At 68.3% G+C, this 56,846-nt stretch carries 49 protein-coding genes and 1 pseudogene (2 of these 50 cut by a window edge); 19 read left to right on the forward strand and 31 right to left on the reverse strand.

Annotated elements, in window-relative coordinates; all coding sequences use genetic code 11:
* A protein-coding gene (locus ASD28_RS24795) for an MFS transporter (protein ID WP_082577370.1) crosses the window boundary here: on the forward strand, positions 1 to 818 show its 3' portion. It extends 730 nt beyond the left edge of the window; 818 of the gene's 1,548 nt are visible here — the last part of the coding sequence; its start codon lies off the left edge, out of view; its stop codon occupies positions 816 to 818.
* Here the strand turns inward: ASD28_RS24795 and ASD28_RS33400 are convergent.
* The 3 genes from ASD28_RS33400 to ASD28_RS24805 are packed head-to-tail and all read right to left on the reverse strand — an operon-like array spanning position 748 to position 2,260.
* Complete coding sequence (locus ASD28_RS33400; protein WP_082577371.1) at positions 748 to 993, reverse strand: SDR family NAD(P)-dependent oxidoreductase; 246 nt, start codon at positions 991 to 993, stop codon at positions 748 to 750. The genes ASD28_RS24795 and ASD28_RS33400 overlap by 71 nt on opposite strands.
* Before the next feature lie 25 nt (positions 994 to 1,018).
* Complete coding sequence (locus ASD28_RS24800; RefSeq protein WP_056134961.1) at positions 1,019 to 1,351, reverse strand: hypothetical protein; 333 nt, start codon at positions 1,349 to 1,351, stop codon at positions 1,019 to 1,021.
* A 27-nt stretch (positions 1,352 to 1,378) separates the two neighbouring features.
* Positions 1,379 to 2,260 carry a helix-turn-helix domain-containing protein gene (locus tag ASD28_RS24805; protein ID WP_056134963.1) on the reverse strand — a complete coding sequence of 294 codons (882 nt, stop codon included), beginning with the start codon at positions 2,258 to 2,260 and terminating at the stop codon, positions 1,379 to 1,381.
* Positions 2,261 to 2,479: 219 nt separating this feature from the next.
* On the opposite strand from ASD28_RS24805, the gene ASD28_RS24810 reads away from it, so the two are divergent.
* The 8 genes and pseudogenes from ASD28_RS24810 to ASD28_RS24845 all read left to right on the forward strand — a co-directional run bounded on the left by ASD28_RS24810 (position 2,480) and on the right by ASD28_RS24845 (position 11,740).
* The gene (locus ASD28_RS24810) at positions 2,480 to 3,880 is read left to right on the forward strand and encodes an aspartate ammonia-lyase (protein ID WP_056134966.1); all 1,401 of its coding nucleotides are present in this window, start codon (positions 2,480 to 2,482) and stop codon (positions 3,878 to 3,880) included.
* A 59-nt stretch (positions 3,881 to 3,939) separates the two neighbouring features.
* Positions 3,940 to 5,166 (forward strand): MFS transporter, encoded by a 1,227-nt coding sequence (locus tag ASD28_RS24815; RefSeq protein WP_056134970.1) that lies wholly within the window; start codon positions 3,940 to 3,942, stop codon positions 5,164 to 5,166.
* A 31-nt stretch (positions 5,167 to 5,197) separates the two neighbouring features.
* Entirely contained in the window at positions 5,198 to 6,052 is an 855-nt protein-coding gene (locus ASD28_RS24820; RefSeq protein WP_056134973.1) for a dihydroorotate dehydrogenase electron transfer subunit, read from the forward strand.
* Complete coding sequence (locus tag ASD28_RS24825; RefSeq protein ID WP_056134975.1) at positions 6,046 to 6,981, forward strand: dihydroorotate dehydrogenase; 936 nt, start codon at positions 6,046 to 6,048, stop codon at positions 6,979 to 6,981. Before ASD28_RS24820 ends, ASD28_RS24825 begins: the two co-directional genes overlap by 7 nt.
* On the forward strand, positions 6,978 to 8,279 hold the full coding sequence (locus ASD28_RS24830; protein WP_082577372.1) for a hydantoinase/carbamoylase family amidase: 1,302 nt from the start codon (positions 6,978 to 6,980) through the stop codon (positions 8,277 to 8,279). The genes ASD28_RS24825 and ASD28_RS24830 overlap by 4 nt, the downstream gene beginning before the upstream one ends.
* Positions 8,276 to 9,352, forward strand: a complete 1,077-nt coding sequence (gene pyrC / locus ASD28_RS24835; protein ID WP_056134977.1) for a dihydroorotase — start codon at positions 8,276 to 8,278, stop codon at positions 9,350 to 9,352. The genes ASD28_RS24830 and pyrC overlap by 4 nt, the downstream gene beginning before the upstream one ends.
* A gap of 34 nt (positions 9,353 to 9,386) precedes the next feature.
* A pseudogene (locus ASD28_RS24840) lies at positions 9,387 to 10,655 on the forward strand (malic enzyme-like NAD(P)-binding protein); the annotation flags it as partial.
* 20 nt (positions 10,656 to 10,675) lie between these two features.
* Positions 10,676 to 11,740 carry a porin gene (locus tag ASD28_RS24845; RefSeq protein ID WP_056134983.1) on the forward strand — a complete coding sequence of 355 codons (1,065 nt, stop codon included), beginning with the start codon at positions 10,676 to 10,678 and terminating at the stop codon, positions 11,738 to 11,740.
* Positions 11,741 to 11,772: 32 nt separating this feature from the next.
* Here the strand turns inward: ASD28_RS24845 and ASD28_RS24850 are convergent, their stop codons facing one another.
* The 4 genes from ASD28_RS24850 to ASD28_RS24865 form a co-directional block, all read right to left on the reverse strand.
* Positions 11,773 to 12,780 carry an MBL fold metallo-hydrolase gene (locus ASD28_RS24850; RefSeq protein WP_056134986.1) on the reverse strand — a complete coding sequence of 336 codons (1,008 nt, stop codon included), beginning with the start codon at positions 12,778 to 12,780 and terminating at the stop codon, positions 11,773 to 11,775.
* Between the two features lie 143 nt (positions 12,781 to 12,923).
* The gene (locus ASD28_RS24855; protein ID WP_056134989.1) at positions 12,924 to 14,006 is read right to left on the reverse strand and encodes an isocitrate/isopropylmalate dehydrogenase family protein; all 1,083 of its coding nucleotides are present in this window, start codon (positions 14,004 to 14,006) and stop codon (positions 12,924 to 12,926) included.
* A gap of 20 nt (positions 14,007 to 14,026) precedes the next feature.
* A complete protein-coding gene (locus ASD28_RS24860; protein WP_056134992.1) occupies positions 14,027 to 14,449 on the reverse strand; it encodes a cupin domain-containing protein in 423 nt (140 codons plus the stop codon).
* A 19-nt stretch (positions 14,450 to 14,468) separates the two neighbouring features.
* Positions 14,469 to 15,836: an NAD-dependent succinate-semialdehyde dehydrogenase gene (locus ASD28_RS24865; RefSeq protein WP_056134995.1), complete on the reverse strand. Its 1,368-nt coding sequence runs from the start codon at positions 15,834 to 15,836 to the stop codon at positions 14,469 to 14,471.
* A gap of 144 nt (positions 15,837 to 15,980) precedes the next feature.
* Between ASD28_RS24865 and ASD28_RS24870 the strand changes: the two genes are divergently transcribed.
* Positions 15,981 to 16,865: a GntR family transcriptional regulator gene (locus ASD28_RS24870; protein WP_056134998.1), complete on the forward strand. Its 885-nt coding sequence runs from the start codon at positions 15,981 to 15,983 to the stop codon at positions 16,863 to 16,865.
* Here the strand turns inward: ASD28_RS24870 and ASD28_RS24875 are convergent.
* A complete protein-coding gene (locus ASD28_RS24875; RefSeq protein WP_056135001.1) occupies positions 16,862 to 18,193 on the reverse strand; it encodes an MFS transporter in 1,332 nt (443 codons plus the stop codon). The two genes, ASD28_RS24870 and ASD28_RS24875, sit on opposite strands and share 4 nt — an antisense overlap.
* 22 nt (positions 18,194 to 18,215) lie before the next feature.
* The gene (locus ASD28_RS24880; RefSeq protein WP_082579190.1) at positions 18,216 to 19,451 is read right to left on the reverse strand and encodes a lactonase family protein; all 1,236 of its coding nucleotides are present in this window, start codon (positions 19,449 to 19,451) and stop codon (positions 18,216 to 18,218) included.
* A 164-nt stretch (positions 19,452 to 19,615) separates the two neighbouring features.
* Between ASD28_RS24880 and acnA the strand changes: the two genes are divergently transcribed.
* The 6 genes from acnA (at position 19,616) to ASD28_RS24910 (ending at position 29,358) form a co-directional block, all read left to right on the forward strand.
* On the forward strand, positions 19,616 to 22,237 hold the full coding sequence (gene acnA, locus ASD28_RS24885; RefSeq protein WP_056135004.1) for an aconitate hydratase AcnA: 2,622 nt from the start codon (positions 19,616 to 19,618) through the stop codon (positions 22,235 to 22,237).
* Complete coding sequence (locus ASD28_RS24890; protein ID WP_056135007.1) at positions 22,234 to 22,968, forward strand: ABC transporter substrate-binding protein; 735 nt, start codon at positions 22,234 to 22,236, stop codon at positions 22,966 to 22,968. Before acnA ends, ASD28_RS24890 begins: the two co-directional genes overlap by 4 nt.
* A gap of 85 nt (positions 22,969 to 23,053) precedes the next feature.
* Positions 23,054 to 24,199, forward strand: a complete 1,146-nt coding sequence (locus ASD28_RS24895; protein ID WP_056135010.1) for an efflux RND transporter periplasmic adaptor subunit — start codon at positions 23,054 to 23,056, stop codon at positions 24,197 to 24,199.
* Positions 24,196 to 27,285, forward strand: a complete 3,090-nt coding sequence (locus ASD28_RS24900; protein ID WP_056135013.1) for an efflux RND transporter permease subunit — start codon at positions 24,196 to 24,198, stop codon at positions 27,283 to 27,285. Before ASD28_RS24895 ends, ASD28_RS24900 begins: the two co-directional genes overlap by 4 nt.
* The gene (locus tag ASD28_RS24905) at positions 27,282 to 27,971 is read left to right on the forward strand and encodes a heavy metal response regulator transcription factor (RefSeq protein WP_056135017.1); all 690 of its coding nucleotides are present in this window, start codon (positions 27,282 to 27,284) and stop codon (positions 27,969 to 27,971) included. Before ASD28_RS24900 ends, ASD28_RS24905 begins: the two co-directional genes overlap by 4 nt.
* Entirely contained in the window at positions 27,949 to 29,358 is a 1,410-nt protein-coding gene (locus ASD28_RS24910) for a heavy metal sensor histidine kinase (protein WP_056135021.1), read from the forward strand. Before ASD28_RS24905 ends, ASD28_RS24910 begins: the two co-directional genes overlap by 23 nt.
* Positions 29,359 to 29,370: 12 nt before the next feature.
* Here ASD28_RS24910 and ASD28_RS24915 read toward each other — a convergent pair whose 3' ends face one another.
* A complete protein-coding gene (locus tag ASD28_RS24915) occupies positions 29,371 to 30,048 on the reverse strand; it encodes an HD domain-containing protein (RefSeq protein WP_056135024.1) in 678 nt (225 codons plus the stop codon).
* A 141-nt stretch (positions 30,049 to 30,189) separates the two neighbouring features.
* On the reverse strand, positions 30,190 to 31,326 hold the full coding sequence (locus tag ASD28_RS24920) for a porin (RefSeq protein WP_056135027.1): 1,137 nt from the start codon (positions 31,324 to 31,326) through the stop codon (positions 30,190 to 30,192).
* Positions 31,327 to 31,633: 307 nt separating this feature from the next.
* On the opposite strand from ASD28_RS24920, the gene ASD28_RS24925 reads away from it, so the two are divergent.
* A complete protein-coding gene (locus ASD28_RS24925; RefSeq protein ID WP_082579191.1) occupies positions 31,634 to 32,380 on the forward strand; it encodes a nitroreductase in 747 nt (248 codons plus the stop codon).
* A 13-nt stretch (positions 32,381 to 32,393) separates the two neighbouring features.
* On the opposite strand, the gene ASD28_RS24930 is transcribed toward ASD28_RS24925, so the two are convergent.
* The 4 genes from ASD28_RS24930 to ASD28_RS24945 form a co-directional block, all read right to left on the reverse strand.
* Complete coding sequence (locus ASD28_RS24930; RefSeq protein ID WP_056135030.1) at positions 32,394 to 33,971, reverse strand: methyl-accepting chemotaxis protein; 1,578 nt, start codon at positions 33,969 to 33,971, stop codon at positions 32,394 to 32,396.
* A gap of 26 nt (positions 33,972 to 33,997) precedes the next feature.
* Positions 33,998 to 35,374: an MFS transporter gene (locus tag ASD28_RS24935; protein WP_056135033.1), complete on the reverse strand. Its 1,377-nt coding sequence runs from the start codon at positions 35,372 to 35,374 to the stop codon at positions 33,998 to 34,000.
* A 166-nt stretch (positions 35,375 to 35,540) separates the two neighbouring features.
* Complete coding sequence (locus ASD28_RS24940; RefSeq protein ID WP_056135035.1) at positions 35,541 to 36,095, reverse strand: NADPH-dependent FMN reductase; 555 nt, start codon at positions 36,093 to 36,095, stop codon at positions 35,541 to 35,543.
* Between the two features lie 34 nt (positions 36,096 to 36,129).
* Positions 36,130 to 36,714 carry an isoprenylcysteine carboxylmethyltransferase family protein gene (locus ASD28_RS24945; RefSeq protein ID WP_056135038.1) on the reverse strand — a complete coding sequence of 195 codons (585 nt, stop codon included), beginning with the start codon at positions 36,712 to 36,714 and terminating at the stop codon, positions 36,130 to 36,132.
* 152 nt (positions 36,715 to 36,866) lie between these two features.
* Here ASD28_RS24945 and ASD28_RS24950 point away from each other — a divergent pair, with 152 nt between their 5' ends.
* Positions 36,867 to 37,832 (forward strand): LysR family transcriptional regulator, encoded by a 966-nt coding sequence (locus ASD28_RS24950; RefSeq protein WP_056135041.1) that lies wholly within the window; start codon positions 36,867 to 36,869, stop codon positions 37,830 to 37,832.
* Positions 37,833 to 37,836: 4 nt separating this feature from the next.
* Here the strand turns inward: ASD28_RS24950 and ASD28_RS24955 are convergent, their stop codons facing one another.
* From ASD28_RS24955 to ASD28_RS25015, 13 genes are all read right to left on the reverse strand, one after another.
* Positions 37,837 to 38,370 carry a DUF4863 family protein gene (locus tag ASD28_RS24955; RefSeq protein WP_056135043.1) on the reverse strand — a complete coding sequence of 178 codons (534 nt, stop codon included), beginning with the start codon at positions 38,368 to 38,370 and terminating at the stop codon, positions 37,837 to 37,839.
* Positions 38,371 to 38,483: 113 nt separating this feature from the next.
* On the reverse strand, positions 38,484 to 40,955 hold the full coding sequence (locus tag ASD28_RS24960) for an EAL domain-containing protein (RefSeq protein WP_056135046.1): 2,472 nt from the start codon (positions 40,953 to 40,955) through the stop codon (positions 38,484 to 38,486).
* Between the two features lie 51 nt (positions 40,956 to 41,006).
* A complete protein-coding gene (locus ASD28_RS24965; protein ID WP_056135048.1) occupies positions 41,007 to 42,092 on the reverse strand; it encodes a YncE family protein in 1,086 nt (361 codons plus the stop codon).
* Positions 42,093 to 42,120: 28 nt separating this feature from the next.
* Complete coding sequence (locus ASD28_RS24970; RefSeq protein WP_056135051.1) at positions 42,121 to 42,846, reverse strand: hypothetical protein; 726 nt, start codon at positions 42,844 to 42,846, stop codon at positions 42,121 to 42,123.
* A gap of 60 nt (positions 42,847 to 42,906) precedes the next feature.
* A complete protein-coding gene (locus tag ASD28_RS24975) occupies positions 42,907 to 43,650 on the reverse strand; it encodes a hypothetical protein (RefSeq protein ID WP_056135054.1) in 744 nt (247 codons plus the stop codon).
* Positions 43,647 to 44,435, reverse strand: a complete 789-nt coding sequence (locus ASD28_RS24980; RefSeq protein ID WP_156403837.1) for a hypothetical protein — start codon at positions 44,433 to 44,435, stop codon at positions 43,647 to 43,649. The genes ASD28_RS24975 and ASD28_RS24980 overlap by 4 nt, the downstream gene beginning before the upstream one ends.
* Before the next feature lie 58 nt (positions 44,436 to 44,493).
* Complete coding sequence (gene astA, locus ASD28_RS24985) at positions 44,494 to 45,510, reverse strand: arginine N-succinyltransferase (RefSeq protein ID WP_056135060.1); 1,017 nt, start codon at positions 45,508 to 45,510, stop codon at positions 44,494 to 44,496.
* A gap of 7 nt (positions 45,511 to 45,517) precedes the next feature.
* Entirely contained in the window at positions 45,518 to 46,543 is a 1,026-nt protein-coding gene (locus ASD28_RS24990; protein ID WP_082577376.1) for an arginine N-succinyltransferase, read from the reverse strand.
* A 79-nt stretch (positions 46,544 to 46,622) separates the two neighbouring features.
* Positions 46,623 to 48,380, reverse strand: coding sequence for an ABC transporter ATP-binding protein (locus ASD28_RS24995; RefSeq protein ID WP_056135064.1), 1,758 nt, complete (start codon positions 48,378 to 48,380; stop codon positions 46,623 to 46,625).
* Positions 48,380 to 49,204, reverse strand: coding sequence for an ABC transporter permease (locus ASD28_RS25000; protein ID WP_056135065.1), 825 nt, complete (start codon positions 49,202 to 49,204; stop codon positions 48,380 to 48,382). Before ASD28_RS25000 ends, ASD28_RS24995 begins: the two co-directional genes overlap by 1 nt.
* A gap of 7 nt (positions 49,205 to 49,211) precedes the next feature.
* Positions 49,212 to 50,153, reverse strand: a complete 942-nt coding sequence (locus ASD28_RS25005; protein WP_056135068.1) for an ABC transporter permease — start codon at positions 50,151 to 50,153, stop codon at positions 49,212 to 49,214.
* 7 nt (positions 50,154 to 50,160) lie between these two features.
* Positions 50,161 to 51,705, reverse strand: a complete 1,545-nt coding sequence (locus ASD28_RS25010) for an ABC transporter substrate-binding protein (protein WP_056135071.1) — start codon at positions 51,703 to 51,705, stop codon at positions 50,161 to 50,163.
* A 34-nt stretch (positions 51,706 to 51,739) separates the two neighbouring features.
* Entirely contained in the window at positions 51,740 to 52,852 is a 1,113-nt protein-coding gene (locus tag ASD28_RS25015; protein WP_056135074.1) for a C45 family peptidase, read from the reverse strand.
* Positions 52,853 to 52,990: 138 nt separating this feature from the next.
* Between ASD28_RS25015 and ASD28_RS25020 the strand changes: the two genes are divergently transcribed.
* Positions 52,991 to 53,968, forward strand: coding sequence for a GntR family transcriptional regulator (locus ASD28_RS25020; protein WP_082577378.1), 978 nt, complete (start codon positions 52,991 to 52,993; stop codon positions 53,966 to 53,968).
* 51 nt (positions 53,969 to 54,019) lie between these two features.
* On the opposite strand, the gene ASD28_RS25025 is transcribed toward ASD28_RS25020, so the two are convergent.
* The 3 genes in view from ASD28_RS25025 to ASD28_RS25035 are tightly spaced (at most 23 nt apart) and all read right to left on the reverse strand, a layout consistent with a single transcriptional unit that may run on beyond the window.
* Complete coding sequence (locus ASD28_RS25025) at positions 54,020 to 54,721, reverse strand: GDSL-type esterase/lipase family protein (protein WP_082577379.1); 702 nt, start codon at positions 54,719 to 54,721, stop codon at positions 54,020 to 54,022.
* Positions 54,718 to 56,487 carry an amidohydrolase gene (locus tag ASD28_RS25030; protein WP_162252963.1) on the reverse strand — a complete coding sequence of 590 codons (1,770 nt, stop codon included), beginning with the start codon at positions 56,485 to 56,487 and terminating at the stop codon, positions 54,718 to 54,720. Before ASD28_RS25030 ends, ASD28_RS25025 begins: the two co-directional genes overlap by 4 nt.
* A 23-nt stretch (positions 56,488 to 56,510) precedes the next feature.
* Positions 56,511 to 56,846, reverse strand: the end of a protein-coding gene (locus ASD28_RS25035; protein ID WP_056135086.1) for a hypothetical protein. It continues 771 nt past the right edge of the window; only the last 336 of its 1,107 coding nucleotides appear in the window; its start codon lies off the right edge, out of view; the stop codon is at positions 56,511 to 56,513.

Below are 56,846 nucleotides of genomic sequence, written 5' to 3' on the forward strand. Positions count from 1 at the left end.
CGCTACTGGCGCGGTTCTTCTGGCGCTACGAAACCCGGCTCGCGCGGGCCGGCGGGGCGCCCCTGCTCGATCCCGCGGCCCTGCGTGCGCCGGGGCTGGGCCGCGCCCTCCTGATCGCCCTGTCCTTCTATTCGATCGGTTCCTTCTTCCTGCTGTTTTCGGTCTATCTGCAGAATGCCTTGCGCGTCAGCGCCCTGGACGCCGGCCTGGTCTTCCTGCCTTTCGGCGCCGGATTCCTGCTGGGGCCCCTGGCCACGCCCTGTTTCCGCCGGCACCTGGGCGAATGGGTCAATCCGCTCGGCATGGGACTGGAAACCGCCGGCTTCCTCGGCCTGGCATGGCTGATCTCCGCGACGCCGGACGGCATGGCGCCGGCATCCAGGCAGCTTGCCGTCCTGCTGTTCTTGATCGGCTTCGGACAGGGGCTCGGCTTGCCGACGCTGATGACGATGATCACGGGCTGCGTAGCGCCCGCCCATGCCGGCATGATCGCCGGCATCGCCAGCTCGACCCTGCAGGTGAGCACCGCGCTCAGCGTGGCCCTGGTCGGCGGGATCTTCTACACAGTCCTCGGCGGACGGGACGACCCGGCGGCGATCGCCCACGCCTTCGTCCTCGCCGCCCTGTGCATCGCCCTCTGCCTCGGCGCCGGCGTGGGGCTGGGGATGACGCTCGCCCGCCGCGCCGCCGTCGCGTCCAGGCAAGGCCACTTTGCGATGACCGGCAATGAACCGGCGATCGTTTTGACTACCGGAACCGGCCCGACCGACACCGTGCATGACAACCCGGCGGACGATCCGGGCCGCCGGAGCCGGTGAATGGCGAGACATCGATGCTGCCGGCCGGGGTATTTTCGCGGAACGATTCCGTTTCGGGCGGGCCAGGCGCCGCGCCGTTCGCGGTCATTCCCGTATGCGCCGGTTCGAGCGCCCAGGTCCAGGCAAAACGCGTCATGGCGCTCTTGGATGCCGCGTAGACAGTCCTCTCGGGCATCCCGAGACAATGTTAACGGTCCTGTCTAGAACGGCCGCTTCGACGCCATGTACTCGTTGATCACGGCACTTGCCGTGGCGAGCAATGCAGCTTCTCCCTGACCGAGTGCCGCGCTCAAGCGCTTCATATAGCCAAGCAGCTGCTGCTTGGACTCGTTGGCGGACTCGGTCGAGATCGGTTCGTCGTCGTGCAGGATGACGTAACTGCGCGCGAAATTGTAGATGAGAAAATAAATGGCCGCGTTGCCGGGGTCGCTGCCCATCAGTTCGCGCGTGGCGTCCTTCACGGCGAGAAAGGCATCGGTACCGCTGCCGTTCGGGCTGTGCTCGAACTGTTGAGTAATGTCGTCGAAAGTCATGGTGGTTCTCCAGCCTTGAGTTGATGTTCAAACCTGCTGCAGCATCTTGCGTAGTATCGCTGCGCCTTCCTTGCCCTTGTACGCGCGCTTCCACAACGTGGCGACCATGTCGCTGTAGAGTGCGACTGCTTCGGGCGCGGCAGTCACGGATGCGATCCCGCACGAGATGTTGGGAAACTCGCCGAACCGGAACGGGCTGACGGCGACATACGCCCCGCTGGGACGCTCGAATATCTGGAACGTGGAATTCGGCATGCTTTCATCGACGATCCCGATCTGCATGTCCAGCGGCGAGTCTTCGAGGAGTGCCGCGATGCGGGTCACCTCCGCACGCGCGGCGAGGGAGCGTTCCATCTTGACCGACGGGGGCAGGTCCATGCGGCCGATCAGGCCGAAGTGAACGAAGCGTTCGAGTTCCCGCAATCCGATCAGGCTCACGATCGGTGCCGGATGCGATGCGTACTCGCGTTTCCGTTCCTGCAGCAGCGACATCAGCGCACTGATGCGGTCGTCCGCCAGGCTGTCCTCGCTCTCGCGCAGCATCTGTTCCAGGTGACGGATATAGCCGCTCGACGTGAGCAGGAACGACACGGGCTCGAAGTGCGCCATGATCCTGGTCGCGCCCTGCTCGAGCTGGCGCATGCGCTCGATATAGGCCAATGCGGACGAGTAGTACTCCGTACCCACACCCAGCATCGACGCCAGCGAGGTCCGCAATATCACCGCCAGGCGCTCGAGCGTCTCGATCTTCACGATCTCGCCCTTTTCCATCCTGTACACGGCCGCCCTGGAAATACCGAGCAGTTCAGCTACCTGTTCAGCGCGCAATCCGGCGCCGATCCTGTAGGCGCGCAAACGGGAGCCGATCTCGGCGCCGTTCATGGAAGTCGTCTGTACCCGGTCGTTCATCGTCGTCTCAATATTTAGATTCCTCACTATAGCAGATCTTTGCATGCCCGCAAATGTTTCCACAGACCGCGAAAAAAGCGCTTGCAAAACGAAAAAATTCGACCATAATCTAAAAAAAGAGACAGATGCACTGACTCTCACACCGGAAACGGCTGATCCGCCGTGGCCGACCTTGAATAACGTTTCAACACGTCAACATTGTCTAAAAAAGGAGACAACATGGGCCGCATGGAAAAGGATTTGCTTGGCAACCTTTCAGTGCCTGACGATGCGTACTGGGGTGTGCACACCGCCCGGGCCGTCGCCAATTTCCCGATCACGGGGCGCCCGGTCGGCACGTATCTGACCCTCGTCCGGGCTTTGGGCGCGATCAAGTACGCAGCAGCAAAAACCAACTGCGTCCTCGGCCTGCTCGACGAAAAGCGCGCGTCGGCCATTGCCGGCGCGAGCGAAGAACTGATGCAGGGCCGCTGGCGCGAGCAGTTCGTCGTCGACGTGATCCAGGGCGGCGCCGGTACGTCGACCAACATGAACGCCAACGAAGTCGTCGCCAACCGGGCACTGGAGCTGCTCGGCGCGGGCCGGGGCAGCTACAGCGTGGTCCATCCCATCGACCACGTGAACCTCGGCCAGAGCACCAACGACGTGTATCCGAGCGCGCTGAAGCTCGGCCTGCGCGAGGCCGCCACGGGCATGTTGCGCCCTGCCCTCGAGGGTCTGATCCAGTCGTTCGCGCTGAAGGCCGAGCGCTTCGACGATGTCCTCAAGGTCGGACGCACCCAGTTGCAGGACGCCGTGCCGATGACGCTCGGCCAGGAATTCCGTGTCTTCGCCGACACGCTGCGCGCGGAAGTGAACCGCCTGGACGTGGCCCTGCAGGACCTCACGGTCGTCAACCTCGGCGGCACGGCGATCGGCACCGGCATCAACTGCGACGCGCGCTACGGCATGATCGCCTGCACCTATCTCTCGACCATCTACGGCACCGAGATCCGGCTGGCACCGAACCTGATCGAGGCGACCCAGGATACGAGCGATTTCGTGACCCTGTCGTCCGCGCTGAAGCGCATCGCCGTCAAGCTGTCCAAGATCTCGAACGACCTGCGCCTGCTTTCCAGCGGCCCCGTCGCCGGCCTGCGCGAAATCAACCTGCCGGAACGGGCGGCGGGATCCAGCATCATGCCGGGCAAGGTCAACCCGGTGATCCCCGAGGTGGTGAGCCAGGTCTGCTTCCAGGTCATCGGCAACGACGTCGCCATCTCCCTCGCGGCCGAGGCCGGCCAGCTGCAATTGAACGCGTTCGAGCCGCTGATGGCCCATTTGCTGTTCGACGGCATCCAGGTGCTGTCCGCGGCGTGCGGGACGCTGGCCGACAACTGCGTCGACGGCATCACCGCCAATGCCGAGCACATGGCCGCCCAGCTGCAGCGCTCGGCCAGCCTCGCGACGGCCCTGAACCCGCACATCGGTTACGAGAAAGCGTCGCTCGTCGCCAAGGAAGTGGTGCGTTCGGGGGCCACGGTCGTCCAGGTCGTCAATGCCATGGCGCTGATGGAAGAGGACGAACTGGCCGCCCTGCTGCGTCCGGAATTGCTGACGCGCCCGGGCCGGATGGCCTGAGCCCCATACAAAAACCAAACCACAAGGAGACAAACATGGCGACTCGCAATGCGGCGGATATGCTGCCGACACAACTGGAACTGGACGATGCGCAGCAGGACGTCTACGCCCGCAAGGCCGTCCTCGCGTCCGCGGTCGGCTACGCCCTGGATGGCTTTGACCTGCTCATCCTCGGCTTCATCCTCACCGCCATTTCCGCCGGCCTCGGACTGACGAGCACACAGGCCGGCTCGCTCGTGACCTGGACACTCATCGGCGCCGTCTGCGGCGGCATCTTTTTCGGCGTCCTCAGCGATTACATGGGGCGCGTGAAGGTGCTCACCTGGACCATCCTGATCTTCGCCATCTTCACGGGGCTGTGCGCGTTTGCCCAGGGCTACTGGGACCTGCTGGTCTATCGCACGATTTCCGGCTTCGGCCTGGGCGGCGAGTTCGGGATCGGCATGGCGCTGGCCACGGAAGCCTGCCGGCCGTCGCAGCGCGCCCGGGTCTCGTCGTACGTCGGCGTCGGTTGGCAGGCCGGCGTGCTCGCCGCTGCACTGCTGACTCCGCTCCTGCTGCCCCTCATCGGCTGGCGCGGCATGCTCGCGGTGGGCGTACTGCCGGCCATCGTCGCGTTCATCGTGCGCAAGTACATCGGCGAACCGGAGGTCTTCGTCGAGAGCGCCAGGACGCGGCGCAAGGGCAATCCGCTCAAGCTGCTCGTCGCGGATGCGGCGACGGTCCGCGCCAGCATCGGGGTCGTCATCCTGTGCTCGGTACAGAACTTCGGGTACTACGGCCTGATGATCTGGATGCCGACCTACCTGGCCAAACAGTTCAATTATTCGCTGACGAAGTCGGCCATGTGGACGTCCGTGACGGTCGTCGGCATGGCGTTCGGCATCTGGCTGTTCGGGCAGCTGGCGGACCGACTCGGCCGCAAGCCCACCTTCCTGCTGTACCAGAGCGGCGCGGTCGTCATGGTGTTCGTCTACTCGACGCTCCAGGAGCCCATGGCCCTGCTGGTCGGCGGCGCGGTCATGGGCATGTTCGTCAACGGCATGATCGGCGGCTACGGCGCCCTCATTTCCGAGCTTTACCCGACCCAGGCGCGGGCCACCGCGCAGAACGTCCTGTTCAACATCGGCCGCGCGGTCGGCGGCTTCGGGCCGCTGGCGGTCGGCTATCTCGCCGCGGCCTATTCCTTCGGCACCGCGATCGTCGTGCTCGCGCTGATCTACGTGCTGGACATCGCGGCCACCCTGTTCCTGATCCCGGAGCGCAAGGGCGCCGCCCTCGAATAAGCGCCGCGCGCTTCACTCACAAGGAGACATCATGCAAACCCTCATTCGCAGCGCCGCCGACGCGGTGCCGGCGACCTGCTGCACGCTTCCGCCGGCGCCCGACACGTTGGGCGTCGTCATCAGCAACCGCTGGGTCAACAACGACTACAAGCACCTCGTCCTCGAGGTCAACAGCCGGGCCGCGGCAGCCCGCGCCGGCCAGTTCTTCAATCTGCTGTGCCCGGTGACCGACACCGACAAGCCGTTTTTCCGGCGTCCCATGAGCACGTACCGGGCCGATCCGGCCAGCGGCACCGTGGAGTTCCTGTACAAGGTGACCGGCGCGGGCACCCGCGGCCTCGCCACATTGCGTGCCGAGGACACGCTGCCGATGCTGGGCCCGCTCGGCGTGGGGTTCGACCTGGCACCCGCCTGGCGCAACATCGTCGTGCTCGGCCGCGGCGTCGGCCTCGCCACGCTGGCGCCGCTGTCGGACCTGGCGGCCGCACAGGGCGTCGGCGTCACCGCCATCCTGAGCGCACGCGACCATGCCAACCTGATGTCGCAGCAACGTTTTCGTGCCACCGGCGCGACCGTGATCGAGGTGGTCGACAGCGACGGCAGCAGCGCCCCCGCGAACGTCGAACGCATCCTGCGCGAACTGCACCGCGCAGGACGCGCCGACGCCTTCTATACCTGCGGCTCGAACCGCCTGACGATGCTGATGCAGGCACTGGGCAACGAACTCGGCGTCCCCGGCCAGGTCGCCCTCGAACAGCAGATGGCCTGCGGTATCGGCATGTGCTACTGCTGCGTCCGGGCATTCCGCAAGGGCGACGACATCGTCAGCAAGCGCGTGTGCTGGGACGGTCCCGTGTTCGCCATCGACGAGGTGACGTCATGCTAGATCTTTCCGTTTCGGTCGGCGGCCTGCGGCTGCGCAATCCCGTCATGCCGGCATCGGGCACGTTCGCCGACGGGCTGGCGAACACCATCGACATCAACCGCCTCGGCGCGTTCGTGACGAAGACGATCACGCGCACCAAACGCAGCGGCAACCCCGTACCCCGCGTGGCCGAGATCCAGGCGGGCATGCTCAACGCGATCGGTATTCCCAGCAAGGGCGTCGATGATTTCATCGGGTCGACGGTACCGTTCTACCGTGACTACACGCCGCCGCTGATCGCCAGTATCTCGGCCGACTCGGCGCTCGAATTCGGCGCGCTCGCGGCGCAACTCTCGGCCGTGCCCGGCATTGCCGGCATCGAGGCGAATATCTCGTGCCCGAACATCGAGGAGGACGGCAAGGCGTTCGCCATGCACGCCAGGTCGACGGCGCAGGTGGTCAAGGCCCTGCGCGCCTCGACCCGCCTGCCGCTGTGGGTGAAACTCACGCCGAACACCGGGGAGATCGCAGCGGTGGCGCGCGCCGCGCAGGACGAGGGAGCGGACGCCGTGGTCGTCGCCAACACGATCCTCGGCATGGCGATCGACGTGAACACGCGCCGCCCGCGCCTCGGCAACGTCATGGGCGGCATGTCCGGCCCCGCCGTGAAGCCCATCATGGTGCGGATGACCTACCAGTGCAGCAAGGCGGTATCGATTCCGGTCATCGGTTGCGGCGGGATCGCGAGCGCCGACGATGCCCTCGAATTCATGCTGGCCGGCGCGAAGGCCGTCCAGGTGGGCACGGCGACGTTCGTGCGGCCCGGCGCCATGCTCGACGTGATCGACGGCCTGCTCGCCTACTGCCAGCGCAACGGCATCGCGCGGCTCCAGGACGTCGTCGGCACGGTCGACGACAAGGGTTTTCAACCGTTCGAGGCGCTGGCATGAGCGCGGCATTCATCCGGACGGCAGCGGCGCACCGCGCGCCTTCCCCGCACGGGTCGTCCACGACCCGCTGGCTGGCCCAGGCCGAACGGCTGTTCACTGCCGCGGCGCGCCTGGGACACGACGGCGTCGGCATCACGCGCGAAAGCTACGGCGACGGCGAGTCCGCGGTGCTGGCGCTGTTGCGCGAGTGGGCCGCCGAACGCGGACTCGCCCATGCAACCGACCATGCGGCGAACGGCCTGTTCGCGCAGCGCGCCGCGCGCGAACGCCCGCGCATCGTCTGCGGGTCGCATATCGACTCGGTGCCCCATGGCGGCAACTTCGATGGCCTGGCGGGCGTGATCGCCGGACTCCTGGTGCTCGACCGCCTGGAAAGCGAAGGCGTGCACGTGCCGCTGACGGTCGCGGCGATCCGCGGCGAGGAAAGCGCCTGGTACGGCAAGGCCTACGTCGGTTCGTCCGCCGCACTGGGCAAGTTGAAGGCGCAGGACCTGGCGTTGCGCAATGCGCGCAGCGGGCGCAGCCTGCGCGACGCGCTGGTAGCGGCCGGTGCCGACCTCGACGCCATCGAACGCGGCTGCCGCGCGCCCTGGACGCAGGCGGACGCCTACCTGGAACTGCACATCGAGCAGGGTCCCGTCATGGTCAAGCAGGGCTGGCCGACGGCCATCGTGTCCGGCATCCGCGGCAACGTCCGGCACAACCGGATCGTCTGCATCGGCGAGGCCGGCCATTCCGGCGCCATCCCGCGCGACCTGCGCAAGGACGCGGTGCTGGCGGTGGCGGATCTCCTGATGCGGATGGACAGGCATTGGGCCGGCCTGCTCGCGGAGGGCGAGGATCTCGTCGTCACCAGCGGCATCGTCACCACCGACGCCCACGAGCACGCGGTGTCCCGCATCCCCGGCGAAGCGGCGTTCAGCTTCGAGGCGCGCAGCCAGCACCCGGCGACCCTCGAGCGCGTGCACGCCCTGCTGGTCGCCGAGATCGCGGCCGTGGCGGGCGAGCGGGGCGTGCGTTTCGAACTCGACCGCAAGATCGTGTCGCCGCCGGCGCGCATGGATCCGGGCTTGATGCGCGTCTTGCAGGACGCCGCGGATGCGGCCGGCCAGCCTTGCCCGCAGCTGCCCAGCGGCGCGGGTCACGACGCGGCCCAGTTCGCCAACGCCGGGGTTCCGGCGGCCATGCTCTTCGTGCGCAACGAGCACGGCTCGCACAACCCGCACGAAGCGATGGACTTGGCCGATTTCGTGGCGGCCGTGGAGGTCCTGTATCACGCGGTCAGGAGGCTGGCATGAGCGACGTTCCGATGACGCTGCGCATGCGCCGGCCCGACGACTGGCACCTGCACCTGCGCGACGGCCCCATGCTCGACACGGTCGTGCCCTGGTCGGCCCGGCACTTCCGGCGCGCGATCGTGATGCCGAACCTGGCACGACCGGTCTGCGATGCCCGGGCGGCGGCCGCGTACCGGCACCGGATCCTGGACGCCCTGGCCCGGCACCGCGCGCGGACCGGCATTGCGGACACGTTCGAGCCGCTGATGACGGTCTACCTGACGGACGACACGGACCCGCGCGCGCTGGTCGATGCGTTCCGGCACGGCACGGTGTGCGCGGCGAAGCTGTACCCGGCCCACGCCACGACCAACGCGGCCCACGGCGTACGCGACGTCGCCCGGATCATGCCGGTGCTCGCCGCCATGGCGGACGCCGGGATGCCGCTGCTGGTCCACGCGGAAGCGACGGCGCCTTCGATCGACGTGTTCGACCGGGAAGCGGTCTTCATCGACCAGGTCCTGGTGCCGCTGGTCGCCCGCCTGCCCGGGCTCAAGCTCGTGGTCGAGCACATCACGACCCGGGAAGGTGTCGAGTTCGTCGTGTCGGCCGCGGCGACCGTCGCCGCCACCCTGACGCCGCAACACCTGCTCTACAACCGCAACGCGATGTTCCAGGGCGGCCTGAGGCCGCACCACTACTGCCTGCCGGTACTGAAGCGCGAGGACCACAGGCGCGCGTTGCGGCGGGCGGCCACGTCCGGCAATCCGAAGTTCTTCCTCGGTACCGACTCGGCGCCGCACACGCGCCAGGCGAAGGAATCCGCCTGCGGCTGCGCCGGCATCTTCAACGCCCCGTCCGCGCTGTCGACCTACGCGCAGGTGTTCGAGGAGGAAGGCGCGCTGGACCGCCTGGAGGCGTTCTGTTCGCTCAATGGTCCGGCCTTTTATGGTCTCGCGCCGAATGCCGGCCACGTCACGCTCGTGCGCGCCGGCGAGCGGGTACCGGAGACGATCGATACGGCGGACGGCGGCGTCCTGACGCCATTCCGGGCCGGCGAAACGCTGGACTGGCGCGTCCTGGACGACGCGTAAGCAGCACACCACAACAATTCTTATGGAGACAAACATGGACTACCTGGAGGAAGCCGGCCTGCAACAGGCCGCGCTCGATTACCACGCCTATCCGAACCCCGGCAAGCTGTCCGTCGTGCCGACCAAGCCGCTGCGCACGCAGTCGGACCTGGCGCTGGCCTATTCGCCCGGCGTTGCCGCGGCCTGCCACGCGGTGGCCAGGGCGCCGCACGACGCGGCACGCTACACGGCGCGCGCCAACCTCGTCGCCATCGTGACCAACGGGACCGCGGTCCTCGGGCTGGGCAACATCGGTCCGCTGGCGGCCAAGCCGGTCATGGAGGGAAAGGCATGCCTCTTCAAACAGTTCGCCGGTGTCGACGCCTTCGATCTCGAACTGGACGAGACCGATCCGGACAAGCTGGTCGATGCCATCGCGATGATGGAACCCACGTTCGGCGGCATCAACCTGGAAGACATCAAGGCACCGGAGTGCTTCTACATCGAGCGCGTGCTGTCCGAGCGGATGCGCATCCCGGTGTTCCACGACGACCAGCACGGCACCGCCATCGTCGCCGCGGCGGCGATCCGCAACGGCCTGCGCCTGGTGGGCAAGGCGCTCGCGCAGGCGACGCTGGTGTGCTCGGGCGCCGGCGCGGCGGCGATCGCCTGCCTCGACCTGCTGGTCGCACTGGGACTGCCCCGGCAGAACATCGTCATGCTCGACTCCAGGGGCGTCGTGTTCGAAGGCCGCGACGCGCACATGGAGCCCAACAAGGCGCGCTATGCGACCGGCAGGGCCGTCCGCAGCCTGGAGGAAGCGGCGCAAGGCCGGGATATCTTCCTGGGCTGTTCCGCCGCCGGCCTGCTGTCCGCGGCGGCGGTGCGTGCGCTGGCGCCGCAACCCCTGATCCTGGCGCTGGCCAATCCCGAACCGGAGATCCGTCCGGAAGCCGTGGCGGCCATCCGCGGCGATGCCATCGTGGCCACCGGCCGGTCGGATTATCCGAACCAGGTCAACAACGTCCTGTGCTTCCCGTTCCTGTTCCGCGCGGCGCTCGACGTGGGCGCCACGCGCATCACCCATGCGATGAAGGCCGCGTGCGTCGATGCGATCGCGAACCTCGCGCTGCAGGACGTGCCCGCCGCGATCTCGCAGCTGTCTGCCGGGCGCCAGATGGCGTTCGGGCGCGACTACATCCTGCCGGCGCCGTTCGACCCGCGCCTGCTCGAATGGGTGGCGGCGGCCGTCGCCCAGGCCGCCATGGACGACGGCGTGGCGACACGGCCGATCGAGGACATGAACCGTTATCGCCAGGCGTTGCGCCGGTTGGGAGGTGCGGCATGAATGCGAAACATCATATCGGAACCCTGTGCCTGCTCGCCGGGGGCGCCTGGGCGCTGCCGGCGCTGGCACAGGACGGCGCGGTCGTCTACGGGGTCGTCGACACCTTCCTCACCCGCATCGATGCCGAAGGAAAGGCGCCCGCCACCCGCATCGACGCGAGCGGCGCGGCCGCGAGCCGCCTGGGCGTACGGGGCACGGAAAACCTCGGCAACGGCGTCAAGGCCAACTTCACGCTGGAAGCCGGCCTCAATTCCAACGACGGCAGCGGCGCGGACACCTACCGCCTGTTCAACCGCCAGGCCTGGGTGGGCCTGTCCACGGGCTGGGGCGAATTCCGCCTGGGCCGCCAGAATACGCCGCAGTTCTACATGAACGGCAAGTTCGATGCGTTCGGCGGCACGACGCAGGCATCGGGATGGAACAACTTCGCCGGCGCCGCGCTGCGCGTCGATAACGCGGTCGGCCTGTTCACCGACGTCGCCGGCGTGAAACTCCACCTGCTGTGGGCGCGCGGTGCCCTGGCGGGCGCCCCGCTCCTTCCCGAGGTGGCCGGCAACCGGAACTGGCACCTCGCGGCGGAATACGAACGCGGCCCGTGGTACCTGGGGATCAACCATGAAGACGTCGCCAATACCGCCTTGCCGTACCGGGTCCGGCGCACCGCGCTGGGCACGTCCTGGCGCTTCGGTCCCGCGTGGAAGGCGTTCCTGGCCGTGAACCGGGAGCGCGCGTCCGACCGGTCGATCGACAGTGCGCTGTACTCGGCATCGGTCCTGCACGACTTCGCGGCCTCCTCGTCGATCGCCGTCGGCTACGCCGCGTTCAGTGATCACCAGTCTGGCCAGGGCCACGGCAGCGCGCATCAGGCCAGCATCCAGTACCGGTACCGGTTTTCGAAGCGGACCATGGCCTATGTCGGCTACGCACAGCTGGACCAGCAGGGATCGCGCAACAGCTTCGTCCTCGCCGGCGCGGCGGTGGTGCAGCCCGGCGCCCGGATCACGGCGACGCCGGGCGGCGCCATCACCGGGTGGCAACTCGGCCTGACACACGTGTTCTGACGACCGCGCCGGCTGCCGGGGCAATCTGCGCGCTATTTCCCCGGCAGCCCGGCGTAGACCATCCTCGTAAACTGCGCGCCATTGAAGACGAACTGGCCCCAGGTCGCATCGAAGGCCGCCGTCGGCTTCGCCGCGATGATCTCGTCGAGCGATTTGCCCTGCTGTTTCAACGCGGCGACGTTGGCGCGCACGGTGACCAGCATGTCGCGGAACGCGACCAGGTCCTTGCGGCTGCCGACCGGACCATGGCCGGGCACGACGATCGTACGGTCCGTCGCCCGCTCGACCGCCTTGTTCGCCCACTTGATCGCCCCATCGATGCTGCCGCCGTCTTCGTTGTCGATGTACGGGTAGTAGCCGTTCCAGAACGTGTCGCCCAATGCCAGCACGTCCGCGTCCTTGAAATAGACCCAGAGATCGCCGTCGGTATGGCCCTCGCCGAAATTCTCGACATCGACCTCGCTGCCGTCGACATGGAAGGTTTTCGCCGTCGTGACGAGCAGCGTCGGACGCGCACCGGGCGGCACCGGATCGAACGTCCAGTTCCAGGCATTGACGTGCGTGGTCTCGGTCAGGTGCTTGTACGTGTTGTCGTGTGCGACGATGGTCGCGCCGGCCGCGTGCAGCCACGCATTGCCGTCGGTGTGATCCCAGTGCCAGTGCGTGTTGACCACGTACCTGGCCGGTGCGGGGCCGAGCCGGTCGAGCGCGCTGGCCAGCTTTTCCTGCGACTTGGAGATACCGGCGTCGACGAGGAATTTGCCCTCCTTTCCCGCGAGGACGGTGACGTTCCCGCCGGACCCCATCAGCACGGAGACGTTCGCGCGCAGCGGCACGACGACGAGATCGGCATCCGCGCGCCGCAGATAACGGGCGCCCGCCCCGGTGTGGAAATAGTCGTCGGGCGGCGCGCCCGCGGGGGCGGCCAGGGCCGCCGCGGACGTCATCCACATGCTTGAAGCGAGCGCTGCCGCGAGCACGCATGCCGACAGCGTCCTGCAATTCCTGCCGGCGCTTCCCCGGCTGATCCATGGTGTCATTCTGGTTTCCTCGAAATGGTGCGCACGACCTCGTGCGCACACGGAACGATTATGGAATCGGGAGACGAATCCCGATGAGGAAGGTCGGAACGATTCCCGCCAGAATGCACCGGATTTCGGCCAGGGAACCGGTCCGCGCGGCCTCAACCGCGCAGCGCCATGCCGACTTCGGCGGCGACCGCACGGCCGAAGGCGCGGGTGCCCGTCGTGCCGCCGAGGTCGGCCGTCCGGGTCGCGGGGTTGCGCAGGACGGTATCGACGGCGCGCTCGATCGCGTCGCCCGCCCGCAGGAAAGCCGCGTTGCCGCGGTGTTCCCCCAGCCAGCTCATCAGCATGCCCGCGGACAGGATCATCGAGGTCGGATTGGCCTTGTCCAGGCCCTGGATGTCGGGCGCGGAGCCGTGCTGGGCCTGGGCGCAGCACTGGCGGTCGCCCGCCATGACCGAACCCGCCAGGCCCAGGCTGCCCGACAGTTCGCTCGCCAGGTCGCTGAGGATGTCGCCGTAGAAGTTCTCGGTCACGATGACGTCGAAACGCTCCGGGTTGCGCACCAGGTGCGCGGTCGAGGCGTCGACCAGCAGGTCGTTCAATGCCACCTCCGGGAAGTCGCGCGCGACGTGGCGGACGGCCTCGAGGAACAGGCCATCGGTCATGTGGAAGCTGTTGGCCTTGTGGATGGCGGTCACCTGCTTGCGGCGCTTTTGCGCCAGCTCGAACGCGCGGCGCGCGATCCGCTCGCTGCAATGGCGGCTGATCTTGCGGACCGACAGGGCCAGGTCGGGCGTCGGCATCATCTCGCCCCAGCCCAGGTGCATGTTCCGGTCCGGATAAAACCCTTCGGTGGCTTCGCGCATGATGACGAGGTCCATCGTCTTGCCGGCCTTGAGGTTCGAATCGAGGAAGGTGCGGGTGCGCGCCGGGCGCACGTTGGCGTACAGGTCCAGCTTGCCGCGGAATGCGGCCGAGACGTTGATGCCGCCTTGCGCGGGTTTCGGATAGTCCGCATGGGAGATCGTGCCGAGCAGGATGCCGTCGTAGGTGCGGGCGCGCTCGAGCAGGTCGTCGCGCAGGGTGGTGCCGTGTTTTGCCAGACTGGCGAAGCCGATGTCGTCGTGGTCGAAGGCCAGGCCGAGGTCGAACGCGCGGTTGGCGGCGTCGAGCACCTCGACGGCACTGTTCACGATTTCGGGGCCGATGCCGTCGCCGGGGAGTACGAGAATGCGCATGGTGGGTTCCAGGTGGTCGGTTATCGGTTGGCGTGTTCCAGCGCGACGGGGCGCGTTTCGCCCGTGTCGCGCAGGGTGCGGGTGGCGTCGGGCGATGCGTACGTCCACAGGATCTTCATCGGCTGCGTGGCCGACAGGTTGCGGAAACGGTGCACGACGTTGGGCGGGATGAACGTGGTGTCGAGCGGCTGCAGGCGGTACTCGAGGCCGTCGATGTCCATGACCGCGTCGCCCTCCAGCAGGACGACGCTCTCTTCGCAGTTGTGGCTGTGGAAGGGAATCGCCGTGCCGGGATCGAACTCCGTGATGCCGGAGATGAACGTGGTGGCGCCGAGCGCCGGCGAGACGAGCGACGTGGTACGTGCACCGCCGCCGCGGTCATGGCGCGGCAGCGCGGAGGGACGCAGCAGCCTGGCGTTCGATGGGGTCTTGATGGGATACATGGCGTTCTCTCGAAGTGAATTAGCGGGCAGGACCGATCCAGACGGTCTTGGTGTTGGTGAATTCGCGCGCGCCGGCGGCGCCCAGCTCGCGTCCGTAGCCGGACTGCTTGATGCCGCCGAACGGCAGGCGCGCGTCCGACACGACCTGGCCGTTGACGAACACGGCGCCCGCCTCGATCTGGCGCACGAGCCGGCGCGCCCGGGCGAGGTCGCCGGTCCACAGCGCCGCGGCGAGGCCGAACTCGGTGGCGTTGGCCAGGGCGATGGCCTCGTCCGCATCCCCGACGCGGAGGATCGCGGCGGCCGGCCCGAACGTTTCTTCGATCGCGGCCGCCATGTCCGGCGTCACGTCGTCGAGGATCGTGGGCTCGTAGTAACAGCCGGGGCCCGGACGCGCCGCGCCGCCGGCGAGCAGGCGCGCGCCGGCCGCGAGCGAACGCTGCACCTGGCTGTCCAGGTCGGCGACGAGGCTGGGCCGCGCCATCGGGCCGATCGTCGTGCGCGGATCGAGCGGATCGCCGACCACCAGTTCGCGAGTATGCGCGACGAACGCGGCGACGAAGGCGTCGGCCACCGCGTCCTCGACGATGAAGCGCTTCGACGACACGCAGCTCTGGCCGCAGTTGCCGAAGCGCGCCTTGACGGCGGTCCGGGCGGCCGCGGCGACGTCGGCGTCGGCCAGGACGATGAACGGATCCGAGCCGCCCAGCTCGAGCACCTGCTTCTTCAGCGCGCTGCCGGCCTGCGCGGCCACCTGCTTGCCGACGGCTGTCGATCCCGTCAGCGTCACGGCCGCGATGCGCGCATCCGCGATGAGCGCTTTCACGCGGCTCGACGCGATCAGCACTGTGCTCATCAGGCCGGCGGGCACGCCCGCGTCGACCAGCGCCTGCTGCAGCGCGAGCGCGCACTGCGGCACGTTGTTCGCATGCTTGAGGATGGCGCCATTCCCGGCCACCAGCGCGGGTGCGGCGAAGCGGATGAACTGCCAGAACGGGTAATTCCACGGCATGACCGCCAGCACCACGCCGAGCGGATCGTATGCGACATAGCTCTCGGCGTTGCTGGCGACCGGCATGTCGGCCAGATAGCCGGGACCGTGCTGCGCGTAGTGGTCGCAGGTCCAGGCGCATTTCTCGATCTCGGCTTCCGCTTCGGCCAGCGGCTTGCCCATTTCGGTGGTGATCAGGCGCGCGTACTCGGCCTTGCGCTCGCGCAGCACCCGCGCGACGGCGGTCAGGACCGCGGCACGGACCTCGATCGGCTGGCGGGCCCAGCGCTTCTGGGCCGTGACGGCGCCCTGGAGCATGCGTTCCACCTGCGCGTCGGTGTGTTCATCGAATTCGGCGACGACGGTGCCGGTGGCGGGATTGATGGATGAAATCATGGGGATTCTTTCTGATGGATGAGTTCTTGGCATTTTATGCTCACAAAAAACCAAGTCAAATGGTTTTTTAGGCACTCAGATCCACGATAAAAATACCATCGTGGTACTATGATCGATCAAAAACCAGACCATAGGCGACCCTGCATGCCCCGGCGAATTTCCGACACGCTCGTCCTCCAGATCAAGCAATACATCGGTGCCGAGCGCCTGCCCGAAGGCACGCGATTGACCGAGCGCGCGCTCTCGGCGCGCTTCCAGGTCTCGCGCTCGCCCGTGCGCGAAGCCCTGCAGCGCCTCGCCGGCGAGGGCATCCTGGAAGAACAGGCGGACGGCGGCCACGCCGTGGCCCACGCCGGCGCGCTGCTGGCCGGCGAACCGGAGCACAGCTTCGCGCCGCCGGACCCGGTGGAGCAGGCCTATTTCGCCATTGCCGAGGACCGGCTGGCCGGCAACCTGCCGGAGCGGGTGACGGAGAACGAGTTCGCGCGCCGCTACGACATCACCCGCGCCCAGCTCGCGGCGGTGCTGCGGCGCATGGCGCAGGAAGGCTGGATCGAACGCCTGCCCGGGCATGGCTGGCGCTTCCGTCCCGTGCTGACGTCGGCGGACACCTATGACCAGGGCTACCGGTTCCGCATCCTGATCGAGGCGGCGGGCATCCTGGAACCGACGTTCCGAATCAACGAACCCGCCCTGGCGCGTTGCCGGCAGCAGCAGCGCGAACTGCTCGAGCGCATCCGCGACGTCACGGCGGCGGACATCTTCGATGCCAACACGCTGCTCCACGAGACCATCGCCGAGTGTTCCGGCAACGTCTTCATCGTGGACTCGCTGAAGCGGCTGAACAGCCTGCGGCGCCTGATGGAGTACCGCAAATCGTTCGACCGCGAGGCCGCGGCGCGGCGCTGCCGCGAACATCTGGACCTGATCGACCTGCTGCTGGCGGGCCAGCGCGACGCCGCCGCCGACTTCATCCGCCTGCACCTGCGCGACGCGGCACGGGAGAAGTCGGCGCGTCAGGCCGCCTAGCCGGCGGCGGCGCGGGCGGCCTCGACGGCCCGGCCCCGCTCGTCGATGCGGATCAAGAGCGTCATGAGGAAGGCCACGCACACCAGGGCGGCCAGCAGCATCAGGCCGGTCGTCGCGCTGTGCGTGGCGTCCTTGACGTAACCGATGAAGAACGGCCCCACGAAGCCGCCCAGATTGCCGATCGAATTGATGACGGCGATCGAGACCGACGCGGATTCGCGCGACAGGAACAGGGTCGGCAACGCCCAGAACGGCGACTTGAACGCGTACAGGCCGGCCAGGGCAAGGCTGATCATCGCGATCGCCGCCACCGGATCGGCGACCAGCCCCGTCGCCAGCATCGCGCACGCCGCCACGCCGAGCGGGAGCGCGGCATGCAGGCGCCGCTCGGCGCGCCGGTCGGAACGGCGCGACCAGGCGATCATGACGATCGTGGCGAACAGATATGGGATCATCGCGATCAGCCCGATCTCCGTATGCGTCAGCCTGGACGAGAACGACTTGATAATCTGCGGCATCCAGTAACCCGTGCCGAGGCTGCCGCACTGGTACACGAAGTAGATGAACGACAGGTACAGCACGCGCGGATTGCCGAGCGTCTGGCGCAGGCCGAGGTGGCCCGCCGCCGGCCGGGCCTTGCGGTCCTTGTCCTGCTCGGACAGCAGCCAGCGCTTCTCGGCCTGCGTCAGCCAACCGGCGTCCTGCGGGCGGTCGGGCAGGTACAACAGGCACACGATGCCGCCGATCACCGCGGGCGCGGCCTCCATCATCAGCATCCAGCGCCAGCCGCTCAAGCCCAGCCAGCCGACGTTGTCCATGATCCAGGTGCTGAGCGGCGCACCGATGATGTACGACACCGGGATCGCCGCCGTGAACAGCGCGACGGTCGTCGCCAGCTCCTTCTGGCGGAACCAGTAGGTGAGATAGACGATGATCCCCGGGAAGAAACCTGCTTCGGCGACGCCCAGCAGGAAGCGCAGCACGTAGAGCTGGGTGGCGTTCTGCACGAAGCCGCAGGCGAACGAGATGGCGCCCCAGGTCAGCAGGATCCGCGCGATCCAGACGCGGGCGCCGAAGCGGTTCAGCGCGATGTTGCTGGGCACTTCGAACGCAAAATACCCGATGAAGAAAATCCCCGAGATCAGGCCGAAGGCTTCGCTGGACAGGGCGAGTTCCCTGTTCATCTGCAGGGCCGCGTAGCCGATGTTGGCGCGGTCGAGGTAAGAGATCACGTACAGGATGAACACGAACGGAATGATTCGCCACGTGATCTTGTGCACGAGCGCGCGCTCGTCGATGAACGCGCCGGTGGTGGTGGTGTCGGACATGGTGCGGCCCCTTTGGGAACAGTCAGGATCGGGCCGGTGCCGCGAACACCATGCACACGGGGCTGCCCGCCTTCACCGGATCGCCGGCCGGCTGCAGGCGTCCGCTGGCGCGGTCGACGGCGAAGGCGACGATGCTGTCGCTGTCCTCGTTCAGCGCGAACAGGAAACGGCCATCGGGCACGAGCGTGAAGAAGCGCGGCGTGTGGCCGCGCGTCGCGTCGGCGCCGGCGAACGACAGCAGCCCGGTGGCGGGGTCGATCCGGAATACGGCGATGCTGTCGTGCCCGCGATTGGACGCGTACAGGAAGCGCTCGTCGCCGTCGACCTGGATGCCCGCGGCGCGGCTGTTCCCCGTGAAGGTGTCCGGCAGCGTGGACAGGATCTGGCGCGGCGTCAATCCGCCGGTCTGCGCCGACCAGGCATAGGCCGTGACCGTGGAATCGAGTTCGTTGACCACATAGGCCATGCCCAGGCGCGGCGCGAACGCCAGGTGGCGCGGACCGGCGCCTTCGCGCGCCACGGTGAAGGGCGGATCCGCCGGCGCCAGCCTGCCGCCGGCGAAGCGGAACGAGAACGTCCGGTCGAGGCCCTTGTCCGGCACGAGAACGAACTCGCCGCTGGGATCGAACGGATTGAAATGCGGCTTGGAGAGCTTTTGCTCGATGCGATGCGGGCCGAGCGGCCCGTCGAGCGTGACGAGCTGCTCGAGTTCGCCCAGGCTGCCGTCGGACCGGACCGGCAGCACCGCGAGACTGGACCCGAGGTGGTTCGAGACCACGACATGCCGCCCGCTCGGGTCGAGCGCCAGGTGCACCGGATTCTTGCCGCCCGTGCCCTGGCGGTTGAGGAATTCCAGCTTGCCGGTGGCGGCGTCGATGCGGAAGGCACTGATGTCGCTCATGTCGCCATGCACCGTGTACAGATGCCGCCCCGCCCGGTCCAGTGCGAGGAAGGATGGATTGACCAGGTCGCGCACGACCTGGATCAACTCGAGACGGGCGTTGTCCAGGCCGACCCGGAACACGCTGATACCGTCGCCACGGGCGTTGCGTTCGCGCGTCGTGCGCGAGCCTACATAGGCAAACATCTGACCTCCTTGGGAAATGGTGGAATGGGAAACCGGGGCAGCCGCCGTACCGGATGCGCCGGCGGCCCGGCCCAGCAGGCCGATCCCGCCGCCGGCCAGGATGGATTGCAGCAGCCTGCGGCGCCGGCGTGCATGGCGCGGGTCGATGAGGTCGGGTGTCGGGGGAATCATGGTGTCTCCTTGGAATCGGCTTTTCGCTATATTGTATTTTTTAATCATTTTATGCAATAGCCGGGAGGACTATATTTCCCTTTACTCCAATAAAATTGCGGCGAATGCACATCAGCGCCATCCCATGTATTGTATTTTTCGTCGACAATGTGCAAGAATGCGATATGAAAAATTCTTCTCACACCGCCGCCCTGCTCGACCATGCCGGCCGGCGCTACCGCATGGTCGACCTGCCCGCCACCTTCGGCGCGCGGCTGGATTCCCTTCCCATCGTGCTGCGCCTGCTGCTGGAAAACCTCATGCGCAACACGGCCGGCGACGAACGCCAGGCCGGCATCGATGCCATCTTCGGCTGGCTCGACCACGGTACGAGCGAGGCGGAAATCCCGTTCCAGCCGGGCCGCGTGCTGATGCATGACACGACCAGCACGCCCGCACTCGTCGACATCGCGGGCATGCGCGATGCGCTCGCCGAAGCCGGCTGGGACCCTGCCCTGCTCAACCCCGGCCTGCCCGTCGACATCTCGGTCGATCACTCGCTGGCCGTGGAATTCTTTGCGCGGCGCGATGCCGCCGAACGCAACCTGCAACTGGAAATGCGCCGCAACCGGGAGCGCTATACTTTCCTGCGCTGGGCCTCGAAAGTCATGCGGGGCGTGCGCATCCATCCGCCCGGTACCGGCATCATGCACACCATTAACCTGGAACAGCTGGCCACCGTCGTCACCACGGAAGAACGCGACGGCGAGACGTGGGCGGTGCCCGACATGATGATCGGCACCGACAGCCACACGCCGATGATCAACGGGATCGGCGTGCTGGGCTGGGGTGTCGGCGGGCTCGAAGCGCAGACGGTCATGTTCGGGATGCCGACGATGCTGCGCGTGCCGGACGTGACCGGCGTCCGCCTGACCGGACGCCTGCGCGCGGGCGCCGTCGCCACCGATCTCGCGCTGGCCGTCACGCAGCGCCTGCGCCAGGTCGGCGTCGCGGGCGACTTCGTCGAGTTCTTCGGCCCCGGCGTCGCGACGCTGAGCGCGGGCGAACGCGCCGTCGTCGCCAACATGGCCCCGGAATACGGCGCGACGACGGGCTATTTCCCCATCGACGGGCGCACCCTCGACTACCTCGCGCAGACCGGGCGCCCGGCCGCGCGCCTCGCCTTGGTGGAAGCCTATGCGCGCCGCAACGGCCTGTGGTTCGACCCCGGCGCGCACCCGCTCTACACGCGGACGATCGAGATCGACCTGGACCAGGTGACGCTCCACGTGGCGGGCCCCAGGCGCCCGCAGGACCTGCTGGCCCATACCGACACGGCGCGCACGCTGGCAGACCTGGCGTTCGAGCCGGCGCCGGGCCCCACCGCCATGCCCCGCCATCCGGTCGTCATCGCCGCGATCACCAGTTGCACCAACACGTCCGATCCGCGCCTGCTCGTGGCGGCCGGCCTCGTCGCACGGCGCGCGCGCCAGCGCGGCCTCAGGACGCCGGCCTGGGTCAAGACCTCGCTGGGTCCGGGCTCGCCCGCCGCGGCCGCCTACCTCGAACGCGCCGGCCTCCTCGACGACCTCGCGGCCGTGGGCTTCGACATCGTCGGCCATGGCTGCACCACATGCATCGGCAACTCGGGACCGTTGCCCGCGTCCGTGCAGGACGCGCTGGCGCACGGCTACATCAAGCCGGTCGCCGTGCTGTCGGGGAACCGGAACTTCCCCGGCCGCATCCACCCCGACCTCGACCTCGGCTTCCTGATGTCGCCGCCGCTCGTCGTCGCGTTCGCGCTGGCCGGCAATGCGGGACTGGACCTGGGCCGCGATCCGGTGCAGTTCGACGCCGACGGGCGGCCCGTCCACCTGCGCGACCTGTGGCCCGACGCCGCCGAAGTCGATGCGCTGCTGGCGACGGCGCTGCGCCCCGACGATTTTCCGCAGGCTTTCGCCCGCGCCAGCCTGAACCCGGCCTGGCACGGACTGGACGTGCCGGATACGCCGCGGTTCCCGTGGGACCCGGCATCGACGGCGCTGCGCCGGCCGCCGTTCGCGTCGCTGGCGGAAGGCGGCCAGCTCGGGCATTACATCGCGTATCCGCTGGTGGTGGTGGGCGACGACGTCACGACGGACCACATCTCGCCGGCGAGCGCGATCCCGAAGGATTCGTTCGTCGCGGACTATCTCGTCGGGTGCGGCGACGATCGCGACGACCTCAACGTGTTCGCCTCGCGCCGCGGCAACTGGGAAGTCATGATGCGCGCGGCGTTCTACAGCAAGTCCCTGCGCAACCTGCTGTGGCCGCATGCCCCGGTGGGCCAGACATTGCATGTCCCCACGGGCGCCGTCGCGCCGATTTTCGACATCGCGCGACGTTATCGCGACGATGGCGAGGCCGTCGTGCTGCTGGCGGGCGAGCGCTACGGGACGGGCTCGTCGCGCGACTGGGCGGCCAAGGGCCAACGCCTGCTCGGCATCCGCGCCGTGCTCGCGCAAAGCTTCGAGCGCATCCACCGCTCGAACCTGATCGGCATGGGCATCCTGCCGCTGCGCATGCCGCCGGAGTGCGCGCCGGAACGCCTGCGCATCGCGGTGGGCGACCGCATCGAGATCGACGCGCCGGCGGACGCGATCGCAGCGCGCGCCGCGGTCACCGTTCGCGTGCACCGGCTCGGTGGCACGGTGGAGGCCTACACGGCCGTCGCAGCCATCGAGACCCGGCTCGAGGCCGACCTGCTGCGCCAGGGCGGCGTCATCCCGTACATCCTGCAACAGACCATCCATCAGCCACGACCATGACACCCACATCTTCCATCCGCGCCGCATTCACCCCGACCGGCAGGCTGCGCGCCGCCATCAACCTCGGCAACCCGATCCTCGCCCACCCGGCGGACGGCGGCGGCGCGGGCGGCGTGTCGGTCGACCTCGCCCGCGAGTTCGCGCGGCTGCTGGAGGTGGAGCTCGACCTCGTCGTCGTGGACGCGGCCGGCAAGTCGGTCGACGTCGTCGCGGCCGGACGGGCCGACATCGGCTTCTTCGCCATCGATCCCGTGCGCGGCGCCGACATCGCGTTCAGCGGCCCGTACGTGCTGATCGAAGGCTGCTACCTGGTGCGGGAGGCGTCGCCGATCCGCACCCACGACGACGTCGACCACGCGGGCAACCGCGTCGTGGTCGGCCGGGGCAGCGCCTACGACCTGCACCTGACGCGCACGCTGCGCCATGCGCGCATCGAGCGCGCGCCCACGTCGCCGGCGGTGGTCGACACGTTCCTGGAATGCGGAGCGGAGGTCGCGGCCGGGGTCAGGCAACAGCTGGAAGCGGATGCGCTGCGCCACGGCGGCCTGCGGCTGCTCGACGGCCGCTTCATGGAGATCCGGCAGGCCATGGGTGTGCCGAAGTGCCGCGGCAGGGACGCCGCCGTGTTCCTCGCCCGCTTCGTCGAGCACATGAAGGCGGGCGGCTTCGTCGCGGCCGCCCTCGCGCGCCACGGCATCGCGGGCGCCTCCGTCGCGCCGGTCGGCGTCTGACCAGATAACAGAAACGTAAGCTTCGCTTCAAGGTCCTGTCAGGTACCGGCAGGCAGAATGATGCGTCATCACCCATGGTTCAAACATGACGACGACCTTCTCATTCATCCCCGCATTCCGCACGCCGCGCACCGCGGCGCTGGCATCCGTGCTGCTCCTGGCCGCCTGCGCCAGGACGCCGCCGCCCGAGGACAAGAAACCACCGCTGGTCAGCGTGACGACCGCGCGCGCCGCCGACATCCCGATCGAACTGGGCGCCCAGGGCCACGTCGTGCCGCTGGAGTTCGTCGACGTCCGGCCCCAGCTGACCGGCACGATCCGGACCGTGGATTTCCACGAGGGTGACGACATCCGCAAGGGCCAGCTGCTGTTCACGCTGGACGACAGCGACGCGCGCGCCCAGCTCGGCAAGGCGCAGGCGCAGGTCGCGCTGGTCGCGGCCCAGCTGACCGACGCGCGCCGCGACCATCAGCGCGCGCAGGCCCTGGTGGCGTCGAAGTTCGTGGCCGCCAGCAGCGTCGACACGGCGGCCAGCAAGGTCGAGGCGCTGGTTGCGCAGGCCCATGCCGCCGCGGCGGAAGTCAGCAGCGCGCGCACCGCCCTCGCCCACACCCGCATCCATGCGCCGATCGCGGGCAAGGCCGGCGCCGTCGCCGTCCATCCCGGCAGCCTCGCGCAGGTGGGCGCGGCCGCGCCGCTCGTCACGATCGCGCAGTTCGCGCCCGTCGGCGTGGAGTTCGACCTGCCGGAAAAGGACCTGCCGGCCCTGCTCGCCGCGCGCGCGGCGGGCGCCGTGCGCGTATCGATCGCCGCCGCGGCGGGCAAGACGCCCGACGGCGCACTCAGTTTCGTGAACAACGCGATCGACCAGGACAGCGCATCGATCCACCTGAAAGCGGCGTTCCCGAACACGGACCATACGTTGTGGCCGGGCGCCTTCGTGCGCGTCGTCGTCCATGCGGGCGTCAGCCGCGGCGCCGTCGTGCTGCCGCCCCAGGCGGTACAGGACGGCCCCGGCGGCCGCTTCGTGTTCATCGCCGCGGGCGACGGCAAGGTGTCGTCGCGGCCGGTCGACCTGCTGCGCGTGCAGGGCGGCATGGCCGTCATCGGCGGCCTGGACCCCGGCGTGCCCGTCGTGCTCGAGGGCGGCCAGAACCTGCGCCCCGGCGCCCGCGTGCGGATTGCCGCGGACGCCGCGCCGCCGGCAACGGTCGCGATGGTGCGCCCATGAGGCTCGCCGACCTGTGCCTGCGGCGCCCCGTCGCGACCGCGCTGCTGTGGCTCGCCGTCGTCGTCGCCGGCGTCGCGAGCTGGCTGCGCCTGCCGGTGGCCGCCCTGCCCGACTACGACGCCCCGACCATCCAGGTCGGCGCGCACCTGCCGGGCGCCAGTCCGGAGACGATGGCGACGTCGGTGGCCACGCCGCTGGAGAAGCAGTTCTCCGCCATCCCCGGCCTGGTCAACACCACGTCGACCAGCATCCAGGGCGAGACCCAGATCACGCTGGAATTCGACGCGGGCCGCGACATCGACGCGGCCGCCGCCGACGTCCAGGCCGCGCTGTTCCGCGCGTCGCGCGCGCTGCCGGCCGAGATGACGACGCCGCCGACCTACCGCAAGGTCAACCCTGCCGATGCGCCTATCCTGCTGGTCGGCGTGTCCTCGCCGTCGCTGCGCCTGTCCGATTTGAACGCGTTTTCCGAGCACCTGCTCGTCCCCGCCCTGTCCACGTTGAGCGGCGTCGCACAGGTCACGGTGTCGGGCCAGAGCCGCTACGCGGTGCGCGTCGAGGTCGATCCGGACCGGCTCGCGGCGCTCGGACTCGGCCTGCCGGACGTGGCTGCGGCGCTGAAGGCGGCGAATTCGAATGCGCCGCTCGGGCAGCTCGACACCCACCGGCAGATGATGAGCATCCAGATGTCCACGGCGCTCATGAACGCCGCCGACTTCGCCCGCATCGCGGTCGCCACCGTCAACGGCCGGCCCGTGCGGCTGCACGACGTCGCGACCGTGATCGACAGCGTCGAGAACAACCAGAGCACGAGCGCCATCGACGGCGAAAGCGCGATCCTGCTGCAGATCCAGCGCCAGCCCGGCGCGAACACGGTGGCGACCATCGATGCCATCCGCGCCGAACTGCCGCGCCTCGCGCGCCAGTTGCCGGCGTCGGTCAAGGTCACGGTGCTGAACGACCGCTCGACCGCGATCCGCGACGCCGTCCACGACGTCAACCTCACCATGCTGCTCACGATCGCGCTGGTGGTCCTGACGATCCTCCTGTTCCTGCGCCGCCTGACCGTGACCTTGATCCCGTCGATCAGCCTGCCGGTATCGCTGCTGGGCACCTTCGCCCTCATGCTGGCGTTCGGCCTGAGCCTGAACAACATCTCGCTCATGGGCCTGACGATCGCCGTCGGCCTCGTCGTCGACGACGCGATCGTGGTCCTGGAAAACATCATGCGCCACATCGAGGACGGCGTGGCGCCGCGCGAGGCGGCGCGGCGCGGCACCGCGGAGGTGGCCTTCACGGTAGTCTCGATCTCGATCTCGCTCGTCGCGGTCTTCATTCCCGTGCTGTTCATGCCGGGGACGATCGGCCTGCTGTTCCACGAGTTCGCGCTGGTGGTCACGCTGGCGATCCTGGTGTCGGCCGCGGCCTCGCTGACCCTCGTGCCGCTGCTGGTCGCGCTGTGCGTCAAGGCCGGCGCCGCGCCGCACCGCCCCGCGCCCGGCTGGAGCCTGTGGTTCGAACGGGGCTTCGGGCGCCTGCTCGGCGCCTACGGGCGTGCGCTCGACTGGGCGCTGGCGCACCGCCGGAGCGTGCTGCTCGTCGGCCTGTCGACCTTCGCGCTGACGGCATGGCTGTACGCCTGGGCGCCGAAGAGCTTCTTCCCGCAGGAAGACACGGGCCAGGTCAACGCCAGCGTCGACACGCCCCAGGACATGGCGTACGCCGGCCGTCTCGAGGTGCTGCGGCGGATCGAAGCCGTGCTGCGCAAGGACCCGTACGTGGCCGACGTCGCGTCCAAGGTCGACCACGACACGACCGCGCTGTACCTGACCCTGAAGCCGCGCGGCGCGCGGCCGGCGATGGACCGCGTGCTGGCGCGGCTGCGCGCGGAAACCGCGTTCATCCCGAGCGTGCGCGTGTTCTTCAGCCCCGTGCAGAACCTGAAGGTCGGCGGGAGGAACGCGAAGAGCACCTACCAGTACACGCTGCAGGCCGTCAGCCCGGCGTCGCTCGAGACGTGGGCGAACCGGCTCGTCGAGGAGCTCGGCAAGTCGGCGGTGTTCGTCGGCCTGAACACCGACAGCGAACACAATGGACTGGAGGCCCGGATCGACGTGGACCGCGACAAGGCCGCGCAGCTGGGCGTGGACATGCAGACGCTGCGCACGACGCTGTCCCAGTCCTACGGCACGCGCCAGGTCTCGACCATCTACGCGCCCGAGGACAGCTACCAGGTGATCCTGGAGCTGGCCGACGACTTCCGGCGCGACGAAAGCAGCCTGGCAAAACTCCACGTGCAGGGCGCGCACGGCACGCTCGTCCCGCTCGCGGCCTTCGCCCGGTTCGGGCGCGGCCCCGCCACCCTCGCCGTCAACCACCAGGGCCAGCTGCCCGCCGTGACGGTCTCGTTCGACCTGGCACCCGGCAGGTCGCTGTCGGACGCGCACGCGGCGATCGAAGCGGCACGGATCGCGACCGGCATGCCATCCACGATCGTCGGCGCGTTCGCCGGCGCAGCGTCGCTGTTCCAGCAGTCGCAGGCCAGCCAGCTGTGGCTGGTCGCCATCGCGGTCGCCGTCATCTACCTGATCCTGGGCGTGCTGTACGAAAGCCTCGTCCATCCGCTCACCATCCTGCTCGGCATCCCGTCCGCGGCCGTCGGCGCGCTGCTGGCGCTGCGCCTGACGGGCCTGGACCTGAGCTTCGTCGCGATGGTCGGCATCCTGCTGCTGGTCGGCGTCGTCAAGAAGAACGCGATCATGATCATCGACGTCGCGCTGGACGCCCGCCGCAACGGGAACATGGCGCCGGCGGAGGCCGTGCGCCTGGCCTGCGTGCTGCGGTTCCGGCCCATCATGATGACCACGCTGTGCGCCCTGATGGGGGCGCTGCCCCTCGCGCTGGGGCTCGGCGCGGGCGCGGAGCTGCGCCAGCCGCTGGGCGTGGCCATCGTCGGGGGCCTGCTGGTGTCGCAGCTGATCACGCTGTTCATCACGCCCGTGCTGTACGTGTGTTTCGACCGGATCGGCGCGCGCCGCGCGGCACCCGCGCGACCGGTCCTGGTAGCGCCCGCGAGGTCACATTGACGAAAATTCTCCTGGTCGAAGACCAACCCACCGCCGCGGCCTACCTGGCGCAGGGCCTGCGCGAGGCCGGCATGACCGTCGACGTGGCCACCAACGGCCCGGACGGCCTGCACCGCCTGCTGACCGAGCAATACGCGCTCGCGATCCTGGACGTGATGCTGCCGGGGCTGGACGGCTGGACCATCCTCGCGACGGCGCGGCTGGCCGCGTCGCGTACGCCGGTCCTGTTCGTGACGGCGCGCGACGACGTCGAGGACCGCGTGCACGGCCTGGAACTGGGCGCCGACGACTATCTCGTCAAGCCGTTCGCGTTCAGCGAGCTGCTGGCGCGCGTGCGCGTCATCCTGCGGCGCGGCGACGCGCTGCCCGGCACGCCCGAGCCGACCCGCTATCAGCTGGCCGACCTGACGCTCGACGTCGCGAAGCACCGCGCGGCCCGCGGCGCCGACCGGCTCGACCTCACGCCCAAGGAGTTCGCCCTGCTCGCCCTGCTGATCAAGCGCCCCGGCGAAGTGCAGCCGCGCGCCGTGATCGCGGACCAGGTATGGGACATGAACTTCGATTCCGACACCAACGTCATCGAGGTCGTGATCCGGCGCCTGCGCGCCAAGCTGGACGACCCGTATCCCGTCAAGCTGCTGCACACGGTGCGCGGCGTCGGCTATGTCCTCGAAGTCCGGGCCTGAACGGGGCGCCCGGCGCTGGTCGCTGCGCGCGCGCCTGTCGCTGTTCTTCGGCGTGGCCATCGCGGCCATCGTGGCCGGCGTGTCCATCATGATGTATGCGGAGCTGGTGCACCAGCTGCACGAGAAGGAAGAACTGGAGATGCAGGACGACCTGCAGATCCAGATGGAAGTCTTCAAGTCGCTGGCGAAACGGCAGCGGCCGACGCAGTGGCAGCACGAATGGAGCGAGCAGCAGGAGGACGGCGGGCGGTTCGCCTGGCAGTTGACGGGACCCGGCGGCACGGTATTGCACGCATCGCCGAACGCCGCGGCGTTCGCCGCCGGATTCGCCCGCCGCGACCGCCCGCGCCACGACGAGCGCGTGGAGGACGGTGCCGGCCGCAAGCCGCATTCCCTGCTGGTGGCGAGTGTCGGCGCCGAGCGCGTCGCGGGTCCCGGCACGCGCCTGCGCGGGGCGCTGGACGTCAGCCAGGACGAGCGCGTGCTGCGCCGCTATCTGAGGAAACTCACGCTGGTGGTGGCGGCGACGACCGGCGTCGCGGCCGGCCTGGGCTGGCTGCTGGTATGGCGCGGCCTGGCGCCGCTGCGGGCGATCAGCGCGGCGATCGGCCGCATCAACGCGAACGGCCTGCATACCCGGATCGCGGACGAAACGTGGCCGTCCGACCTGCGCCAGCTCGCCCTCGCCTTCGACGACATGCTCGCGCGGCTCGAGCGCTCGTTCGACCAGTTGTCGCGCTTTTCGTCGGACCTCGCCCACGAATTCCGTTCGCCCATCAACAACCTGGTCGCCGCCGCCAGCGTCACGCTGGGACGTGCGCGCAACGTCGGCGAATACCAGGACACGCTGGAAGTCATGGTGGAGGAAGGCAGCCGGCTGTCGCGCATGGTATCCGGCATGCTGTTCCTGGCCCGCGCGGACAACGCGCAGCAGACGATCCGGCGCGAAGCGCTGAGCGCGCGCGAGGAATTCGCCCGCCTGATCGCCTTTTTCGAGGTGATGGCGGACGAACTGGGCATCGCCCTGCGCGCCGAGGGCGATTGCCGCCTGACGGCGGATGCGATGCTGCTGCGGCGCGCGCTGTCGAACCTGTTGTCGAACGCGCTGCGCTACACGCCGCGCGGCGGTACCGTCGTCCTGCGCGCCGCGACAGACGGCGACGCGTGCGTGATCGCCGTCGCCGACGACGGCTGCGGCATCGCGCCGGAACACCTGCCCTACCTGTTCGACCGGTTCTACCGCGCCGACCCGGCCCGCAGCTCGACCGACAGCACGGGGCTCGGCCTGGCCGTGGTCCGTTCGATCGCGGAACTGCATGGCGGCACCGTCACCGTCGACAGCGCGCCCGGCAAGGGCGCGGCATTCACGCTGCGCCTGCCGTCCTGACCACGCGCCGGTTCAGTGGCCGTGCGCGTCCGCGCGGCCGCAGGAACAGGCATCGTTCCACGCCGAGTTGAGGATCAATCCGCAGAAGTTGGTACGCCGGTAGCCCGGGGTCTTCAACGCCAGCACGTCGGCCTTGACGTTGCCGAAGGTCGTGTCGGGCTTGTGGGCGATGCCGCGCGTGAAGGCGTCGATGATGCCCTCCTTGAAACCCTCGCCGCGGGGATGGGCGGCGACGACGAGCCGGCGCTGCTCCTCCGTGAACTGGTCGTATGCCAGGCCCAGCACGTCCATCTCGACGCCCGCCGTCACGAGCGCGACCACCGGCTTCTTGTGCTCGGGGATGCCCGGCGTCGTGTGCAGGGCGATCGCGTCCCACACCTGCTCGACGTCGGCTTCGCCGATGCCGTAGGCACGCAGGAAATCGCGGGCCGCGTTCGCACCGTCGACCTCGAAACGCAGGTCCTGGCTGCTGTACGGCGGCACCAGCCCCATGTCGTGGAACATGGCGCCGATATACAGCAGCTCGGGGTCGACCTGCAATCCCTTGCGCTGCCCCGCCAGGGCGCCGAACAGGAACACGCGGCGCGAGTGGTGGTACAGCAGGTCGGTCTCCGTATCGCGCACCAGCTGGGTCGCGTCGCGGGCCATGCGGCTGTCGGGGATGACGATGCCGGCAATCGTTTCGCTCATGGGCTTCTCCTTGGGATTCGTGGGTCACGGGATGGCGGCCATCGCAACGATGCCGCCACCGACAAGTCTGCTCCGGGGCGGCCGGCCGCGGTCGTCCCCGTGCGCGCGAAAGCAGCCAGAATGCGTGCGAATCACGCCAGGTCAGAACGCATGGCGCACACCGGCCATCAGGCCGATCTGGCTGGCGCCGGCAGCCGGCGTCGTCCCGCCGCCGCCGCCGCTGACGGAAAAGCGTGACCTGGCGCCATTCCACAGATGCCCGCCCTTGACGTACACGGCCGTCGTTTTCGACAAATAATAGGTCAGGCGCGCCGTTGCCAGCGTTGCGGCGGTGTCGTGCTGTTTCACCCGGATGTGCAGCGCTTCGCCGTCCAGCACGAGCGCATCGGTAATAAAATACTGCGCCCCGGTGTAGACCAGGTGCGAGCGGACATCGGGCAGCGCCGGGGACGCGGTCCGGACGCTGCGGCCGATCCAGCCCGCGCCCACCTTCAGGCGGCCGAACCGCAGGTAGGCGTTGGCCTGCATGCGCGCATCGTAGTCGTCACCCGACGCAAGGGGTTGGGGCGCGACACCGTCGAAGAAATTCGTGGCGGCATTCGTTCCGCCGTGCTGGCGCGCATACGCGGCGGCGACGCCGAAACGGGGCGCGTCGTACTTGAGCATCGCGCTCCATTCCCTGCACTGTACGCTTTGCGTGACGCCTCCCTCCCCGGCGCAGGTACCCTGGCCGGGCGAATTGCCGGTGCCCGCGCCATCGCGCCCGAAGGAGTACGTGGCGCCGACCGTCAAGCGGGCAAACCTGCCCTTGTAGGCAACCGTATTGTCGCTCCGCGCGTTCGGCAGATAATTGTCCAGCGCGCCGATGCCATGAATGTCGGGGCCGAGCATCTCGGCATCGGCGAGCACCCAGTACGCCATGTTGTACTGGCGGCCGAACGACACCGTCCCCCACGGGCCGTCCAGTCCGATCCACGACTGCCGCCCGAACATGCGGCCGCCCTGCCCCAGGTCGCCGCGCCGCACGTTGAAGCCGGTTTCGAGTGCGAATACCGCTTTCACGCCGCCCCCGAGGTTCTCCTCGCCGCGAAACCCGAGCCGGGACGGGAGTTCTCCGCTGACGCCCGGCAACCGCACGAGGCCGTGTCCCGCCGCATCCACATTCGACACGTATTCGATCCCGGTATCGAGCAGTCCATACATTGAAACATTGGTTTGAGCACATGCCATTGCGCTGATAAAAATGGACGCCGCAGCGCTCAACTTTGCGAACCTCATTACCGTCTCCTGAATGTCTATCGTTATATATCGCCGAATTAAAAGCTTGCACCAATCATCCGGACTCATTCAGGCTAACATCGATATACCAGGCTTCGCGGTGAATTGTATTCACGGCGCAAATGAACCAGAACGACACAGAAAAATCGCTACCGGACTTATCGAACAATTACCGAATCAATTACAGCGAAATGAATTTCGTGCAATTGCCTCATGTGGCATCCTCAATTGATCGGGAATGGGGTGCGTGCTAGCATTCATTCAGTATTCCAGCCCATTCGGGCCTATTAATTTATGGAGACAAGCAATGAATTCCGTGCATTACCAGCAAGAGGATGGCCACGCCGTGCGTGCGGGCGTGACCGATGCCGTGGCGGAGGTCGTGGACAGCGTCATGCGGGGCCGTGCCGCGGTCCGGCGCTTCCTGGACCGGCCGGTCGACCGGCGCGTCGTGACCGATATCCTCGACGTCGCCCGTAGTGCGCCGAGCAATTCCAACACGCAACCCTGGCGCGTACATGCGCTGGCCGGTGCGGCGAAAGACGCACTGTGCGCCGCACTCGGCGATGCCCACGCAAACCGCCCGGAAGCCCATACACCGTGCTATAAACATTTTCCGGATGTACTGGGCGAACGTTATGCGGCGCGCCAGGCGGCATTCGGCGCGATTTATTATGGGAGTCTCGGAATCGATTTCGACGACACGGCCCGGCGCAATATACAAACCGCCCAGAATTTCAAATTCTTCGGCGCGCCGGTCGGATTGATTTTCACGATCGACAGTTCACTCGAACGCGGCAGCTGGATCGATTACGGCATGTTTTTACAAAATATCATGCTCGCGGCGAAAGCCCGCGGCCTCGATACCTGCCCGCAAATCTCGTTCGTCAAATACCATGAAATCATCCGGCAGCATCTTTCGATTACGCCGTATGAAACCATCGTATGCGGCATGTCGATGGGTTATGCGGATCCGTCCGCCCGAATCAATGCATTGGGATTGCCGCGCGAACCCGTAACGGCATTTACCTCCTTCCTCGGATTCGACGGCTGAATCACCGCGTATATCAACCGGGCGCCCCGGCTGCCGGCAATGTCCGGCCGGGGGCCAGGCGGAATCCGCTCACCACCTCGCCAAGCACGTTGGCCTGGTCGGCCATGGACCGCGCCGCGGCGGCGCTTTGCTCGACCAGCGCCGCGTTCTGCTGCGTGACGTCGTCCATCCGGGCGATGGCAGTACCGATCATCTCGATGCCGGTACGCTGTTCCTGGCTGGCCACACTGATCCTGGCGACCACGTCGTTCACGTGCCGCACGCTGCCCACGACGTTCGCGATGGCGGCACCGGCCTCTTCCACGGTCCGGGTACCGGCCCGCACCTTGTCGGCCGAGTCGGCGATCAGCACGGTGATTTGCTTCGCCGCCCGCGCCGACCGCTCCGCCAGGTTGCGCACTTCCGCCGCCACGACGGCAAAGCCCCGGCCGTGTTCGCCCGCCCGGGCCGCCTCCACCGCGGCATTGAGCGCCAGGATATTGGTCTGGAACGCGATCTGGTCGATGACGTCGGTGATCTCGGCGATGCGCCGCGACGAGGCGTCGATCAGGCCCATGGTATCGACCACCTCGCCGACCGCCCGGCCGCCCGCGGATGCAACGTCGGCCGCGGATTGCGCGAGCCGGCTGGCCGCGTGGGCGTCGGCGGCGTTGTTGCGGACGGTCGCGGTCAACTGCTCCATGGCCGATGCCGTTTCCTCCAGCGATGCCGCCTGCCGTTCGGTACGGTTCGACAAGTCGACGTTGCCGGCCGCGATCTCGGTGGACCCGAGCCGGATCGCCCGGGCGCTGTCGTGGATGCGGCCGACCATGCCGCCCAGGCTGTCGTTCATCCGGGCCAGGGCGGCAATCAACGCTCCGGTTTCGTCGCGCGCCGTCGCCTCGATACGGGATCCCAGGTCGCCGCCCGCCACGGCATGCGCCAGCCGGCACGCAGCGCCCAGCGGTTGCGTGATCGAGCGCGTGATCCGGACGGCGAACACCGTCGCCAGCAGCATGGCCGCCGCCGCCACGCCGGCGATCACGGCGAGGCTCTGGCGATACTCCGCCGTGATGTCCGCGCTGCCCTGGGCCATCAAGCGGCCGCCCAGGACCGTCATCTGGAACATGCCGTCCCGGCACGCCTGGATGTCGGCGCCCAGGGAGCCATGCAGCAACGCGATGGCGGCGGACCGGTCGCCCGCGGCGACCAGCCCGAAGAACCTGTCCAGACCTGCCGTGTAGCGCGACCTGGCCGCGCGCAGGCGGCCGTACAGTTCCCTGCCCCTGGCCGTCGTCAGGATCTTCCCGACCTGCTCCAGGCCCTCGTCGCCGCTGCGCTGCAGGGCGGCGACCGCCGCCAGGTCCGCCCGGACCCGGTCCGTGCCGTCGTCGATGAGGACGGCGCGCAGCGCGATCTCGAGGGCATCGAGGTTCATGATCAGCCGGTTGAACGCGAACGCCTTCGGATACGTGTCCGAACTCATCCGCATGGCGGTCTCGTCGAGTTGGGCCAGGCGCGTGACGCCGATGAACGCCACGGCCAGCATCATGACGATGATGCTGCCGAAGCCGATGGCGATCCGGGCGCCGACCCGCATATGTGCGAACATGGGAACTCCCGCTTGTCGAGGACGCGTCAGTGAAGGACCGGTGCCGCGAGGACCGGCTCGCCGGTGAGGCGCCGCGATTGGGCGAGCAGCGCCGCCGCCGCGATGCAGGACGGGATGGCCAGCAATCCCATGATCTGGGCGATGCTCAGGCCCGCGGCCAGCAACGGTCCGCCGGCGAACGCGCCGACGACGCCGCCGAACCGGCCGATGCCGAGCATCCAGGCGACGCCGGACGCGCGCGCCGCGACCGGGTAGTAGGATGCGGCGATCGCCGGCATCGACGTCAGCGCGCCGGCCAGGAACGTGCCGGTCGTGAAGATCACCCACGGGAGCACGTCGCCGTCCGTCACGGTGACGCCCGCCAGCCAGACGAAACAGCCGGCCAGTGCAAACCCGGCCGCCACGACGCGATACGCATTCATGCGGTCCATCAGCCAGCCGAGCAGCAGCGGGCCGACGCCGGCACCCAGCGACAGCAGCGCCGTCATGCGCGCGGACTGCCCGAGATCGAAGCCGGCCTCGCGCATCAGCGTCGGCATCCAGCTCGTCAGCAGGTAATACACGACGAGACCCATGAAATACGTCAGCCACAGCAGGTAGGAACCGATTCGGAACTGCGCGCTGAACAGGATGGACAGCGGCGACTTGCCGCCCGCCGTTTCCTGCGCCGGCACGCGGTAGCCGGCCGCCGATGCCTTGAACGACCGGTCGATGCGCGCGAGCACGGCGCTGATCCGCGCCGCCGGATAACCGCGCGCCACCATGAAGGTCAACGACTCCGGCATGGTGAACAGCAGCAGCGCCAGCGCGATGGGCACGGCGCCCCCGATCACGAAGATGCTTTGCCATCCCAATGCGGGAATGAGCCACGCGGCCGCGAATCCGCCGCCCGACGCGCCGAGCGCGAAGCCGCAGAACATGACGTTCACCAGCAGCGAACGGTGCTTGCGCGGCGCATATTCGGACAGCAGCGTGACCGCGTTCGGCATCGCCGCGCCGAGCCCGAGGCCGGTCAACAGCCGCAGCACAGTCAATTGCTGCAGCGATCCGGCACAGGCGCTCGCCAGCGTGCACAGGCCGAAGAATGCGACGGATCCGATCAGGATGCGCTTGCGGCCGACGCGGTCGCCCAACGGCCCCGCGAACAGCGCGCCGATCGCCAGTCCGACGAGCGCGGCGCTGAACAGCGGTCCCAGCGCGACCCTGGATACGCCCCATCTGGCGGCGAGCACCGGACCGACGTAGCCGACGGCGACGGTATCGAAGCCGTCGACGGCGATGACGAAGAAACTGAGGAACATGATCCACCTCTGCAACGGCGAGAATCGGCATCGGTCGATCACGGCAACGACGTCGATGGGTTTGTCGGTCGCCGTCGGATGGGAAATTTGTGGGCTGTGCATGAAGTCGTCTCGTCTGTTTATACTGTTTATATCGAATGCCCTTGACGGGCCTGCGGTTCAACGCCAGACGATTTTGGCAGAGCATGCGCGCGCCAGGAATTGATCCCTTTGCAGCAGCGAAGTGAATACCGTGCATGTCGCGCGCCGGCCGGCGCGCGACGTCGGCTTACGCCGCGTGCCGTTCCACCCAGCCCGCGTAGGCCTGGATGAATTGCGTCAGGAACGCACGCGCGGAGTCGTCGACGAGGGCGCCGCCCTCGAATTTCGCGGCGATGCCGCCGAGATAGGCCTCGGGTTGCGGCATGCACGGCATGTTGAGGAACACGAGGCACTGGCGCACCGCGTGATTGGCCCCGAAGCCGCCCATCAGCCCTTGCGAGACGCTGACGACGGCGCTCGGCTTGCCGCTCCAGGCAGATTGACCATACGGACGCGAGCCGACGTCGATGGCGTTCTTCAAGGCCGCCGGCATCGACCGGTTGTACTCGGGCGTACAAAACAGCACGCCGTCGGCCGCGTGGATCCTGGCCCGGAAGTCGGTCCAGGCCGCGGGTGGGCCGGCATTCTCGATGTCCTCGTCGAACAGCGCCAGGTCGCCGATCTCGACGATGTCCAGCTCGATCGACGGCGGTGCCAGGCTGGCCAGCGCCTGCGCGACCTGCCGCGTGTACGACGCCTTGCGCAAACTGCCGACCAGTACCGCGATTTTCCTTGTTTTCATGGGGGTCCTTTCAAAAGATGGATAAATGGCGCCGCTACAGCCAGCGCCGGACGGATGCCCGATATGCCTGGTATGCACCGCCGAAACGCGCCGCCATGGCTTCCTCCTCGAAACGGGCCTGGACCTGAACCAGCAGTTCCTCGATGGCCCACAGGCACAGCGCCGGCCAGGTGCCGACGACGAGGAGCTGCCCCAACATCGTGACGCGGATGCCCAGATACACGGGATGGCGCGAGCGGGCGAACGGTCCGTGCGTGCACAGCCGCCCTTGGCTACCGTCGTCCACGCCCATGCGCCAGTCGCTGCCCATGGCGGCCTGCGCGTAGGCCACCCAGGCCAGACCGGCGGCCAGCAGGACCGTGCCGGCGACACGCACCGCGTCGCCCTGCCACAGCACCGGGCCGGGAAGGCCGGCGATGGCCTCGACGAGCAGGTAACAGAAATCGGCCAGCGGCAGCCAGGCGTAGAAGCAGCGGGCCGTGAAGCCGCGCGCCGAGTCACCCGCGCCCAGGGCGAGCGGCGACGTGCCGAGGCGGCGCCGGACGAGCACGAGCCGTGCCGCGCCGGCCACGCCGCCGAACACGATGGCATGCAGCAGGGGAACAAGGGACCAGGACATCGGTGGGATTCGTTCTAGCGGAGGAGCAATATGATGGCATGGCGCCTGGCGGGATTGCGGTGAATCTTCTACAAGAGCACTATGAGCAGCATGCAACACCGGGCCCGGCTGTCCCGAATTACAATCCCACCAGGATCACCGGAACGATAGCCATGAATCTCGATCGAATCGACCTGAACCTTCTGCGTGTCTTCAACGTGGTGTTCGAGGAACGCAACCTGCTGCGCGCAGCGAAACGTCTGAACCTGAGCCAGTCGGCGATCAGCCACGCGCTGGCGCGCCTGCGCTACGCCATCGACGACGACCTGTTCGTGCGCAGCGCGGCCGGCATGGTCCCCACGCCGCGCGCCATGGCCATGGCCGGCCCGCTGCGCAATGCGCTGCACCAGATCGGCGAGGCCATCGGCGGCGAACCGTTCGACCCGGCGACCACGGGGCGCGAGTTCGTGGTCGCCGCGACCGATTACGTCACGGTCCTGTTGCTGGGGGCGCTCGCCGCCGACCTGGACGAGCACGCGCCGTTCGCCAATCTCGTCGTCCGTCCCTCGACGCGGATCGACCTGGCGGGCCAGATCGACCTGGGCAGGATCGACCTCGCCATCGGGGTCTACGCCGAGATCCCCGCCCGCTTCCGCTTCATGTGCTTGTGGACACAGGTCGACAGCCTCGTGATGCGCCAGTCCCATCCCCTGTGCGACAAGGTTCTGGACAACCAGGCGCTGCTGGACTATCCGCTGCTGACGGTGTCGCTGGGGGGCACCGAGGAAGGCGCCGTCGACGGCTACATCGCCGAACGGGGCCTCGCGCGCCAGTCCGAAATGTTCGACCGCCAGTCATTGGTCGACGCGCTGGCGCCGGACACGCCCCGCTTCCGGATGCAGGTCGCGCATGCGCTGGCGGTCCCCACGCTGCTGCGCACCAGCGACATGCTGGCCCTGCTGCCTTCACCGCTGGGCCGGCTGTTCGCACGTGAATACGATGTGCACAGCGTAGCGCCGCCCTATGCGCCCCGTCCGGTGGACGTGCACGCCGTCTGGCACGAACGCAACGACGCCGATCCGGCGCACGCCTGGTTCCGCGAGCGGCTCGCCCGGCTGGCGCCGGGCCTGTCGCTCTGAACGGTCAAGCGGCCGGTGGCTTGACGTCGTAGGCGATCCGTCCGGCCGGCAGATAGAACAGCGCGATCACGGCGCCGCCCCGCGCTTCCGGGTAGTGATGGCTGCCGGGCGCCGGCGCGGTCCAGCCGGCCCCCCGCCAGCCGAGCGGCCCGGCCAGCTGCGCACCCGGCGTCAACGGAATCACCATGTTCAATTCGCCGTAGGGATGGGAGTGATAATCGCCGCGGAACACGTCGGCGGTATCGCCATGGCCGCCCGGCATGCTGTCCATGTAGACGGCCGTGATGCTGAAGTAATCGGTCGCGGCGCTCGGCTCGGCCAGGCGGCTGCGGCGGTAGCGCGGGCCGGCGATCTCGACGTTGGCGGCCCAGCCCTCTTCCACACCGGTCTTGATCAGGGCGGCCAGCTCGTCGTACAGCGCGCTTCCCGGGCCGTACGTGTCGTTAAGCCAGTGTTCGAGTTCCGCACCTGCCGTTTTGTTTTTGACGTCCTGCAGAAAAGCCGCACTGCGTGCGATCAACCGCGCTTTTGCATCCATGATTTCTCCTTTCAAGTGACGAAACCATGTTCGCATGGCGCGCGGCCACGCTGCGGTGAAATGTTTGCATGGCCGCAATGAGCAGTATGCAATGCCGGAAGTCGGCCAACCCGTCAGATCGCTCCCGCCGCCTCACGAACGCGGCGTCCCGTGCTCTCGAGCCAGGCGCCCAGCCCGGCGGCGGGAAACGGTTCCGCCACATAAAAGCCCTGCGCTTCGTCGCAGCCGTACGCGGCGAGCGCATCCCAGATCTCCGCGCTCGCCGTTCCCTCCGCGACGACCGTCATCCCGAGGTTATGGGCCAGCTCGATGGTGGACTTGACGATCGCCGCCGCGCGCGGGTCCTCCAGCATCCGCATCGTGAAGCCATGATCGATCTTGATCACGTCGACCGGCATCCGGGTCAGGTAGCCGAGCGACGAGTAACCGGTACCGAAATCGTCGATAAACAGGCGGAATCCCTTGCTGCTCAGTGCCGCGAGCTCCGCGAGCGAGGCCTCGGGATCCGTGATCAGGCTGCTTTCGGTGATTTCGAGCCCGAGCCAGTCCGCGCTCCCGCCCCAGGTGTGCAACAGCGCTTCGAGGTTGGGGACGAGATCCGGCGACAGCAGGTTGCGCGGCGAGACGTTGACGGCCAGCGGGATGCGCAAGCCCTCGCGCGCCCAAGCGAAGTACTGGCGTACGGCCGCCTGCAGCATGTGGCGGGTCAGCACGTGGATCAGTTCCGTATCCTCGATCAGCGGCACGAACAGCGCTGGCTGGACCATGCCGAGGCGCGGATGGCGCCAGCGCACCAGCGCTTCCACGCCGGTGACCTCGTTGGTGCGGATCTCGACCTTCGGCTGGCAATACAGTTCGATCTGTCCGTCGTGGATCGCCTTGCGGAATTCCCCGAGCAGGGCGAGGCGGTCGGGATGGTAGGGATCGTCGCCCGGGTCATACACGAGCACGTCGGTACCGATCTGGCGCGCCCGGAACACGGCGACATGCGCCTTGCGCATCAGGGCGGCCGTATCGGTGGCGTGCCCGGGGCACAAGGCGATGCCGATGTGCACGCTGATGTCGTACTGGACGCCGGCAACCTGGAACGGCTGCTCGAACGCGTGCAGCAAGGCGCGCGCGCGCGGCTTGGAGTCGTAGGCGCAGGCGCCCGACAGCACCGCCGCGAACTGGGAACCGCCGAGGCGGGCCACCTGGACACCGGCGTCGAGCGCGCCGGCGATGCGCTCGGAAACGGCCTTCAGCAGGCCGTCGGCATTGCCGTGGCCGAGGGTCAGGCAAATGTCCTCGAACCGGGCCACGTCGATCAGCAGCAGCGCCAGCGGCACGAAATCGGGCGAGTCGATCGCGATCGACCGGTCCAGGTGACGGCGCAGCGCCACCTGGTTCATCAGGCCGGTGACCTCGTCGTGGTAGGCAAGCCTCTGGATTTCCAGCTGCGCCAGCCTGGCCTCGGTGATGTCGCGCGAGTACCCCACCATGCGCACTGCCTTGCCTGCGGCGTCGGTCTGCACCTCGGCCTGGCTTTCCAGGTAGTACAACTCACCGGGCCGGGGCACCACGCGGAATTGCACGTGATAGCGCGTACCCGGATTCGCAAGGCACGCGGCGCGGGCAGCCTCGACCAGCGGCAGGTCGTCCGGATGGATGCGGGCGTTCAGCAGGGCGAGCGGCACCTCGCATTCGCTGAAGCCGAAGACCTTGTGCAGTTCGTCGGACGTCATGTACGCGGTGCCCTTGGCAAAGTCGACCGTCCAGGTGCCGACCCGGGCGATGCGCTGTGTTGCCGAGAGGTCGATCCGGGTCTGGCGCAGGCTTTCCTCGACGTGCCGGCGCTCCGTGAGATCGAGGCTGGCGCACACGAAGACACTCGGGGTGCCATCGGGTTCGTCCTTGCGCGTCGCCTCGACGCGCACGATGCGTTCGCTGCCGTCGGGCCAGCGTACCCGCCATTCGGTATCGAAAGGCGTGCCGGCGTCGATGCACGCGCGGATCGCCGCGGCGGCGCGTGCGCGGTCGGCTTCACGCAAACACCCGACCCAGGCGTCGATCGCGCCCGCGAGGTCATCCGGCAGGTCGCCGACCTGCAATCCGAAGTTGCGGTATTGCTGCGCGGACCAGGTCTGCCGTTTGCGCCTGAGTTCGAGGACACAGTGTCCCACCCCGCTCAATTCCTGGGCCAGCGCACAATGCTCGCGCATCACGGACAGATCGGTCAGCATGTCCTGCTGTTGCGTCACGTCCTGCACGCACAGCAGCACATGGCGGCCGGGCACGTCGATGGGCGCCAGCGTGGCCGCTGCCCAGAAGCAACTCCCGTCGCGCCGGCGTTGCGCGACGATGTCCGGCGGCCCCGGCGGCGCGGCGCCGGCGCCGTGCAGCCGCGCGCCGAGCCCGTCGCAGATGTCGGACAGCGCGACCGCCCTCCATTCGTCGCCACGGTAGCCATAGGCCCGGTCGGCGGCGGCATTCGCCGCGACGCACCGGCCGGTCGCGGCGTCGAAGATCATCAAGGGCATGCCGGCATGGGCGAATGCCTTCGTCTCCTGTGCTCTTGCTTCGTCGCGTGACGTGCCGTCGTCCATGATGGTTTCATTCTAGTACACACCATCCTGAAAAGAACTGTTTTTCGCGGGCTAGCGCGTGTAGGTCAGCACGCTGAACGTGTTGGGCACGAAATGCAGGCTGTCCTCGTCGCCATCGTCGCCGGCCCGTTTATAGTATTGCGCGTTCACCAGATAGATCGTGCCGGTGCGCTCGTCGAGGACACCGGTGCGCGCGAGGGGCCGCGTGCCGATGGTCTCCACGGGCTGGTAGCGGTCGGAAGACTGCTTGGCGATCACCGACAGGCTGCCGTCCTCGCCGTTGGCGGTCACGACCTGGCCGTGGCGGGCGTCGTACATCACCTCGTCCACGCCGCGCCCGATCGGCACCGCGGCGATCGTCCGTGCGTCGTCCGCGTCCACGACCAGCAGGCGCGGCGCGGTCCGCTCGTCGCCGCGGCAGCCGACGTAGATGCGCCGGTCGGGGCGGTCCAGCTCCAGCGCCGCCGGCGCGCGGCAGGCTGCGTCCAGCGGCACGGTAGCGGCCAGCCGCATCGTGCGCACGTCCACCCGCGCGAGCGCGGCGCGGTCGCGCAGCGGCATCCACAGATTGCCCTGGTTGTCGGCCCGCGGCGCATCGACCTTGATGCTGTCCACGACGACCTTGCCGACGGGCTTGCCGGTGCGGGCGTCGAACAACAGCACGGGCGTCTGCTTCTTGTCTTCATCGGCCTCGCCGACGATGGCGATGCGCTTGCTGACCGGGTCGTAGGCGGCGCCGTCGAAGCCGTCGGTCTCGCTCTTGTAGCGCGCCAGCGTCGCCAGGGTGGACAGCCTGAACACGACGACATGGCCGTCCCTGGTGCCCACGATGCCGAGGTCGAACTCGGGCGCCAGCGCCGACGTGTTGGCGCCCGCCGACCGGGCCAGCGTGCGGATCACCTTGCCCGACCGGATGTCGTACACGTGCAGGCCTTCGTCGCGGTGGGCGATGAACAGGCGGTTGCGGCCCGCGTCGAGCGACGGATAGTCCCAGCCGGAATCGCCGCCCGGGATGGTCACGACCTTCTCGAGGTGAAAGGTGGGGCCCGCCGCGGCGATGCCCGTGCCGGCCATGCAGGCGCCGGCCAGCAGGGCGCCGGCGAGCGGGCGCAGGCGAGGTTGCAGGAATGTCTTCATGGCGTCTCCTTCGTCTTCCGCCGGTTGGTCAAAAAGGCACCCCGACGATCGCTTTCACTACCCAGCGGTCGGATGCCGCCGCGTTGCCGCGGCCGACGCCCAGGTTCAGGTCCCAGCCGCGCACCGACGTGTCGAGCACGGCGTAGGTGGTATGGGCCTGGCGCCCGGGATTGTCGAGCCGGCGGATTTCGCCGAGATCGTTGTAGTGCTCGATGCCGACCTGCAGCGCGTCCGACACGGCATAGCTCAGCTTGGTCGCAAGTTCGAGCGTGGTCGGCGCGCTCACGGGCCCGGACACCTTGAAGCCGACGTTCGCGTTGACCGCCGCGGTCCAGTGCGTCCCCTTGTAGCCGAGGATGCCTTTCAGTTCGCCGTTCCACGGGTTTTCGTCGAGACGGTGGTCGACCCGTCCCACCTCCAGGTTCGCGCCGTAGAAGACGGGATCGTCGGGGCCGGTCGGGATGAACTTGAGGCGCAGCTTCTCGCCGCCCACACGGTAGCGGTTGTCGGCATCGCGCAGTCCCAGCACATAGGCGCCCAGTTCCAGCGTACGGGTCAGGCCGTAGGAGAATTCGGGGGTGACGCGCAGCGCGTGCCGTGCCAGTTGCGCGCCCGGATAGTCGGGCGTGGCCGCACCGGTCAGGACGTAGTTCGCGTGCACATCCAGTCCGAATTCGCCGGGCTGGCCCATCTCGTTCATGTAGACCTGGATTTCCTCGGGCGCGGCGGCGGCCGTCGCGGCACAGGAGGCCAATGCAGCTCCAGCCAGGCAGCGGAGCAATGAAGTTCTTGTCGATGTCATGGTGTTTTACTTTTACTTAAACATGGGAATGGTCCAGGTCAGGCCGACCCGTAACTCGGTGACGTTCTCGCGGTCCTCGCGCGCGCGCCGGATGCCGGCATCGAACACCAGGTCGTCGCGGTAGGGCCAGATGGCGCCGGCCAGGGCCGAATTGGCGCGGCCGCCCTGGTTGTCGCGCTCGTTGAAGATTTCCAGGACCGGCCGGATGCCCTCGCCCCGCCCCTCGACGATGACGCCGACGAAGCGGCCGCTGGAGCGGTCGCGGTTGCGCGCCACCTCGGCGTTGACGTGCACGGTGACCGGACCGGCGTGCTGCGACACGATGGCCGCGCAGGTGCCCCCGCCGCCATGGTCGCCATGCACCTCGGGCAGCAGCACGCCGCATTCCGCGGCGATGCTGACGCCCTCCTCGCCCTGCAACACGCCCTTGCGCAGCACGTGCTTGACGGAGAACGCGGTATCGGCGAAGCGGTTGCGCTGGCCGTCGGTGGCGCCGAGATCGCGTTCGGCCCTGCCTTCGAGGACGAGTTCGAAACCGCCCGGCAGGCCGAGATTGTTGACGATCGCCGGCCCCAGCAACGTGCGGCCGCTGCCGTGGCGCAGGTAGCCGAGGGGGCCGAATTCGAGTTCGTATTCGCCCGCCTCCGCGACGTCGGCATCGGTGCCGTTGAATGGCCGGTACGCATGCGCAGGCGCGGACAGGAAGACGGCCATGACGAGGCAGGCCGATACCATCGAGGAAAACGTGCGGCTCATCGTGCGCTCTTCAATTCGTCGGCGATGATGTACTGGCGATTGACGCGGTACTGGCCCTTGTCCTTGCTCCAGGCGACCCAGTCCGGATTGTTCCTGACCAGGTCGGCGCGCACCTTGGCCTGGGTCCGTTCGCGCAGGCCGAGGCCGGTATCGCCGTTGTACTCATAGAACATCAGCGCCGACCAGTGGCGCCCGACCACATAGCGGCCGAGCAGGACCTGGTAGCGATTGAGCACGTCTTCCTTCAGCCAGCCGTCGAGTTGCGGCACCAGGTAGCCGCGCAGGTAGGCGAGATATTTATCGGTCGATACGAGATAGTCGTAGGGGATGACGACGTACACGCCGGAACCCTTGCTGGCGCCGCCTTCGAGGTACAGGTCGGCCGGATTCGTGTCGATCCGGTCGACCAGCGCCAGCGCCTGCTGCGGCAGGCCGGCCGGCAGCGCCGCCTCGATCTCGCGCCACGACGCCATCTTGTCGGCCGTGGGGAAATTCAGGACCGTCATCATGTCCCAGTTCTGGTTGTCGACCCAGCGGTTGAACAAGACCTTGTAATTGCTCAGCAGGCCGTCGCGCTTCCACTTGTCCAGCCGGGCCAGGCCTTCGCCCTGCATGAACTGGCGCAGCGCCAAGCGGTTGACGGGCTTGACGTGGTATTCCAGCACCAGGCTCGTGGTACCCGCGACCGTCGGGTCGGCCAGCGGAGCGGCTGCCGCGCCGGCCGCGGCCGTGGCGAGCAGGCAGGACAGCACCATGCGGTGCCATAGGGAAAGGATCTGGTTCAAGGTAATGCCTCCTGTTAAGTTATGTTTTTTTCGTTATTGCAATGGCTGCGCGGGTTTTTCAGGTGCCCGGATTGAGCGCCATGCTGCGCACCGGCGCCGCCCGCGCGTCGAGCGCTTCCATGGCCGGCGCCGGCAGCACGAGCTCGCCGTCGACCATGCCGGCCGGCGTGGCGACGACGCGGAACCGGGCCATGTCGGCGCGCGCGGCCAGCGTCATGGCGCCCTGCCCGGGCTCGCCGGCGCGCGCCGGCGCGAGCACGCTGTCGCGGCTGGCGCGCAGCTCGTCGACCCGCGCCTGCAGCACGGGCCCGCCGTCGAAGATGTCGAGGTAGCCCTGGTAACGCAGCCCTTCCTGCTCGAGCAGGCGGCGCGCGGGCGTCGTGTGGACATGGGTCTGGCCGATGGCGGCGCGCGCCTCGTCGCTGAGGAAGCTCGTGTAGAGCGGATGGCGCGGCATCAGCTGGGCGATGAAGTTCTTCCTGCCGTTCCCGCACAGGTCGTCGGCCGTGTCGAAATCCATCTTGAAGAAATGGCGTCCCAGGCTTTCCCAGAACGGGGACGTGCCGTCGGGCTTCTGGAAGCCGCGCATTTCCGCGAACACGGTCTCGGGAAACAGCTCGGGAAACTGGGCGATGAACAGCAGGCGGCTCTTCGACAGCAGGCGGCCGTTGACGCCGCTGCGATAGTCCGGATGCAGGTACAGCGAACACAGTTCCGCGCAGCCTGTCATGTCGTAGCACAGGTACAGCGCCTCCATGCGGCTGAATACGCCGACCTCGCTGCTCGCGTGGACGAGGATCCCGAGCCGGTAGTTGTAGAACGGTTCGTCCAGGCCGACGGCACCCTTGATGGCGCAGATGCCGGCCAGCCGGCCGGTGCGCGTATCCTCGGCCACGAACACGAAGTCGCGTTCGGCGGGTGCCGCGGTGCCGGCGAAGGACGCCGCGGCGATTTCCAGGCGCGCGTTCAGCGCCGCGCGGTCCGGCTTGATGGTGGTCATGCCGGGCCCGACGTCGTGCGCGAGGGCGAGCACGCCCTCGAGGTCCGCCGGGGTGGCGTTTCGTACGATTAACATAATGCGCTCACATCAAAACACAGGAAATCGGGTCGCCGCTGCCGACGTCGAGCAGGCGCTGCTGCTGCGGCGTCAGGGCGATGGCGTCGTCCCCGTCGAGCGGCCCGGACGGCACCGCGATCGCGCGGAACTGCTGTTCGCGCGCATTGCAGACGAGGTAGCGCCGGATGCCGCCGTGCAGCCCGGGCGCGCGGGCCAGGACGCGGCGGCGCTGCACACCGGTCGTGCAGCGCAGCACCTGGCGCGCGGCGCGCAGCACCGGGCCGCCGTCGCAGATGTCGACGTAGCCGGCGGTCTGGAACCCTTCGCGGCAGAGTGGCCCCAGGCTCGGGGCCGCGCCGGCATCGGGGGCGGCGATCGCCGCGCGCGCCGCGGACGGCAGCAGGCCCACGTAGACCGGGTGATGGGGCATCACGCCGGCGATGCGGGCGGCGTCGCGCGCGCCTGCGAGCAGGGTTTCCGCCGCGTCCACGTCCATGCCGAAGAACTTGCGGCCGACCGCGTTCCAGAACGGCGACCCGCTCTCTCCCGCCAGCGGTCCGGGCAGCGCGGCGAAGAATTGGTCGGCGCAGCGCCGTGGCGCCAGCGCCGCGTACAACAGGCGCGCGCGGGCCAGCAGCGCTTTCTGGGCCCAGTCGAGCGCCGGGTCCGGCGCGTGGAAGCCGGCCAGCTGCGAATGGCCGGACAGGTCGGTGCACAGGCGCAGCATGGCGACGTCGACGCGCACGGCCGGATCGTCCGAGGCCTGCTGCATCATGTCCTTGCGAAACGCCAGATAGCCGCCGCCGTCGCCGGCCCGCGCCACCAGCGTGGCGGTACCGGCGATGGCGCCCTGCCCGTCCGCGAGCACGAAGGTGTAGCGCTCGGCGCCGGGCGCCTGGGCGGTGGCCCCGAACGACGCGACCGAGCGCTCGATCATGGCGGCCAGCGCGGCACGCCCGCGCGGCAGGGTATGGACGCGGCGGCTGCCGCGCCCGGCCAGCGCTTCCAGCTGCGCCAGGTCGGCGGTTTCCACGGGACGTACGACGTACATGGTGCTCTCCTTGTGTGCACGCGTGACGGGACCCGCCACGTCCTGCGCGGCGGCACCGTGTCGTGCGGTCGGTTCTGGGTCAGGCCCCGAGGGCTACCGCCACGCAGTGCGGCGGCGTATCGGTCGACAGCTCGACCACGCAGCGGCCGTTGCCGTCGCGCTCGGGTTCGAAATACGGCAGATCGGGACAGCTCTTCGGCAGGCGGCGTTGCTCGATGCGGAAGCCCTGGATGCTGTCGCCGTACAGCTCCGGCACCGCCTGCAGCAGGCGCCGGGTGTAGGGATGGCATGGACGGTCGAACACGTCGTCGCGCGTGCCCTGCTCCACCACGTGGCCGCGCAGCAGCACGATGACGCGGTCCGAGACCTGCTCGACGACGCCGAGGTCGTGCGAGATCAGGAGGCAGGCGAAGCCGTAGCGGTCCTGCAGGGCCACCAGCATGTCGAGCACCTGCTTCTGCACGGTCACGTCGAGGGCGGAGACCGGTTCGTCCGCGATGATGATCTCGGGACGCGTCACCAGCGCCCGCGCGATCGCGACCCGCTGGCGCTGGCCGCCCGACAATTCGTGGATGTAGCGCCGGGCGAAATCGCCGCCGAGCTGCACGTCCTCGAGGGCGCTCGCCACGCGTGCGTCGCGCTCGTCCGGGTCCAGCCCGGGGTCCAGGCGCAGGCCTTCGCCGACCAGCGCGCCGACCTGCATGCGCGGGTCCAGCGACGAATACGGATCCTGGAACACCATCTGGATGCGCCGGCCCGCGGCGCGGCGCGCGCTGCGCGAGCAGCCGATCAATTCCTCGCCGCCGAGCCGGATGCTGCCGCCGCTGGGTTGCGCCAGTCCGAGGATGGCCTTGGTCAGCGTGGTCTTGCCGCTCCCGGATTCGCCGACGATGGCGACCGTCTCGCGCGGCGCGAGCGTAAAAGAGGCCGGATGCAGCGCGCGCACGGTGCGCTTGCCGCGCCATCCTTCCCTGACCGTGTAGTCCACGCTCAGGTCCTGCACTTCGAGGATCGGCGCGGCGGGCGGCGGCGCGGCGGCGCCGGCGTCGCGCCGCGGCAGGGCTTCGAGCAGGCGCCGGGTGTAGAGCTGCGCGGGCCGCGCCAGCACGCGCCGTACCGGCCCGGTCTCGACCGCGTCCCCGCGGCACATCACCAGCACGTTCTCCGTGTACGCGGCGACGAGCGGCAGGTTATGGCTGACGAAGATCAGCGCCGTCCCCTCCTGCTCGGTCAGCTCGCGCATCAGGTCCAGCACTTCCTTCTGCACGACGCAGTCGAGCGCGGTGGTCGGTTCGTCGGCGATCAGCAGGCGGGGCTTGAGCAGCATGACGGCGGCCAGCATGATGCGCTGGCGCATGCCGCCGGAAAATTCGTGCGGATAGCGGCGCATGCAGTCGCGCGGGTTGCGCACCAGGACGCGTTCGAGCATCGCGACCGCCAGCTCGCGCGCCTGCGCCCGGCCGGCGCCGCGGCGCGCCACCAGCGCCTCGGTCAGCTGGTCGCCGATGCGGAACGCGGGATTCAGCGACACCATCGGCTCCTGGAACACCATGCCGATCTCGCAGCCGCGCAGCGCACGCCAGTCGGCCTCGCGATTGGCGGTCAGCTCGCAGCCGTCGAAGCGCAGGCTGCCGGCGCCGATGGCGGCCGCGTCCGGCAGCAGCCCCAGCAGGGCCTTGCCGATCATGGTCTTGCCGCTGCCCGACTCGCCGACGATGGCCAGCGAGCGGCCGGCCTCGAGGTCGAAGCCGATGCCGTTGACGACGGCGCGGCGGCCGCCATCCCCGTCGGGGAACGTGATGGTCAGGTCGCGGACACTGAGAAGTGGATGGGACATCAGTGGCCTCCGTTCATGCGTGGGTCGAGCAGGTCGCGCAGCGCGTCGCCCAGCATGTTGATGCCGAGGAGCGCGAGCGAGATCATGATGCCCGGGAAAATCGACAGCCAGATGGCCTGTTCCATGGCGTTGCGGGCGTCCGACAGCATGCCGCCCCATGACGCGGCCGGCGGCGGCACGCCCAGGCCGAGGAAGCTGAGCGCGCTCTCGGCCAGCAGCGCGGAGCCGAACAGCGACGTCGCGAAGATCAGCAGCGGCGCGGCGCAGTTGGGCAGGATGTGGCGCCACACGGTCCACCAGCCGCTGTTGCCCATCACCTGGGACGCGACCACGTAGTCGCGCTGGCGCAGGCCGAACACGGTGGCGCGGGCGATGCGGGCCACGGACGGCGTGTAGGCCAGGCCGAGGGCCAGCACGACGCCGGACTTGGACGGGCCGACGATGGCCATGATGCCGAGTGCCAGCAGCAGGCCCGGGAACGCCATCAGCGATTCGAGGAAGACCATGATGATGCGGTCGGTCCAGCCGCCGAGATAGCCGGTGAGGATGCCGAGCGCGCCACCGAGGAGCGTGGCGAACGCCACGGTGCCGACGCTGACGGCGACGCTGACCCCGGCGCCGGCCATGATGCGCGACAGTACGTCGCGGCCGAATTCGTCGGTGCCCAGCCAATGCGCCGCCGACGGCGCGGCGAACCGCGCCAGCAGGTCGCCTTCGACCGGATCGTAGGGCGTGTAGATGGTACCGAGCGCGGCCATCAGCACGACGATGCCGACGAAGACGGTACCGGCCACCAGGTTGATACGCTTGAAATGTGTGGTCATGGCAGGATTACAGCTTGATACGCGGGTCGAACAGCGGATACAGCAGGTCGACGACCAGGTTGACGAACACGTACAGGAAGGCGACGAACAGCAGGCAGCCCTGTACCACCGGATAATCACGCGAGGAAATCGCCTCGACCAGCAGGCGGCCGAGGCCCGGCAGCGTGAACACGGTCTCGATCACCGCCGCGCCCGACAGCAGATGGCCCAGCACGAGGCCGATCACGGTCAGGGCCGGGCCGAACGCGTTCGGGAAGGCGTGGCGCAGCAGCACGCGGCGCTCGGGCAGGCCCTTGGCGCGGGCGTGGGCGATGTATTCCAGCCGCAGCACGTCGATGGTACTGGCCCGCATCATCCGCGCCAGCGCCGCGATTTCCGTCAGCGCGATCGCGACGACCGGCAGCACCATGTACTTGAGCGCCGGCCAGCCGATCTCGGCGAACGACTCGAAGCCGAAGGTCGGCAGCCAGTCGAGCTGCACGCCGAACAGCCAGATCAGCATGATGCCGGCCCAGAAACTGGGAATCGACACGAGGAAGATCGCCCCCGAGACGACGGTCAGGTCCTGCCAGCGGTTCTGCTTCCAGGCCGCGAACATGCCGGCCGGCAGCGCGATCAGGCTGGCCAGCAGCGTGGCGGCCAGCACGATCTGGGCCGTGACGGGAAAGCGCTCCATGATCAGGTCGAGCACGGGTTCGCCGGTACGGACCGACGTGCCCAGGTCGCCGTGCAGGAGCTTGCCGGCCCAGCCGGCGAACTGCTGCGGCAGCGACAGGTCGAGGCCCAGCTGGGTGCGCATTTCCTGCGCCAGCGCGGGGTCGCCCGTGTCGCCCAGCATCAGGCTGACGGGGTCGCCCGGAATGAGGCGGATCATGGCGAACACCAGCAGCGACACGACGAGCGCGGTGGGAATCGCCATCAGGATGCGTTTTGCGACATACGACAACATGGGAACCCTATCGTTTGCTGACGTTGAACAGGCGCGGCCGATGCAGCGACCACGGTACGAAGCCCGACAGCCGCTTGCTGACGGCGACCAGCGCCGGCGTGTTGTAGATCTCGATCATCGGCGTGGCCGCGATCATGCGCTGGTGGATCTGCTCGAACGCGGCCTTGCGCTGCGCCGGATCGCTGACGCCGGCGATGCGGGCCAGGATCGCGCTCGCTTCCGGGTCGGTCCACTGGCTGGTCGGGGTGCGGCTCTTGTCGCCGAGGACGTCGCCGTACATCACGGCCGGATCGAGGCGCGAGGAATACGTGAAGGCCATGATCTGGAATTTGCCTTCGCGGTAGTTCGACACCTGCGTCGCCCATTCCAGCACCTCCACGACGGCGTGGATACCGGCGCGGCGCAGCATGCTCTGCGCGACCACGGCGATCCGGTACAGGTCCGGGAAGCGCTTGTTGGTCTGGATCGTGACGACCTCCCCCTTGTAGCCCGCTTCCGCCAGCAGCGCTTTTACCTGCGCCAGGTCCTGCACATAGCCCCTGGCATGCACGGGCGAGTAATTCGCGGTCCCCAGCGGCACGAGCGACGGATTGTAGGTCGTGGTCTTGTTGGTCAGCGCGGCGACCAGCGTCGGCAGGTCGAGCGACAGCGCCACGGCGCGCCGCATCGCCGGCTTCGACAGCAGCGGGTCGCGCGACTGCATCAGCAGCGCGTTGGCGTCGAGGTTCTGCTCGACGTGGATCGTCCACAGCGGCGCTTTCGGCGGCGGGCTGTCGCTCTGGGCCGTGATCAGGTCGACCTGCCCGGACATGAACGCCGCTTTCTGCGAGGCGGCGTCGGGGATGACGACGAAGCGCAGGTTCGCCAGCGCGCGCTTGGCGCCGGCCAGGCCGTCGGGCGGCTCCGGACGCGGCTGGTAGCCGGGCCAGGCGAGCAGCTGGACGAACTGGCCGCGGCGCCACTGGCCGAACATGTAGGGCCCCGTGCCGATGGGACGCAGCCACTTGCCGGCGGCATCGACCGAATCGGGGTGCAGCACGGCGAGCGGACACTGGATGTTGGCCAGCTGCTGCAGGAACAGCGCGTTGGGGCGGTCCAGTTCGATCGTGACGGCATCGGGCGCGTCGGCGCGCGCGGCCACCACTTTCGCCCCCTTGCTGCCGTCGTACTGGTTGCGGCAATACGATTCGGCGCGCGGGTCCATGATGCGGTTCAGGCTCCAGATCACCTCGGCGGACGTGACCGGCGCGCCATTGTGGAAGCGCACGCCGTGGCGCAGCTTGAAGCGGTACGTCTTGCCGTCGGGCGAAATCGTCCAGCTGTCGGCCAGCATGGGCCCGACCCCGAGGTCGCTCTTGAGCGCCACCAGCGATTCGACCACGTGCAACATGATGCCGTCGGTGAGCGTGTTGCGCGAACGGTGGCCCGGCATCGACGTCGGCGTGTCGAAGCTCTCGGCGATGCGGATCTCGGTCGGCGACGGCGGCGCCGCCAGCGCGCCCGTGCAAAGCAGCAGGGCTGGCAGGGCCCACGGTCGGAAGCGTCTCTTCATCTGTTTCCCCTGGCAATACTCTAGCAGGCAGCCGTCACAAGCGATACTCGACGAAGTTGCGTCCGGCATACGGTTTGCGTGCCACCCACATCGTGCGTTCGGCCGGATCCATCAGGGTCGTGGCGACCGTGCAGTAGACGCTGTTGAACGCGGCCGGCGCGGGCGAGGTCAGGATCGCTTCCGGCTTGCCGAATTCGTCGGCCAGCGTGGCCTTCACGGTAGCCCAGTCGATCTTGCCCTTGGCCAGGCGCTGCTGCAGCAGCGCGGTGACGCGGCGCTGGCGGTAGATCGAATCGGGCGTGTTCGCCAGGCCCAGGTCGACGAGCTTGCAGCGCGCGGGCGTGCTGATCCAGTGGTTGGCGTGCACCAGCAGGTCGTCCTCCGGCGTGATCCAGAACGCTTCGTCCGGTGCGCACTCGAGGTCGATTGCCTCGCCGGCGGCGTGCGCCAGCATCACGTTGTTCGAGCAGTAGCGGCGCGTCGTGAACAGGATGCGCAGCGCGGCGGTGATGTTCGCGCACTCGAGGATCTTGCGGCGCAGCAAGCCCAACGGCACATCGCCCGCTTCCTTGTAGTCACGATCGCTGGTCAGGAAATTCCCGGACAGCGACAGGCCGGCGGAATTGAAACCGTGGCGCCCCAGCGTACCCGCTTCCGTGAACATCAGCATGTCCGGACCGTCGCCGTGCTTCAGCACCTTGAGGACGATGCCCGTATCCGTGCAGGCTTCGCGCCAGTCCCAGTTGTGGGCATGCATCAGGCGGCCGTTCGCGCTGGCGCCGGGCAGGACCACGAAGCCGGTGCAGCCGTCGTCGAGCACGTCGCGCGCTTCCTTCAGCGCGCTGTGGCCGAACATCATCTCGGTGCGGCAATTGACCAGCACGATGTCTTCGATGCTCACGCCGGCGCCCTCGGCCATGCCCTGCATCTCTTCGAAATAGGCGGGATCGAACGCGACGATCTTCGGGATGACCTTGCGCGCCAGGACGACGATGGTCGCACCGTCGACGCCCCGCTTGGCCAGCTGGTCGCGGTACAGCGCGACGCTACCCTTGACCCGCTCCGGCACCGCGCGGCCATGCTGCAGGCCGCGCTCGAAAGGTGTGCCGCTGACTTCGACCAGCGGGAAATCCTGTTCCAGTGACATTGTATGACTCCTTCAGTATTGGTGAGCCCATTTTGTATTAAATCGCCGAAAAGTGCAATCAGAATGTTTTCTATTTTCGTTTGATACGAAATTGGGCATAATTGTCACCTTCCCAATTCCCCTTTCCTGAAAGTGCCCATGAGCAAAGCCGCTACGCGCCAGACCAAGCGTGTACCCAAAGGCGCCGCGCCCCAGCCGGCCCCCGCCGAAGCAGCCGCGCCCAGGACGAATGCACCCAGCGCATTGCAGCTCGAACTCGCCGATCGCATCGGCAAGGAAATTCGTGACGGGACGCTGCCGGTCGGCGCGCACCTGACCGAAGAATCGTTCGGGGCGCGCTACGGCGTGTCGCGCACGCCCGTGCGCGCCGCGTTCAAGCTGCTGGCGGAGCGCCAGATGATCGAATACCGCGCCAACGCCGGCTATTTCGTCAGCCGCGGCGGCGCCGAGGTCGACCTCGACGACCTGACGACCGGCTCGCTCACCGTGGACGAGCTGTACAAGGAAATCGTCGTCGACCGCATCCACGACCGGCTGCCGGAAGCCGTCACCGAGAAGGAGCTGCTGGGCCGCTATCCGGCGCCGCGCAGCCTGCTGACCAAGACGCTGATGCGCATGGCGTCGGAGGGACTGATCGTCAAGCGCACGGGCCACGGCTGGCAATTCATGCCCTCGCTCGGCGGCTCGCAGGCGATGGCCGAGAGCTACCGCTTCCGGATGATCGTCGAATGCAGCTCGTTCCTGGAGCCGACGTGGAAGGTCGATCCGGCCCTGCTGCAGCGGGTCAAGGAGGCCCACCAGCGCGTGCTCGACACGCCGGACTACCTGCCCAGCTCGGGCGAATTCTTCGCCCTCAACGCCGCCTTCCACGACATGGTGGCGCGCTTCTCCGGCAACCGCTACATCATGCAGGCGATGCAGCAGCAGAACAACCTGCGCCGCCTGGACGAAACGGCCGCCTACTACCGCACGCTGCGCGTGAAGGCGTCGTGCGCCGAGCACCTGGGCATCATCGAGGCCATCGAACAGGACGACCGCGAACTGGCCGCCGCCCTGATGCGCCACCACCTCAAGATCGCGACGCCGAAGCCGTCGAAAGGACCGAAACCGGCCTAGTGCGGCCGATCTATTGTATTTTTTTATTGAAACATACAATCTACCGCAGACTTAGTATCCGAGCTGCGGACGCAGGATGGACCACAGGCGCTCGTAGCCGGCCGGCAGCAGGTGCAGCAGATCGTCCTGGTAGTAGCCGCAGGCATTGGTGCCGCCGCAGACGAAGGCCTCGGTCGGATCGACGAAGCGGATGTCGGTGCGTGCCGCCAGCGCCGCGTTGACGGCGCGCCGGCGCTCGAGCGCGAACTGCATGTCCTTGCCCCGCGGCAGGATGCCGATCACGACGACCTGCGCCTCGGGCCAGGCCGCGTGCAGCCGGCCGAGGATGGCATCGATGCCGGCCACGATGTCGCAGGCCGTGTCGTCGCCGCGCAGGTTGTTGGTGCCGATCAGCAGGACCGCCTGTGCCGGATGCACCTTCTCCAGCGGCAGGCGGTCGAGCCGCCACAGCACGTTTTCCGTCTGGTCGCCGGGCACCGCCAGGTTCAGCGCGGTGCGTCCCGCCAGCCCGGGCAGGCGGGCGAAGCGGTCGTCGTCGGAAAAATGGGCCGTGATGCTGTCGCCGACGAACACGACGTCCACCTTCGGCGCGGCCGCCACCTTCGCCCGGATCGCTTCGTGCTGCGCCATCCACTTGGGCGGATCCTTCCTGGCCACGGCGGGCGTCGCCGCCCGCACGGTTCCACCGCAGTGCTGGGCCAGCACGGGCAACGGCGCCAGCAGCGCCAACGCAAACAAACAGGCTACCTTCATTGCACTTCCTCCTTCGTATCGAGAATCTTGCCATTGAGTATGGTGTACAGCACTTCCGTCTTCAGGTAATCCGTGGGCGCCGCGGTCAGGATGTCCTTCGACAGCACGACGATGTCGGCCAGCTTGCCCTCGGTGATGCTGCCCTTGATCTTGTCCTCGCGCGAGGACCAGGCGGGGTTGAGCGTGTACGCCCTGATCGCCTGCTCCACGGTGAGCTTCTGCTCGGGATGCCATCCGCCCGCCGGATAGCCCGTCTTGTCGGTGCGCGTGACGGCGAAATAGATGTTGTCGAGCGGGTTGTACGGCGACACGTGCAGGCGGTTGTACGACCCGGGCATGTCGGAACCCAGGTTCAGCACGATGCCGGCGTCGATCATGCTCTTCCACGCATGGGTCGACCGGGCCCGTTCGTCGTCGAGCGTGGTCCCGACGAGCGCGACCTCGCGCGGCAGGTGGTACGGCTGCACGTCCGCGATCAGGCCGAGCTTGCCCGCACGACGGATATCCTCCGGCGTCGTGTGCCAGATGTGGATCAGGCGGAAGCGCCGGTCACGCGCCGGATTGCGGCGGATCGCGTCGGCATACCATTCGATCAGCTCGTGCGACGCCTTGTCGCCGATGATGTGCACGCCGACGTCGTAGCCGTCCCGGTCCGCCTCCAGCACCTCCTGCGCGAAGGCGGACTCGCCCGGGAACCGGTACGACCATTCGCTGGGCAACCCGTTGCCGGCCACCGGCTTGTACATCACGCCGCTGTCGCCGTAGGCTTTGAGGCCGCCGAGACGGATCCACTTGTCGCCCGCCGTCGGCTTGATCTTGTGCGCCACGAGGTTCTTTTCCGTTTCGATCGGCACCAGCATGTTCACGCGCAGCGTCAGGTCGCCGTTCTTGCGCAGGCCCTGGAAGATCCGCATGTCGGTCGCGCTGCGCTCGACGAAGAACGGATACAGCTTTTCCTCGGACAGGTCGGGATAGCGGGCGATGTCGGTGATCGACGTGATGCCGACGCGGTTGAGGTCCTTCGCCACGGCCCGCGCGCCGATCATCCTCTGCTGCAGGCTCATCGGCGGCAGCTGGCGCTCGAGCCCTTCCCCGGCGGCGCCGTACAGCATGCCGTTCAATTCGCCCGTGACCCGATCCCTGCCGTAATGCCCGCCCGCCGGGTCCGGCGTCTTCGGCGACAGGCGCGCGAGCTTCAGCGCCGCCGAATTGGCGAAGTAGACGTGATCGAAGCGGCGGAACAGCAAAGGATGGTCGGGCGACGCCGCGTCGATCGTCTTCAGGTCGGGCACGAGCGGCTCGAAGCCGGCCTGGCGGTTCTTGCCGGCGGCGTTGGCGGCGCTCGTCGCCCAGTCGCCGCCGGTGATCCACATGCCCCTCGGTACCCGCGCGGCCACCCGCGCGATGCGCTCGGCCATCAGCTGGAGGTCGTTCACATCGGTCAGCGGCACCTGGAAAAACCATTCGGCGGCGTTGCCGAAGTGCGTGTGCGAATCGTTAAAGCCGGGTAGTACGAGCCTGCCCTGCAGGTCCAGCACGCGCGTGCCCGGCCCCTTCAGCGCCAGCACCTCGTCGTTGGCGCCGACCTTGACGATGCGCTTGCCGCGCACCGCCACCGCCTGCGCCACGGGCTTGCGGTCGTCGACGGTCCAGACCTTCGTGTTGTACAGAATGAGGTCGGCGGACTTGTCGTGGCCGGCGGCGGCCGGGCCGGTAATCGATGCGGCGCACAGCAGGGCGGCCAGCATCGTGGAAACGCTACGCATGGGTGTCATCCTCTCGTCTTGGTTTAATGTTCGTGCTCGTCTTCCAGGTCATGCCGCTCCCGCGCCGTCATCTGGTGCATGCGCGCGTAGCCCAGTACCGTGAACGAATCGGCGTGAAACGTCGGGGCCGGCGCCGGCTGGCCGGGTTCCGGCGCGGCGATGGTGAAACCGGCGGCCACGGTATACAAGGCCTTCGTCGCGGGGTCGAGCGCCAGGACGCGCGCCTGCGGCCGCGTGGCGATGGTTTCGACGAGGGCGTACCGGTCCGGATCGACCTGGCGGATCACCGTCATGCCCGCGTCGGCGCCATTCGCCGTGACGACCAGGCGGTCGTCGCGATCGAACACGAGGCCGCCCAC

The organism is Massilia sp. Root133 (assembly GCF_001426525.1).
In the GTDB taxonomy this organism is placed as follows: domain Bacteria; phylum Pseudomonadota; class Gammaproteobacteria; order Burkholderiales; family Burkholderiaceae_D; genus Telluria; species Telluria orientalis.

What these genes read in the sequence shown, in the direction of transcription:
- ASD28_RS24860 (WP_056134992.1), bottom strand. Translation starts at nt 14,449, where the DNA reads ATGTATCCCATCAAGACCCCATCGAACGCCAGGCTGCTGCGTCCCTCC.
- ASD28_RS24995 (WP_056135064.1), bottom strand. Translation starts at nt 48,380, where the DNA reads ATGTCCCATCCACTTCTCAGTGTCCGCGACCTGACCATCACGTTCCCC.
- ASD28_RS24895 (WP_056135010.1), top strand. Translation starts at nt 23,054, where the DNA reads ATGACGACGACCTTCTCATTCATCCCCGCATTCCGCACGCCGCGCACC.
- ASD28_RS24875 (WP_056135001.1), bottom strand. Translation starts at nt 18,193, where the DNA reads ATGTCCGACACCACCACCACCGGCGCGTTCATCGACGAGCGCGCGCTC.
- ASD28_RS24810 (WP_056134966.1), top strand. Translation starts at nt 2,480, where the DNA reads ATGGGCCGCATGGAAAAGGATTTGCTTGGCAACCTTTCAGTGCCTGAC.
- ASD28_RS25000 (WP_056135065.1), bottom strand. Translation starts at nt 49,204, where the DNA reads ATGACCACACATTTCAAGCGTATCAACCTGGTGGCCGGTACCGTCTTC.
- ASD28_RS24950 (WP_056135041.1), top strand. Translation starts at nt 36,867, where the DNA reads ATGAATCTCGATCGAATCGACCTGAACCTTCTGCGTGTCTTCAACGTG.
- ASD28_RS24855 (WP_056134989.1), bottom strand. Translation starts at nt 14,006, where the DNA reads ATGCGCATTCTCGTACTCCCCGGCGACGGCATCGGCCCCGAAATCGTG.
- ASD28_RS25015 (WP_056135074.1), bottom strand. Translation starts at nt 52,852, where the DNA reads ATGTCACTGGAACAGGATTTCCCGCTGGTCGAAGTCAGCGGCACACCT.
- acnA (WP_056135004.1), top strand. Translation starts at nt 19,616, where the DNA reads ATGAAAAATTCTTCTCACACCGCCGCCCTGCTCGACCATGCCGGCCGG.
- ASD28_RS24910 (WP_056135021.1), top strand. Translation starts at nt 27,949, where the DNA reads ATGTCCTCGAAGTCCGGGCCTGAACGGGGCGCCCGGCGCTGGTCGCTG.
- ASD28_RS24815 (WP_056134970.1), top strand. Translation starts at nt 3,940, where the DNA reads ATGCTGCCGACACAACTGGAACTGGACGATGCGCAGCAGGACGTCTAC.
- astA (WP_056135060.1), bottom strand. Translation starts at nt 45,510, where the DNA reads ATGTTAATCGTACGAAACGCCACCCCGGCGGACCTCGAGGGCGTGCTC.
- ASD28_RS25025 (WP_082577379.1), bottom strand. Translation starts at nt 54,721, where the DNA reads ATGAAGGTAGCCTGTTTGTTTGCGTTGGCGCTGCTGGCGCCGTTGCCC.
- ASD28_RS24975 (WP_056135054.1), bottom strand. Translation starts at nt 43,650, where the DNA reads ATGAGCCGCACGTTTTCCTCGATGGTATCGGCCTGCCTCGTCATGGCC.
- ASD28_RS24850 (WP_056134986.1), bottom strand. Translation starts at nt 12,780, where the DNA reads ATGACACCATGGATCAGCCGGGGAAGCGCCGGCAGGAATTGCAGGACG.
- ASD28_RS24960 (WP_056135046.1), bottom strand. Translation starts at nt 40,955, where the DNA reads ATGGACGACGGCACGTCACGCGACGAAGCAAGAGCACAGGAGACGAAG.
- ASD28_RS24825 (WP_056134975.1), top strand. Translation starts at nt 6,046, where the DNA reads ATGCTAGATCTTTCCGTTTCGGTCGGCGGCCTGCGGCTGCGCAATCCC.
- ASD28_RS24870 (WP_056134998.1), top strand. Translation starts at nt 15,981, where the DNA reads ATGCCCCGGCGAATTTCCGACACGCTCGTCCTCCAGATCAAGCAATAC.
- ASD28_RS24800 (WP_056134961.1), bottom strand. Translation starts at nt 1,351, where the DNA reads ATGACTTTCGACGACATTACTCAACAGTTCGAGCACAGCCCGAACGGC.
- ASD28_RS24880 (WP_082579190.1), bottom strand. Translation starts at nt 19,451, where the DNA reads ATGATTCCCCCGACACCCGACCTCATCGACCCGCGCCATGCACGCCGG.
- ASD28_RS33400 (WP_082577371.1), bottom strand. Translation starts at nt 993, where the DNA reads ATGCCCGAGAGGACTGTCTACGCGGCATCCAAGAGCGCCATGACGCGT.
- ASD28_RS24915 (WP_056135024.1), bottom strand. Translation starts at nt 30,048, where the DNA reads ATGAGCGAAACGATTGCCGGCATCGTCATCCCCGACAGCCGCATGGCC.
- ASD28_RS24805 (WP_056134963.1), bottom strand. Translation starts at nt 2,260, where the DNA reads ATGAACGACCGGGTACAGACGACTTCCATGAACGGCGCCGAGATCGGC.
- ASD28_RS24965 (WP_056135048.1), bottom strand. Translation starts at nt 42,092, where the DNA reads ATGAAGACATTCCTGCAACCTCGCCTGCGCCCGCTCGCCGGCGCCCTG.
- ASD28_RS24940 (WP_056135035.1), bottom strand. Translation starts at nt 36,095, where the DNA reads ATGAAAACAAGGAAAATCGCGGTACTGGTCGGCAGTTTGCGCAAGGCG.
- ASD28_RS24890 (WP_056135007.1), top strand. Translation starts at nt 22,234, where the DNA reads ATGACACCCACATCTTCCATCCGCGCCGCATTCACCCCGACCGGCAGG.
- ASD28_RS24945 (WP_056135038.1), bottom strand. Translation starts at nt 36,714, where the DNA reads ATGTCCTGGTCCCTTGTTCCCCTGCTGCATGCCATCGTGTTCGGCGGC.
- ASD28_RS24935 (WP_056135033.1), bottom strand. Translation starts at nt 35,374, where the DNA reads ATGCACAGCCCACAAATTTCCCATCCGACGGCGACCGACAAACCCATC.
- ASD28_RS24865 (WP_056134995.1), bottom strand. Translation starts at nt 15,836, where the DNA reads ATGATTTCATCCATCAATCCCGCCACCGGCACCGTCGTCGCCGAATTC.
- ASD28_RS24955 (WP_056135043.1), bottom strand. Translation starts at nt 38,370, where the DNA reads ATGGATGCAAAAGCGCGGTTGATCGCACGCAGTGCGGCTTTTCTGCAG.
- ASD28_RS24920 (WP_056135027.1), bottom strand. Translation starts at nt 31,326, where the DNA reads ATGAGGTTCGCAAAGTTGAGCGCTGCGGCGTCCATTTTTATCAGCGCA.
- ASD28_RS24925 (WP_082579191.1), top strand. Translation starts at nt 31,634, where the DNA reads ATGAATTCCGTGCATTACCAGCAAGAGGATGGCCACGCCGTGCGTGCG.
- ASD28_RS24990 (WP_082577376.1), bottom strand. Translation starts at nt 46,543, where the DNA reads ATGTACGTCGTACGTCCCGTGGAAACCGCCGACCTGGCGCAGCTGGAA.
- ASD28_RS24900 (WP_056135013.1), top strand. Translation starts at nt 24,196, where the DNA reads ATGAGGCTCGCCGACCTGTGCCTGCGGCGCCCCGTCGCGACCGCGCTG.
- ASD28_RS24820 (WP_056134973.1), top strand. Translation starts at nt 5,198, where the DNA reads ATGCAAACCCTCATTCGCAGCGCCGCCGACGCGGTGCCGGCGACCTGC.
- pyrC (WP_056134977.1), top strand. Translation starts at nt 8,276, where the DNA reads ATGAGCGACGTTCCGATGACGCTGCGCATGCGCCGGCCCGACGACTGG.
- ASD28_RS24930 (WP_056135030.1), bottom strand. Translation starts at nt 33,971, where the DNA reads ATGTTCGCACATATGCGGGTCGGCGCCCGGATCGCCATCGGCTTCGGC.
- ASD28_RS24845 (WP_056134983.1), top strand. Translation starts at nt 10,676, where the DNA reads ATGAATGCGAAACATCATATCGGAACCCTGTGCCTGCTCGCCGGGGGC.
- ASD28_RS25010 (WP_056135071.1), bottom strand. Translation starts at nt 51,705, where the DNA reads ATGAAGAGACGCTTCCGACCGTGGGCCCTGCCAGCCCTGCTGCTTTGC.
- ASD28_RS25030 (WP_162252963.1), bottom strand. Translation starts at nt 56,487, where the DNA reads ATGCGTAGCGTTTCCACGATGCTGGCCGCCCTGCTGTGCGCCGCATCG.
- ASD28_RS25005 (WP_056135068.1), bottom strand. Translation starts at nt 50,153, where the DNA reads ATGTTGTCGTATGTCGCAAAACGCATCCTGATGGCGATTCCCACCGCG.
- ASD28_RS24830 (WP_082577372.1), top strand. Translation starts at nt 6,978, where the DNA reads ATGAGCGCGGCATTCATCCGGACGGCAGCGGCGCACCGCGCGCCTTCC.
- ASD28_RS25020 (WP_082577378.1), top strand. Translation starts at nt 52,991, where the DNA reads ATGAGCAAAGCCGCTACGCGCCAGACCAAGCGTGTACCCAAAGGCGCC.